Annotated in this window: 48 protein-coding genes (1 of these 48 running past the window's edge); 23 read left to right on the top strand and 25 right to left on the bottom strand. The window is 65.1% G+C overall.

Annotated elements, in window-relative coordinates:
- Positions 1–1,007, bottom strand: the 5' portion of a protein-coding gene (locus tag V7Q53_RS08990; RefSeq protein WP_333828202.1) for a hypothetical protein. 487 nt of this gene lie to the left of the window's left edge; 1,007 of the gene's 1,494 nt are visible here — the first part of the coding sequence; its start codon is at positions 1,005–1,007; the stop codon falls past the left edge of the window.
- A gap of 143 nt (positions 1,008–1,150) precedes the next feature.
- Between V7Q53_RS08990 and V7Q53_RS08985 the strand changes: the two genes are divergently transcribed.
- Genes V7Q53_RS08985 through V7Q53_RS08970 form a run of 4 tightly spaced genes read left to right on the top strand, consistent with a single transcriptional unit; the run spans position 1,151 to position 3,454 of the window.
- Positions 1,151–1,918, top strand: a complete 768-nt coding sequence (locus tag V7Q53_RS08985) for an SDR family oxidoreductase (protein WP_333828201.1) — start codon at positions 1,151–1,153, stop codon at positions 1,916–1,918.
- Positions 1,915–2,544, top strand: a complete 630-nt coding sequence (locus V7Q53_RS08980) for an enoyl-CoA hydratase/isomerase family protein (RefSeq protein ID WP_333828200.1) — start codon at positions 1,915–1,917, stop codon at positions 2,542–2,544. Before V7Q53_RS08985 ends, V7Q53_RS08980 begins: the two co-directional genes overlap by 4 nt.
- A gap of 38 nt (positions 2,545–2,582) precedes the next feature.
- Positions 2,583–2,933, top strand: coding sequence for a hypothetical protein (locus V7Q53_RS08975; protein ID WP_333828199.1), 351 nt, complete (start codon positions 2,583–2,585; stop codon positions 2,931–2,933).
- A 41-nt stretch (positions 2,934–2,974) separates the two neighbouring features.
- Entirely contained in the window at positions 2,975–3,454 is a 480-nt protein-coding gene (locus V7Q53_RS08970) for a copper chaperone PCu(A)C (protein WP_333828198.1), read from the top strand.
- 75 nt (positions 3,455–3,529) lie between these two features.
- Here the strand turns inward: V7Q53_RS08970 and V7Q53_RS08965 are convergent, their stop codons facing one another.
- The 3 genes from V7Q53_RS08965 to V7Q53_RS08955 all read right to left on the bottom strand — a co-directional run bounded on the left by V7Q53_RS08965 (position 3,530) and on the right by V7Q53_RS08955 (position 6,305).
- Entirely contained in the window at positions 3,530–4,354 is an 825-nt protein-coding gene (locus tag V7Q53_RS08965; RefSeq protein ID WP_333828197.1) for a C40 family peptidase, read from the bottom strand.
- Positions 4,351–5,754 (bottom strand): leucyl aminopeptidase family protein, encoded by a 1,404-nt coding sequence (locus V7Q53_RS08960; protein WP_333828196.1) that lies wholly within the window; start codon positions 5,752–5,754, stop codon positions 4,351–4,353. Before V7Q53_RS08960 ends, V7Q53_RS08965 begins: the two co-directional genes overlap by 4 nt.
- Positions 5,755–5,924: 170 nt before the next feature.
- Positions 5,925–6,305: a hypothetical protein gene (locus V7Q53_RS08955; RefSeq protein ID WP_333828195.1), complete on the bottom strand. Its 381-nt coding sequence runs from the start codon at positions 6,303–6,305 to the stop codon at positions 5,925–5,927.
- Positions 6,306–6,455: 150 nt separating this feature from the next.
- On the opposite strand from V7Q53_RS08955, the gene V7Q53_RS08950 reads away from it, so the two are divergent.
- From V7Q53_RS08950 to V7Q53_RS08925, 6 genes are all read left to right on the top strand, one after another.
- Entirely contained in the window at positions 6,456–7,106 is a 651-nt protein-coding gene (locus V7Q53_RS08950; RefSeq protein ID WP_333828194.1) for a carbonic anhydrase, read from the top strand.
- Positions 7,107–7,201: 95 nt separating this feature from the next.
- Positions 7,202–8,884 (top strand): SulP family inorganic anion transporter, encoded by a 1,683-nt coding sequence (locus tag V7Q53_RS08945; RefSeq protein WP_333828193.1) that lies wholly within the window; start codon positions 7,202–7,204, stop codon positions 8,882–8,884.
- Between the two features lie 184 nt (positions 8,885–9,068).
- Complete coding sequence (gene kdsA / locus V7Q53_RS08940) at positions 9,069–9,920, top strand: 3-deoxy-8-phosphooctulonate synthase (RefSeq protein ID WP_333828192.1); 852 nt, start codon at positions 9,069–9,071, stop codon at positions 9,918–9,920.
- Complete coding sequence (locus V7Q53_RS08935; RefSeq protein ID WP_333828191.1) at positions 9,917–10,723, top strand: 3-deoxy-manno-octulosonate cytidylyltransferase; 807 nt, start codon at positions 9,917–9,919, stop codon at positions 10,721–10,723. The genes kdsA and V7Q53_RS08935 overlap by 4 nt, the downstream gene beginning before the upstream one ends.
- A gap of 87 nt (positions 10,724–10,810) precedes the next feature.
- Entirely contained in the window at positions 10,811–11,944 is a 1,134-nt protein-coding gene (locus tag V7Q53_RS08930) for a UDP-galactopyranose/dTDP-fucopyranose mutase family protein (RefSeq protein WP_333828208.1), read from the top strand.
- A 50-nt stretch (positions 11,945–11,994) separates the two neighbouring features.
- Positions 11,995–13,038, top strand: a complete 1,044-nt coding sequence (locus V7Q53_RS08925; protein ID WP_333828190.1) for a glycosyl transferase family 90 — start codon at positions 11,995–11,997, stop codon at positions 13,036–13,038.
- A gap of 33 nt (positions 13,039–13,071) precedes the next feature.
- Here the strand turns inward: V7Q53_RS08925 and galE are convergent, their stop codons facing one another.
- A complete protein-coding gene (gene galE, locus V7Q53_RS08920) occupies positions 13,072–14,055 on the bottom strand; it encodes a UDP-glucose 4-epimerase GalE (protein WP_333828189.1) in 984 nt (327 codons plus the stop codon).
- Positions 14,056–14,123: 68 nt separating this feature from the next.
- Complete coding sequence (gene galU, locus V7Q53_RS08915) at positions 14,124–15,035, bottom strand: UTP--glucose-1-phosphate uridylyltransferase GalU (RefSeq protein WP_333828188.1); 912 nt, start codon at positions 15,033–15,035, stop codon at positions 14,124–14,126.
- A gap of 334 nt (positions 15,036–15,369) precedes the next feature.
- On the opposite strand from galU, the gene V7Q53_RS08910 reads away from it, so the two are divergent.
- Positions 15,370–17,262, top strand: a complete 1,893-nt coding sequence (locus V7Q53_RS08910) for a polysaccharide biosynthesis protein (RefSeq protein WP_333828187.1) — start codon at positions 15,370–15,372, stop codon at positions 17,260–17,262.
- A gap of 30 nt (positions 17,263–17,292) precedes the next feature.
- Here the strand turns inward: V7Q53_RS08910 and V7Q53_RS08905 are convergent, their stop codons facing one another.
- Positions 17,293–19,575 (bottom strand): calcium-binding protein, encoded by a 2,283-nt coding sequence (locus V7Q53_RS08905; protein WP_333828186.1) that lies wholly within the window; start codon positions 19,573–19,575, stop codon positions 17,293–17,295.
- A 212-nt stretch (positions 19,576–19,787) separates the two neighbouring features.
- Between V7Q53_RS08905 and V7Q53_RS08900 the strand changes: the two genes are divergently transcribed.
- Positions 19,788–20,810 (top strand): glycosyltransferase, encoded by a 1,023-nt coding sequence (locus V7Q53_RS08900; RefSeq protein ID WP_333828185.1) that lies wholly within the window; start codon positions 19,788–19,790, stop codon positions 20,808–20,810.
- Here the strand turns inward: V7Q53_RS08900 and V7Q53_RS08895 are convergent.
- Positions 20,800–21,537 (bottom strand): ABC transporter permease, encoded by a 738-nt coding sequence (locus tag V7Q53_RS08895; protein ID WP_333828184.1) that lies wholly within the window; start codon positions 21,535–21,537, stop codon positions 20,800–20,802. The two genes, V7Q53_RS08900 and V7Q53_RS08895, sit on opposite strands and share 11 nt — an antisense overlap.
- Before the next feature lie 235 nt (positions 21,538–21,772).
- On the opposite strand from V7Q53_RS08895, the gene V7Q53_RS08890 reads away from it, so the two are divergent.
- The 6 genes from V7Q53_RS08890 (at position 21,773) to V7Q53_RS08865 (ending at position 28,273) form a co-directional block, all read left to right on the top strand.
- Positions 21,773–23,023 carry a sugar transporter gene (locus V7Q53_RS08890; protein WP_333828183.1) on the top strand — a complete coding sequence of 417 codons (1,251 nt, stop codon included), beginning with the start codon at positions 21,773–21,775 and terminating at the stop codon, positions 23,021–23,023.
- Between the two features lie 87 nt (positions 23,024–23,110).
- Positions 23,111–23,764, top strand: a complete 654-nt coding sequence (locus V7Q53_RS08885; protein WP_333828182.1) for an ABC transporter ATP-binding protein — start codon at positions 23,111–23,113, stop codon at positions 23,762–23,764.
- Between the two features lie 63 nt (positions 23,765–23,827).
- Positions 23,828–24,898 carry a sulfotransferase family protein gene (locus V7Q53_RS08880; RefSeq protein WP_333828181.1) on the top strand — a complete coding sequence of 357 codons (1,071 nt, stop codon included), beginning with the start codon at positions 23,828–23,830 and terminating at the stop codon, positions 24,896–24,898.
- Positions 24,895–26,391: a glycosyltransferase gene (locus tag V7Q53_RS08875; RefSeq protein WP_333828180.1), complete on the top strand. Its 1,497-nt coding sequence runs from the start codon at positions 24,895–24,897 to the stop codon at positions 26,389–26,391. Before V7Q53_RS08880 ends, V7Q53_RS08875 begins: the two co-directional genes overlap by 4 nt.
- On the top strand, positions 26,388–27,323 hold the full coding sequence (locus V7Q53_RS08870; protein WP_333828179.1) for a hypothetical protein: 936 nt from the start codon (positions 26,388–26,390) through the stop codon (positions 27,321–27,323). Before V7Q53_RS08875 ends, V7Q53_RS08870 begins: the two co-directional genes overlap by 4 nt.
- 11 nt (positions 27,324–27,334) lie before the next feature.
- Positions 27,335–28,273 (top strand): hypothetical protein, encoded by a 939-nt coding sequence (locus V7Q53_RS08865; RefSeq protein ID WP_333828178.1) that lies wholly within the window; start codon positions 27,335–27,337, stop codon positions 28,271–28,273.
- Here V7Q53_RS08865 and V7Q53_RS08860 read toward each other — a convergent pair.
- The 9 genes from V7Q53_RS08860 to V7Q53_RS08820 all read right to left on the bottom strand — a co-directional run bounded on the left by V7Q53_RS08860 (position 28,270) and on the right by V7Q53_RS08820 (position 40,485).
- A complete protein-coding gene (locus tag V7Q53_RS08860) occupies positions 28,270–29,079 on the bottom strand; it encodes a ferredoxin--NADP reductase (RefSeq protein WP_333828177.1) in 810 nt (269 codons plus the stop codon). The genes V7Q53_RS08865 and V7Q53_RS08860 overlap by 4 nt on opposite strands.
- A 15-nt stretch (positions 29,080–29,094) precedes the next feature.
- On the bottom strand, positions 29,095–29,526 hold the full coding sequence (locus tag V7Q53_RS08855) for a DUF934 domain-containing protein (RefSeq protein ID WP_333828176.1): 432 nt from the start codon (positions 29,524–29,526) through the stop codon (positions 29,095–29,097).
- Positions 29,523–30,263, bottom strand: a complete 741-nt coding sequence (locus V7Q53_RS08850; protein ID WP_333828175.1) for a phosphoadenylyl-sulfate reductase — start codon at positions 30,261–30,263, stop codon at positions 29,523–29,525. The genes V7Q53_RS08855 and V7Q53_RS08850 overlap by 4 nt, the downstream gene beginning before the upstream one ends.
- A complete protein-coding gene (locus V7Q53_RS08845) occupies positions 30,253–31,917 on the bottom strand; it encodes a nitrite/sulfite reductase (RefSeq protein WP_333828174.1) in 1,665 nt (554 codons plus the stop codon). The genes V7Q53_RS08850 and V7Q53_RS08845 overlap by 11 nt, the downstream gene beginning before the upstream one ends.
- Positions 31,918–31,954: 37 nt before the next feature.
- Positions 31,955–32,263 carry a DUF2849 domain-containing protein gene (locus tag V7Q53_RS08840; RefSeq protein WP_333828173.1) on the bottom strand — a complete coding sequence of 103 codons (309 nt, stop codon included), beginning with the start codon at positions 32,261–32,263 and terminating at the stop codon, positions 31,955–31,957.
- Positions 32,260–33,636: a siroheme synthase CysG gene (gene cysG / locus V7Q53_RS08835; RefSeq protein WP_333828172.1), complete on the bottom strand. Its 1,377-nt coding sequence runs from the start codon at positions 33,634–33,636 to the stop codon at positions 32,260–32,262. Before cysG ends, V7Q53_RS08840 begins: the two co-directional genes overlap by 4 nt.
- A 182-nt stretch (positions 33,637–33,818) precedes the next feature.
- Entirely contained in the window at positions 33,819–37,913 is a 4,095-nt protein-coding gene (locus V7Q53_RS08830; protein ID WP_333828171.1) for a glycosyltransferase family 2 protein, read from the bottom strand.
- Between the two features lie 76 nt (positions 37,914–37,989).
- Positions 37,990–39,804, bottom strand: a complete 1,815-nt coding sequence (locus tag V7Q53_RS08825) for a glycosyltransferase family 2 protein (protein ID WP_333828170.1) — start codon at positions 39,802–39,804, stop codon at positions 37,990–37,992.
- A 36-nt stretch (positions 39,805–39,840) separates the two neighbouring features.
- A complete protein-coding gene (locus V7Q53_RS08820; RefSeq protein WP_333828169.1) occupies positions 39,841–40,485 on the bottom strand; it encodes a sulfotransferase family 2 domain-containing protein in 645 nt (214 codons plus the stop codon).
- A 252-nt stretch (positions 40,486–40,737) separates the two neighbouring features.
- Here V7Q53_RS08820 and V7Q53_RS08815 point away from each other — a divergent pair, with 252 nt between their 5' ends.
- Entirely contained in the window at positions 40,738–41,787 is a 1,050-nt protein-coding gene (locus V7Q53_RS08815; protein WP_333828168.1) for a hypothetical protein, read from the top strand.
- Between the two features lie 74 nt (positions 41,788–41,861).
- Here V7Q53_RS08815 and V7Q53_RS08810 read toward each other — a convergent pair whose 3' ends face one another.
- From V7Q53_RS08810 to deoC, 8 genes are all read right to left on the bottom strand, one after another.
- Entirely contained in the window at positions 41,862–42,884 is a 1,023-nt protein-coding gene (locus V7Q53_RS08810; RefSeq protein ID WP_333828167.1) for an aspartate-semialdehyde dehydrogenase, read from the bottom strand.
- 93 nt (positions 42,885–42,977) lie between these two features.
- Positions 42,978–44,159, bottom strand: coding sequence for an MFS transporter (locus V7Q53_RS08805; protein ID WP_333828166.1), 1,182 nt, complete (start codon positions 44,157–44,159; stop codon positions 42,978–42,980).
- A 96-nt stretch (positions 44,160–44,255) separates the two neighbouring features.
- Positions 44,256–44,741, bottom strand: coding sequence for an RNA pyrophosphohydrolase (locus V7Q53_RS08800; protein WP_333828165.1), 486 nt, complete (start codon positions 44,739–44,741; stop codon positions 44,256–44,258).
- Entirely contained in the window at positions 44,741–46,069 is a 1,329-nt protein-coding gene (locus V7Q53_RS08795) for a S41 family peptidase (protein WP_333828164.1), read from the bottom strand. The genes V7Q53_RS08800 and V7Q53_RS08795 overlap by 1 nt, the downstream gene beginning before the upstream one ends.
- Positions 46,070–46,128: 59 nt before the next feature.
- Positions 46,129–47,262: a murein hydrolase activator EnvC family protein gene (locus tag V7Q53_RS08790; RefSeq protein WP_333828163.1), complete on the bottom strand. Its 1,134-nt coding sequence runs from the start codon at positions 47,260–47,262 to the stop codon at positions 46,129–46,131.
- Positions 47,259–48,779, bottom strand: coding sequence for a 2,3-bisphosphoglycerate-independent phosphoglycerate mutase (gene gpmI, locus V7Q53_RS08785; RefSeq protein ID WP_333828162.1), 1,521 nt, complete (start codon positions 48,777–48,779; stop codon positions 47,259–47,261). The genes V7Q53_RS08790 and gpmI overlap by 4 nt, the downstream gene beginning before the upstream one ends.
- Before the next feature lie 284 nt (positions 48,780–49,063).
- On the bottom strand, positions 49,064–51,364 hold the full coding sequence (locus V7Q53_RS08780; RefSeq protein ID WP_333828161.1) for an aldehyde dehydrogenase family protein: 2,301 nt from the start codon (positions 51,362–51,364) through the stop codon (positions 49,064–49,066).
- A gap of 7 nt (positions 51,365–51,371) precedes the next feature.
- Entirely contained in the window at positions 51,372–52,322 is a 951-nt protein-coding gene (gene deoC, locus V7Q53_RS08775) for a deoxyribose-phosphate aldolase (RefSeq protein WP_333828160.1), read from the bottom strand.
- 260 nt (positions 52,323–52,582) lie between these two features.
- On the opposite strand from deoC, the gene V7Q53_RS08770 reads away from it, so the two are divergent.
- The 4 genes from V7Q53_RS08770 to V7Q53_RS08755 all read left to right on the top strand — a co-directional run bounded on the left by V7Q53_RS08770 (position 52,583) and on the right by V7Q53_RS08755 (position 57,583).
- On the top strand, positions 52,583–53,572 hold the full coding sequence (locus V7Q53_RS08770) for an extracellular solute-binding protein (RefSeq protein ID WP_333828159.1): 990 nt from the start codon (positions 52,583–52,585) through the stop codon (positions 53,570–53,572).
- Positions 53,569–55,182 (top strand): ABC transporter permease, encoded by a 1,614-nt coding sequence (locus V7Q53_RS08765; protein WP_333828158.1) that lies wholly within the window; start codon positions 53,569–53,571, stop codon positions 55,180–55,182. The genes V7Q53_RS08770 and V7Q53_RS08765 overlap by 4 nt, the downstream gene beginning before the upstream one ends.
- Complete coding sequence (locus V7Q53_RS08760) at positions 55,179–56,267, top strand: ABC transporter ATP-binding protein (protein ID WP_333828157.1); 1,089 nt, start codon at positions 55,179–55,181, stop codon at positions 56,265–56,267. The genes V7Q53_RS08765 and V7Q53_RS08760 overlap by 4 nt, the downstream gene beginning before the upstream one ends.
- Before the next feature lie 74 nt (positions 56,268–56,341).
- Positions 56,342–57,583, top strand: coding sequence for a lytic murein transglycosylase (locus V7Q53_RS08755; RefSeq protein WP_333828156.1), 1,242 nt, complete (start codon positions 56,342–56,344; stop codon positions 57,581–57,583).
- Positions 57,584–57,671 lie beyond the last annotated feature (88 nt).

Genomic DNA, 57,671 nt, shown 5'->3' with positions numbered 1-57,671 from the left:
AGCGATATGCTGAAGGGTTGCGGCGTGTCGGTGGGCACCAGCGGCATCTCGAACCCGGCCACGATCCGCTCGGCCGAAAAGTCACCCTCGGTCTCGCCGTAACCGCCGGTAAACTCAAGGTCCAGCGCGGTACCCTGCGCGCGCAACGCGCCGTCAGCCAGCGTCAGACTGCTGTCGGAATAGCCGCCAACACCGTCCAGCCGGACAAGGCTGCCACCGAAATCCTGCTGGCTGCTGCTGCGCGAGGCTGCGGCCTCATATTCGGCATGCAGGTTGAAGCCATGCTCAAAGAGCGCGCTCAGCGTTATCGGGCCTTCGCTGAGCACCTCCATCCCTTCGATGTTGAACCGGATCGTCAGATCATCAATCTCCGATATGTCGCGGCTGCTGGCGGGGGTGGTGTCTGGTGTGCCGTCCGACATGGCGCTCTGCCAGTTCTGGTCATACATCAGCGACGCCACCTCAATCTCGCCGGTCATGTTGACCTGATCACCAAGATCCATCGTCACCGCCCCGCTCAGAGCGGTAAGGTCAACACGCAGGGTCATCCGGTCCTGTTCCATGGCACTGAACGGCCCCTCGAACAGCGCCTCAACGGTGTCAAAGGCGGGGCTGAGGCGCAGGCCGTCTGCGTCGCGGTCAAACACCACCTCGCCGGAAAAGCTGAAATCCACCTCACCCGTGCCGGGCAGGGCCAGCCGCGTGCCCGAGGCAGGGATGAACGCGAACCCCTCACCCGCGCGCGGCTCAACCGTCAGGGTGGGCAGGGTCAGCACGGCGCTGCCAGCCCCGCGCGCGGGGCGAATGGTCACACCACTGGCAACCAGCCCGCGTTCGGTATCCGTGACACCCTCGGCGCTGACGCGCAGCCCGGCATCGGCGAGGCTTGCGCGCAGCATGTCCCAACCATCCTTGGCGCGCTGATCCTGCGCGGCGACAGGGGCCAAGGACAAGGCCCAGACAAGGGGCACAACCGCAAGCGGGCGGAAAATGGGCGGGAACAACATGAGGAGCCTCCGGTATATAATCGTCGCCAGTCTTTGCACACTGCGGTCGGCGGTCAAGCACGAAAGCCCGGCGCAGGGCTGGTCAGGCGACGATCCGCGCGCTACCACAGGGCCAACCAGTCTGAACGACCCGGGAGGAAGACATGTCCGCATCCCCTGAATGGGAAAACACTATCGCCGGCAAGGCCGTCCTGATCACCGGCGCAAGCCGTGGCATCGGCGCGGCCACCGCGCGCCTGTTTGCCGCAAAGGGCGCAAAACTGGGCCTTGCCGGGCGCCCGGGCGACGCGCTCAGCGCCGTCGCCGAAGAGACCGGCGCCCCCCTGCTGCCCTGCGACGTGGCTGATTTCGACGCCGTAGAGGGCGCAGTCGATGCGATGGTGGAACGCTTCGGCGCGCTCGACGTGCTGATCAACAACGCCGGTGTCATCGACCCTATCGCCCCCATTGAAAGCGTCGATCCCGCTGAATGGGGTCGCCAGATTGATGTCAATCTGAAGGGCGTGTTCTACGGCATGCGCGCCGCGCTGCCGGTGATGCGGCGGCAGGGCAAGGGCAGCATTCTGACCGTGGGTTCGGGTGCGGCCTATAACGCGCTGGAGGGCTGGTCAGGCTACTGCGCCTCAAAGGCCGGGGCGATCATGCTCACCCGCGCCGCGCATCTGGAAGCGGGCAGCGCGGTGCGCGTGCTCAGCCTTTCGCCGGGCACGGTGGCAACCGATATGCAGGGCGCGATCCGCAGCTCGGGCATCAACCCGGTCAGCCAGCTTGACTGGTCGGCGCATGTGCCGCCCGAATGGCCCGCGCGCGCGCTTCTGTGGATGTGCAGCACAGATTCCGATGAATACCTTGGCGCAGAGGTCAGCCTGCGTGAGCCGCAGATCCGCACCCGGCTGGGGTTGGTCGCATGATCACGCGTGAGGAACACGGGCCGCTCTGGGTGCTGACGCTGAACCGCCCCGAGAAGGCCAATTCGCTGACCCGCGCCATGATGGAAGAACTGATCACCCATCTGGAAGAGGCCAATGGCGTTGTCGAGGCGCTGGTGCTGACCGGCGCGGGCAAGGTGTTCAGCGCCGGCGCTGATCTGGACGAGGCCCGCGAAGGCCTTGCCACCGATTCGATCTGGGAAGAGTTGTCGGCCCGCATCGCCGCCCTGCGCTGTCTGTCCATCGCCGCGCTCAACGGAACGCTGGCGGGCGGGGCTTTTGGCATGGCGCTGGCCTGCGATGTCCGGCTGGCCGTGCCGGAGGCGAAATTCTTCTACCCGGTGATGAAGCTGGGCTACCTGCCCCAGCCCTCAGACCCGGGGCGGCTGGCCGCGCTGACCGGCCCGTCGCGGGCGCGGATGCTGCTGATGGGCGGCGCAAAGATCGGGGCCGATGAGGCGCTGGCATGGGGGCTTGTTGACCGCCTCCACCCGCGTGAGGCGCTGATGGATGCGGCGCGGGAGCTTGCCGCCGACGCCTGCGCCGCGCCGCAGGGCCACGCGGCGCGGATCAAGGCGATGATTCCGCGCGTTTGGTCGCACATCTAGTGCTTCTGGTGCCCCTGAAACGGTGCTAGAATAATCAGATGATGCAATTTCGCGCCACTGCCCTTGTCCTGCTCGCGCTGGCCGTGATGGCCAGCAGCGTGACCATGGCCGTGGCGCGCAATCAGCCGCGCCCGATCGGCGAGATGGTGCTTTGCACCGGCTATGGCATGGTCGTGGTCAGCGTTGATGCGCAGGGCCAGCCCACCGGGCCGATGATGCCCTGCCCCGATTGCGTGATCACCCTCGCCGGCCTGGACAGCGAAAGCGCGCTGCTGCCGCAGCGGCCGCAAACGCTGATCGCACTGGCCCATGCCCTGCGCAGCCTGCCCGCCCCGGCAATGGCCGCCCCGGTCTTTCGGCACCCGCGCGCACCGCCTGTCGCGGTCTGATCCCCCAGCCATCAGACCCATTTTTCAAGACAGGATACCCCATGTTCCGCACATTCACTGCCGCCTCTGTCGCGGCGCTTTTCGCCCTGCCCGCCCTCGCCTGTGACGGGTTCGAGGTGCACGAAGCCTATGCCCGCACCTCCACCGCCATGTCGCAGACGGGCGCGGCCTTTATGGTCATCCAGAACCACGGCGACACCGATTGCCACATCACCGGCGTGCGCTCGGATATCGCCGCACGAACTGAGCTGCACACCCATAGCGAAGACGCGCAGGGCGTGATGCGCATGATCCATGTGGAAGAAGGTTTCGCCCTGCCCGCCGATAGCGAACTGGTGCTTGAACGCGGCGGAAACCATGTGATGTTCATGGGCCTCAACCAGACACTGGCGCAGGGCGATGTGGTCGAAGTCACCTTCATCTTTGCCGATGACACCGAGGCAACGGTTGACGTGACCGTCGACCTTGAGCGCCAGCCCGGGGCGCATGGCCATTCACATGGCCATTCACACAGCAACTGACATCCGTTTCATCTTGCCCCAAATACGCCTGGGGGGGGTGAGCCGCGCAGCGGCGAGGGGGGCTGAAGGCCCCCCTTATCCGTCCACACGCAGGCGCCGCGTGACCGGCCCGCCGCTGACGGCGATCCGCGCTTCTGCCCCGGCGAGCGGTTCTTCCACCACGGACATATGCCATGCATTGGCGTGGATGATCATCCCCGGCGCGCTGACCAGCGCGACATGCCCCTTCCAGAACACCAGATCGCCCGGCCTTTCCTGACCCGCGCTGACCGCCGCTCCCGGCATTGCCGCCTGCAGGTCGCTGTCCGGCGGGCAGGGCAGGCCGCAGGCACGGCGCGCGGCCTGCACAAGGCCCGAGCAGTCAATCCCCGCGCGGCTGTTGCCGCCCCACAGATAGGGTGTGCCCAGAAACAGCCGCGCGGTTGTGACCGGGTCATCCAGCCAGTCACCCTGCGCGCGCAGATGGCATGCCGGGATATGGCCCTGCGGGGTCCGGGCAAGGGCGCCCTCAACCACAAGAACCTGCACCCGCGCCCCGAAGGAAAGCGCTGCCTCCTCCGCGCTTTTGATATCGGCGGCCCGGTAGCAATGGGTCGCCGGGGCGCTGACCCAATGCGTGACCGGATGGTCGGCACCCAGCGCGCCCGCCTGCAGCCAGCCGCAGTAGCCGTCCTCAGCGGAAAAGCCGAAAGCGTGGTCGCCCCGCCGCTCCAGTACGCAAAACCGGGCGCCGCGCAGCAATTGCCGGTCGCGCGCGCCACCGGGTGTGGCGCACAGATCGGCCAGCGGCGCGGTCAGCCGGGCCCAGTCGCCGGGCGTGAACGTAACCCCCTCCAGCGTGCCGCGCAGACTGTCATGCGCAACCCGCTCGGTGGCGCGCAAAAAGCGGCGATCACTCATTCCTCCAGCCCCAGAACCCGGGGCAGCGCCGCCAGAAGCGCCCGCGCACCCTGCCCCACGCCACCCTTGGGCCGGGCGGGCGCATCCTTGGGCTGCCAGCCATAGATATCGAAATGCACGAACCGTTGCGACTGGCTGACAAAGCGGCGCAGGAACAGCGCCGCCGTGATCGACCCCGCCATTCCGCCCGCAGGAGCATTGTCCAGATCGGCGATGCCGGGCTCGATCAGCGGCTCATAGGGGTCATGGAACGGCATGCGCCACAGCGGGTCACCCTGCGCCGCACCCGCCGCCATCAGCGCGGCGGCAAGGCCGTCATCGCCGGTATAAAAGGGCGGCAGGTCAGGCCCCAGCGCAACCCGCGCCGCGCCGGTCAGCGTGGCCATGCAGACCAGCGCATCGGGGCTTTCCTCATCGGCCAGCGCCAGCGCATCGGCCAGCACCAGCCGTCCTTCGGCATCGGTATTGTTCACCTCCACCGTCAGCCCGTTGCGCGCGGTCAAAATGTCGCCGGGGCGCATGGCGCTGCCAGAGATCGCGTTTTCCACCGCCGGGATCAGCACGCGCAACCGCACCTTCCAGCCCAGCGCCATGATCATCAGCGCAAGCCCCAGAACCGTCGCCGCGCCGCCCATGTCCTTTTTCATCAGGCCCATGGAACTGCCGGGCTTGATGTTCAGCCCGCCTGTATCAAAGCACACACCCTTGCCGACCAGCGTCAGGCGCGGCCCGCTTTCGCCCCAGCGCAGGTCCAGCAGGCGCGGCGTGCGGTCCGAGGCGCGTCCAACTGCGTGGATCAGCGGGAAGTTTTCGACCAGCAGGTCATCACCATAGGTGACCGACACCTGCGCGTCGAATTCCTCGCCCAGCGCCAGAACGGCGGTTTCCAGCTCTTCGGGGCCCATATTGGCGGCGGGCGTGTTGATCAGATCGCGTGTCAGCCATTCGGCGGCGGCAATGATCTCAAGGCGCCCGGCATCCACCCCGTCTGGCGGCTTGAGGGCCGCCAGCGCGGGCGCGCTTTCGCGGCGGAAGCGGTCAAAGCGATAGCCTGCCAGCAGCCAGCCCAGCGCATGGTCGGTCAGCACCTCCGGCGGATGGTCGCCTGTGATATGATAATTCCCCACGGGCAACCTGCCGCGCGCACCGCCAAGGATGAAGCGCTGCCGCTGGCGCGCCTGCGCGCTTCCAAGGCCGACAACGGCCAGTGCCAGACGCCCCACGACATCTGGGACCAACGCGACAGCGCCTGCGGAAGCGTTAAATCCGGTGGCCGCCAGCCAGTCGCGCACGCGTTCCGGCTGGGTATCCAGCCAGGAGGTCAGATCTTCGGCGTTGACGGGATGAAGCGGAACCGAAGGGCTTTCGGCGGGCGCAAAGGAAGCAGGGGCAGGACGCATGAAGGCTCTCGCGCGGTTGAGGGGCTGACCCTCAGCCTAGTGCAAATCCATCGGCAGTTGGAACCGCTTATCGCCGCGAAATCACCGCTGTGAAGCCGACAGGCGCAATTCCGCGCCATCATGCCCGAAGGATTGCCCACAAGCCCCGGCAGATGCCCCGCGCTGACGCGTCAGAGCGACAGGCCCGGCAGTTCCCAGACCTGCGCCAGCGAGCGGTCGCCGATACGCACCAGCCGCTCCCACACCGCGCGATAGGCGATCATGTCGCCGCGAACGGCAGCGGCGCCCAGATCGCCCGTGACCCGCGCAAGACTGATCAGGCCAATCCCGTTGCACAGGCTGACAACGCGTTCGGCCTTCACCGGCACATCATCAAGCGCGCCGATGCGGGTGGCCAGTTCAATCTCGGCAAGCCGGTCTGAGATATCTTCGATGGAATCCATGACAAACCCCTCTGCCGCGCGGTCGCCCATTTGGCGAAACAACGCTTCAAGTCGCGGCGCATCAATCTGGATGCGTTCAGACTGCCTGAGTTCAACAACAGATGCCACACCGGTACCCCTCTGGCCTGCTCCCATTCACCTGCAACGAGACTGGACGGCCCGGGTTAAGAAAGTCTTGTCGGTGTGGCAGAAAAAAGGTCGAATTCGACCGGAAATATGAATAACACTGCGGCGCAGGCTACTGGAAGGGAATAAAGCATGACCGAGGTGCAAAAGCTGCCCTCATTTCTCGTAAGCCGATACCGCGCGTGGCAGGCCACAACCTATGCCGAGAACAAGAGCTGGTATCATCATCTTGCCGATCAGGGGCAGCATCCACGCTCGATGGTGATTGCCTGCTGCGATTCGCGGGTGCATGTGGAAGCACTGTTCAACGCCGATGTCGGTGAGTTCTTCATTCATCGCAACATTGCCAATTTTGTGCCGCCCTACACGCCGGACGGGCAGACCCGCGGCACCTCGGCGGCGGTGGAATACGGGGTGAGCGTGCTGAAGGTGGCGCATCTGATCGTGATGGGCCATTCCAATTGCGGCGGCATCCGGGGCTGCCATGACATGTGCGCCGGAACCGCGCCAGAGCTGCGCGAAAGCACCAGCTTCATCGGACATTGGCTGATGAACCTCCGGCAGGGTTATGACAATGTGGCGCAGATCGCGGACGAGCATGAACGCCTTGAAGCCCTGGAGCGTGAAGGGATCCGCATCTCGGCAGCGAATCTCATGAGCTTTCCCTTCGTGCGTGACGCCGTGGCGGCAGGCGCATTGTCGGTTCATGGCCTCTGGAACGACATAGGCAAGGGGCGGATGGAATATCTGGACGGCGCATCCGGGGCTTTCCTGCCGGTCTGACAGGTGTCTGGCAAAGAATCAGGTCTTGTTCCTTGAAAGTCCTGCCGACATGGGCTTTATATTCGCTTTATTGAATAAGATGGAAACGCATCACCATGCCCGGCACCAGCGAAGAACGCTTTACCCCCGCCCTCGTCGAAACCCTGCGCGAGGGGTACGGCCTTGGCAATCTGCGGCAGGATGCGCTTGCCGGAATGACCGTGGCCATTGTCGCACTGCCGCTGTCGATGGCAATCGCCATCGCGGCGGGGGGCACACCGGCCATGGGGCTGTATACCGCCATCATCGGCGGGTTCGTCATTTCGGCGCTGGGGGGCAGCCGCTATCAGATCGGCGGCCCGGCGGGCGCGTTCATCGTACTGGTGGCGGCGACCATCGCCCAGCATGGCGTTGGCGGCATGATCGTGGCGACGATGATGGCCGGGGTGATCATGGGTGCCATCGGCCTGCTGCGGCTGGGAAGCTATATCAAGTTCATCCCCTATCCGGTGACGGTGGGCTTTTCAGCCGGTATTGCGGTGATCATCTTCTCAAGCCAGATCAAGGATCTGCTGGGCCTGACACTGACTGAACCGGAGCCTGCGCATATCCTTGAGAAACTGCCGGTGCTGTGGGAAAGCCTGCCCAGCGCCAATATGGTGACCATCGCACTGGCGTTCACCACTGTCGCGCTGATCATCGGGCTCAAACGCTTCGCGCCCCGGCTGCCGAACCTGCTGATTGCTGTGGTGACCACGACAGTGGCCGCCGCCCTGCTGGGGCTGAACACGCCGACGATTGAATCGACCTTTGGCGCGGTGCCCGCAGGGCTGCCGATGCCCAGCCTGCCCCATGTCGATGCCGCCCTTCTGATCGCCGTCCTGCCCAATGCCATCGCCTTCGCGCTGCTTGGCGCAATCGAGGCGCTGCTTTCAGCGGTGGTGGCGGACGGGATGACGGGGCACCGGCACAATTCCAACATGGAGCTGGTGGCGCAGGGGGTGGCGAATATCGCGGTGGGGCTGTTCGGCGGCATGGTCGCCACCGGCACCATCGCCCGCACCGCCACCAATGTGCGCGCCGGGGGGCATGGGCCGGTGGCCGGGATGCTGCATGCGGTGTTCATCCTGCTGTTCATCGTGCTTGCCGCGCCGCTGGTGGGGTTTGTGCCCTTGGCCAGCCTGGCCGGGGTACTGGCGGTGGTTGCCTGGAACATGATCGAGCGCGATGCGATCGTCTCGCTTTTGCGCAGTTCGCGCGCGGATGCGGCAGTGCTGCTGGTCACGCTGGGCCTGACCGTGTTCCGCGACCTGACCGAGGCGATTGTCGTGGGCGTTGCGCTGGGGGCAGTTCTGTTCATTCACCGCATGTCGAAAGCCGCCGAGGTGGTGGAACAACGCACGCTTGAGCCGGAAGATGCCGATGACGCGCCCAGACCGCTCGACCCCGAAATCGTCATCTACCGCATTCGGGGGGCGTTTTTCTTTGGTGCCACGGCCTCGGTCGGTGCGGTTCTGGACCGGATTTCAGACAAGTATCGCGGGCTTCTGGTGGATCTCTCGGATGTGACGCTGATCGATTCCACCGCCGCGCATCTGATCGAGCAACTGGTGCACAAAGCTGAAAAGCGCGGTGTTGATGTGATGCTGACCGGCACCACGCATGACCTGCGCGTGCAGCTTTTCGCCCAGGGGCTGAAACCGCCAAAAGTGGCTTATGAAAGCTCGATCCCGCTGGGGCTGAGCAAGATGCGCCACAGGCTGGACCAGCGGCAGGGCGCGGAGGCCGAACAGACCTGAACCGCCCCCGGGTGGCCGGGCAGGGGGGTTTTCCACCCCCCTCTTGGCCTTTGGCCAATTCACCCCCCGGAGGATATTTCTGAACAGATGAAGGGGCGCGGCGGGGCTTTCGCGGCGAAAGCGCTTCACAGCGGGGAAGCGGCACACTAGGGTCGGCGCCAGTGAAACCGTATGTGATTGTCCGATGACCGCCGCCGCCCCTTCCCCTGCCCGGACCGTGCGTATCGGCGATATCGTGCTGGGTGGCGATGCCCCGCTGGTGCTGATCGCCGGCCCCTGCCAGCTGGAAAGCCTGGATCACACGCGCGCGCTTTGCGCCCGTATTCTTGAGGCCTGCGCGCCGAACGCGACACCGCTGATTTTCAAGGGCAGCTTTGACAAGGCGAACCGCACCAGTCTGACCGGCGCGCGCGGGCCGGGAATGGCGCGCGGGCTGGAGATACTGGCGCGCATCCGCGATGAATTCGGGGTGCCGGTGCTGACCGATGTGCATGAGCCCAGCCAGTGCGCCACCGTCGCCGAAGTGGCGGATGTGTTGCAGATACCCGCCTTCCTGTGCCGCCAGACCGATCTTTTGCTGGCCGCAGGCGCGACCGGGCGCGCGGTGAATGTGAAGAAGGGCCAGTTTCTGGCGCCCGGTGACATGCGCCATGTTGCGGCCAAGATCGAAAGCACCGGGAATGAGCGCATTCTGTTGTGCGAGCGGGGCACCTCGTTCGGCTACAACACGCTGGTCAATGATTTCCGCGCGCTGCCGGTGATGGCCGGGACCGGCTGGCCCGTGGTGTTTGACGCCACGCATTCGGTGCAGGAGCCCGGCGGTTTGGGCGGGTCAACCGGCGGGCGGCGCGAATTTGTTCCGGTGCTGGCGCGGGCGGCCTGTGCGGTGGGGGTTTCGGCGATTTTCCTTGAGGTGCATGAAGACCCTGACAACGCCCCCTCGGACGGGCCGAACATGCTGCCGGTCGACAGCCTTGCACCGCTGATCCGCCGCTTATGCGCGATTGACGCGCTGGTGAAGGGCGCGGACGCATGAGCGCTGCCTGCATCATCATCCCGGCGCGCTTTGAATCGACGCGCTATCCGGGCAAGCCATTGGTGCCGCTGAAAGGCGCGGGCGGCACCGCCCGCAGCCTTCTGGAACGCACCCTGCTCGCCGCACGCCGTGCCGCCGAGGTGGTGGCGCTGAGTGGCATCCATGTTGCGACCGACGATGCGCGCATCGCGGCCGAGGCCGAGCGGCTGGGCGCGCGCGTGATCATGACCGACAGCACCTGCCAGAACGGCACCGAGCGGGTTGCGCAGGCCGTTGCGCGCGCCGGGATCGGCGATGAGATCATCGTGAACCTGCAGGGCGACGCCCCGCTGACCCCACCCGCCTTTGTCGCGGCCCTTGTGGAGGCGATGCGCGCCGACCCCACGCGGCAGGTGGCCACCCCTGTCCTGCGTTGCTCGCCCGAGGCGTTGGAGAACTTTCTGGCTGATCGCCGCGCGGGCCGGGTGGGAGCGACGACCGTTGTCAGCGATCTGGCCGGGCAGGCGCTTTACTTCTCGAAAGAGGTGATCCCCTATACCGGCGGGCAGGCACTGCGCGATGTGCCGGTCTTTCACCATGTCGGCCTTTACGCCTATCGCCAGCCCGCGCTGCGCGCCTATACCGGCACCGGCATGACCCCGCTTGAGCGGATCGAAGGGCTGGAGCAGTTGCGCTTTCTGGAGACCGGCCAGAAGATCGCCGCCATCGAGGTGGAAGCGGCCGGCGCGGCGTTCTGGGAATTGAACAACCCCACCGATGTTCCGCTCATCGAGGCCTATCTGGCGCGGATGGGGATGGACTGAGGTCAGGCGGGGATGCACATTGCCCGCGCATTTGCTAAGCGCCGGTAGATGGCAAAACATGAGGTCTGTGTGAGCGAAGATATTCTGATGGCGGGCGCCGGGCTTTCCGGCGCCGTGGCGGGGCGGATGCTGGCCGAGGCCGGGCACCGCGTGACGGTGGTGGATGCGCGCGCCCATATCGCGGGCAACTGCCATACCGAGCGTTGCGCGGAAACCGGGGTGCTGGTCCATGTCTATGGCCCGCATATCTTTCACACCGACGATGCCGAGGTCTGGGAATACGTCAACCGCTTTGAGCGCTTCATGCCCTACAAGAACCGCGTCAAGGCCACGACCGGCGGCGCGGTCTATTCGCTGCCGATCAACCTGCACACGATCAACCAGTTCTTCGGCCAGACCCTGCGCCCCGATGAAGCCCGCGCCTTCATCGAGGCGCAGGCCGATACCTCCATCACCGACCCGCAGACCTTTGAGGAACAGGCTTTGCGCTTTGTCGGCCCGGCGCTCTATGAGGCGTTTTTCAAGGGCTATACGCTCAAGCAGTGGGGCTGCCACCCGCGTGAGCTGCCCGCCTCCATTCTCAAGCGGCTGCCGGTGCGGTTCAACTATGAGGATGATTATTTCGCCCATCGGTTTCAGGGCATGCCTGAGCAGGGCTATACCGCGATGGTCGCGCGCATCCTTGATCATCCGGGCATCAGCCTGCATCTGAACACCCGCTTCAGCCGCGATCAGGCCGGGCGCTATGGTCATGTTTTCTATTCCGGCCCGCTGGACGGCTGGTATGACTGCGATATCGGGCGGCTGGGCTACCGGACGCTGGATTTTGAGCGTTTCACCCATCAGGGTGACTGGCAGGGCTGTGCCGTGATGAACTATGGCGAGGAATCGGTGCCGTTTACCCGCACTACCGAGCACAAGCATTTTGCCCCGTGGGAAAAGCACGAGGGTTCGGTGCTGTACCGGGAGTATTCGCGCGCCTGCGGAGAAGAAGATATTCCCTATTATCCGATCCGCATGGTCGAGGAAAAGGCGCTGCTGCGCGCCTATGTCGAGCGTGCGCAGGCGGAAAGCGGGGTTACGTTCATGGGGCGGCTTGGCACCTACAGGTATCTGGATATGGATGTCACCATCCGCGAGGCGCTCGATTGCGCGCGCCTCTTTCTGAAAAGCCGCAGTGCCGGGCATGCAATGCCGGCTTTGGCGGTAAACCCGCTCTGACCCCCGGCGCGATTCGCAGAAAGGCCGCTTGAATGCCGTTGCATGAGTTCATGTGCCCGCAGGTTTGCCCTGACAATCGCTGGCTGCGCGACAAGCCCCGCCTGCTGGGCGATTATCCCGCCAGCCTGATCACGCTGTGCGATTTTGACACCGGCATGCTGTATTTCCAGAAGAACAACCGGCGCGAGATGGCCTCACGGCCGATAACGGCGCTGGATACCGACGAAAACCTGCGCATGAACAAGGCCGAGCGCACGATTGAGCTGATTCAGAGCCTGCGCGGGCGGGTGCGGGGCGCTGTCGTCGCCAATATGCGCGACGCGGTCCCCTTTGACCCCGAGTTCTATTTCGGGCGCGAAGTGAACATCCTGCAATACAACCGCCGCAGGGGCAGTCAGAGCGCGGTGCTGTGGCGCCTGCCGGGGTATTATGAGCCCAGCGAAAAGCTGGGCGGCACCTTTCAGCGCGAAATTGTCGAGACATTGCGGTTTCAGGACAAGAAACCGATGATCTACTGGCGCGGCGCGTTCAGTGGCGGGCGCTGGCTGAACCCCTTTCATCGCAGCACCCCCGGCAAGCCGACAGACATTACCGCGGTTGAGGAGGCCGCCGCATGGAACTCACGCGCCCGCGCCGTGGTTTTCGGGGCGGCCAACCGCGAATTCTGCGACATGCGCTTTGGCATGAACCGGCGGAAGCTGAAGCTGGAACCGGGAGAGGCGCGGAGAAACAAGTATCTGGGCCGTCAGGTGAAGCCCGATGTCATGCTTGAACACCGCTACCTGCTATGCCCCGCCGGGCATGACGTGGCCACGCAGACCTATTGGATACTCAACACCAACAGCCTCGCCCTGAAGGAAGAAACTGAATACGAGGTTCTGCCCGATTACTTCCTCAAGCCATGGGTGCATTACGTTCCCATCGCCCCGGGCCTGACCGATCTGCGCGAGAAGTTTGAATATCTTGAGGCCAATCCAGCGCTTTGCGAGGCGATCATCGAGCGGGCGCACGCAGCCTATGCCCGCATTATCCAGCCCGCGATCTGGGAAGAGGCCGAAAATATCGTGCTGGACCGGCTGGGCATCAGGGCATAGCGGCCTGAACCCCTGTTGCAGACCGGGGCCGCCTCAGCCAGAGTAACCTCCGTTCCGGTGCCAGTGCCACGCATCACGGATCATCAGCCGCAACGACGAGCGCTGCGGCTCCCAGCCCAGCAGATCAATGGCGCGGTGACTGCCGGAAACCAGACTGGCGGCATCCCCCGCCCGGCGCGGGCCAAAGCGGTGCGGCACTGTCTTGCCAGTGGCCGCGCGGCAATGGCCGATCACCTCGCGCACGCTGAAGCCAACCCCGGTGCCCAGATTGAACACCTGACTGCCCTTGCCCTCGCGCAGCCATTCCAGCCCCAGCACATGCGCCTCGGCCAGATCGAAAACATGGACGTAGTCGCGCACACAGGTGCCGTCATGGGTGGGATAATCCTCGCCATGGATCACCAGTTCAGGGCGCTGGCCGTCGATGGCCTCCAGCATTACCGGAATCAGATGCGTCTCAGGGCGATGGTATTCACCCAACACCCCTTCAGGGTCCGCCCCGGCCACGTTGAAATAGCGGAAAATGACCGAGCGCAGGCCGTGGCTGACCCCGAAATCGCGCAGGATTTCCTCAACCGCACGTTTGGAAGAGCCATAGGCATTGATCGGCGCCTTGTGGCTTGCCTCGGTCAGGACAACGCCATCCTGCTCACCATAAACCGCGCAGGTTGAGGAAAAGACGAACTCCTGACACTGCGCAGCCGCTGCGGCCTCGATCAGGTTGAGCGAGCCCATAACGTTGTTACGCCAGTATTTCCCGGGGTTCGACATCGACTCCCCTACCAGACTGGCGGCGGCGAAATGCATCACGGCAACCGGGGCATACTCCCGGAAAGCGGCGTCCAGTGCGGCGCGATCGGTCAGATCGCCCTGCACCAGCGGGCCGAATTTGACGGCCTGCGCCCAACCCGTGCTGAGATTGTCAAAGGTCACCGGCACAAAACCACGCGCCGCGAGCGCCTTACAGGCATGCGAGCCGATATATCCGGCGCCGCCCGTCACCAGCACATGAGTCATTCATACGCTCCGAAACAAGACACCCCACTGCAAGACAACGCCGCGCGCGGGATGTCAAGTCAGCGGTGTCAATGCGCTGCGGTTCGTGCGCCCTGTTGCTCATCATGAGCAGCGAGCCGCTCACGCACGAGCGTGAAAAAGGCGTCGCGGTAATCTGGGTGGTCGGCGGCATGATCGACGATGGCTGACAGATAGCCGAACTTGTCGCCGCAGTCATAGCGCGTGGCACTGCATTTCAGCGCAGCCACCTTGCCTTCCTTCGCCAGAATGTCGATGGCATCGGCCAGCTGGATCTCGCCGCCGGTACCGGGCGTGAGCGTGCGCAGGATGCCGAAAATCTCAGGCTCGAACACGTAGCGCCCGAACGAGGCCAGCAGCGAGGGCGCTTTATCGGCCGACGGTTTCTCAATCAGCCCGGCCACGGCAACCTGATCGCCCAGATCCTGCGCGCCCGGTACCACGATGCCATATTTCGAGACCTCTTCGCGGGCCACCTCATTGACGCAAAGCAGGTTGCGCGGGGAGCGGTCATAGGCCTCGACAAGGTCTTGCGTGGGCAGGCGGACACCCTTCATCAGGTCATCGGCCAGCAGCACTGCGAAGGGCTGGTTGCCCACCGCGGGCGCTGCGCACAGGACGGCATGGCCCAGCCCCAGCGGCTCTGCCTGCCGCACGAAAATGCAGCTCACGCCTTCAGGAACGATATTGCGCACCATCTCGCGGATTTCGTGCTTGCCCTTGGCGGCCAGCTGCATCTCAAGCTCAAGATTGGCATCGAAATGATCGCCGATCGCGCGCTTGTTGCGGCCGGTGACGAACACCAGTTCGGTTATCCCCGCCGCAATGGCCTCTTCCACGGCAAACTGGACAATCGGCTTGTCGATAATCGGAAGCAGCTCTTTCGGCATTGCCTTGGTCGCCGGAAGAAAACGGGTTCCCAAGCCTGCCACCGGGAAAACGGCTTTTGTGATGCGGCTCAACGGGGCCTCCATTCAGGTTCTGTTAATTTGTTTGCGAAACGCTAGCGCATTCCATTCTTAGTTTAATCCCCAGCCTTTGTCGATGTTCCACACTTTTTCACAAACAGACAAGCGGCAGCAAAACTGGGCGATTAGTCGCCTATGCCGCCCAAAAACCGCCCATCGGCTTGCGCAGCAAAAAAAAGCGCTCGAAATTTCTGCGTTTCCATTGCAAAAACGCCTTGGGTGGAGGCGGCGTGTCATCACCGTCCACTCGCAACCCGGCAGGCCCTGCGCCATAGTGACGGTATATTGTGACATAAGTAAGCGACAGAATGTTGTCAGGGGACGAAGAATGCTAGGCTTTGTGAAATCGCTGTCGCGGCGTGCGAAACAGGCGATCCTTCTGAGCCTGGATATGGCGCTGGTTCCGGTTTCGCTGTCGCTGACCATCTATCTTCTGACGGGCGAACTGATGCCGGTCAGTTGGCTGCAGGATCATTGGGCAGCGCTGGCGCTGCTTGTGCTCGCAAGTGGTTTCATGTCGGTGCTGCTTGGCCTGCCGCGCATTCAGCTCAAATCCTACGAAATTTCGGCGATGGGGCGCAGCGCGATGCTGGCTCTGGGCCTCGCCGCGCTGATGGGCACGCTCAACGGCGTGATGGAGGCCCCCGGCCCCACCAGCGCGCCGGTCACCTTTGCCATGGTGTTTCTGGTCCTCAGCGCGTTGTGCCGGTTGCTGCTGCTTCAGTTCCTTCTGTCGGTCTATCGCAAGGATGTTCCGGCCACGCGCGTGCTGATCTATGGCGCGGGCAAGACCGGGATGCAGCTTGCCATGGCCCTCAAACCGCATGAGGCGATCCGCGCGGTGGGCTTCATCGACGACAACTCTGTCCTGCACAACATCACCGTCGCCGGCCTGTCCGTGCACCCCTCGCACAAGCTGGAACACCTGATCCGCGCACATTCGGTGGACCGCGTCTTGCTGGCCATGCCCTCGCTCAGCCCGCCGCGACAGGCGCAGATCGCGCGCCGCGTGGCCACGCTGGGGGTTGAGGTGCAGGCGCTACCCTCCTTTGCGCAGCTTGTCGGTCAGGAAGAAATCATCGACAAGCTGGCGCCGGTCCTGCCGCGCCGCTTTCTGGGGCGCCCCCATCTGGATTCCACGCTCAGCGGCGGCTGCCTGGCCTATCGCGGCAAGTCGGTGCTGGTGACGGGCGCGGGCGGGTCGATCGGGTCCGAGCTGTGCCGCCAGGTGCTCAACTGCAAACCCAGGCGGCTGATCCTGCTCGAAGTCGCTGAATTTTCGCTTTACAGCGTCGAGCGTGAACTACGCGCGCTGGCCGAAGATACCGGCTGCGAGATCATCCCGGTTCTGGGGTCGATCAATGATGCGCGCAAGATGCGCGACACCATCCTGACTCATGGCGTCAAGGTCGTGCTGCACGCCGCCGCCTATAAACATGTCCCGCTGGTTGAGGCAAACCCTGAGGCCGGGATCACCAACAACGTCTTCGGCACCCAGACGCTGGCACAGGCGGCGATGGACACCGGGGTTGAGCGGTTCATCCTGATTTCCACCGACAAGGCCGTGCGCCCCACCGGGATCATGGGCGCTTCCAAGCGGCTGGCAGAGATCGTGATCAGCGATTTCGCGCGCCGCTCCGAGAAGACCACCTTCACCATGGTGCGCTTCGGCAATGTGCTCGGCTCCTCCGGATCGGTGATTCCGCTGTTTCAGGAACAGATCCTGCGCGGCGGTCCGGTCACGCTGACCCATGAAGAAATCACCCGTTATTTCATGACCGTGCAGGAAGCCACGCAGCTTGTTCTGTGGGCCGGGAACCTGGCGAAGGGCGGTGAGATCTTTGTGCTGGACATGGGCAAGCCGGTCCGCATTGCTGATCTGGCGCGTCAGGTGATCGAGGCTGTGGGCTATACCGTGCGCAGCCCGGAAAACCCGGATGGCGATATCGAGATCATCACCACCGGCCTCAGACCCGGCGAAAAGATCCATGAAGAGCTGTCGATCAGCCGCCAGTTTCAGTCCACCGGGCACCCCAAGCTTTCCTGCGCTCTTGAGGGCAGCCTTTCCGAATTCGAGATCGCGCGCGCCCTGCAGAGCCTGAAAACGCTGATCGAGACCGGCGAACATGCGCGGCTGGCCGAAGAGGCGATGCGCTGGGTGCGCCGCGATCTGGAAAAGACTGCCGCCCGCTCTGACTCAGCCGACAGCCTGAAGCACTGACCAGCCTCTGACGCGCCGTTGGCTCAGGCGTCAGAGGATATGGATATGGTCTGACAGCAGGTCGAGATCGTCGAAATCCACCAGCGTGATCACGGTGTTCGCCCCCGGCCCGAAATCAAGCACGATATTGCCATTCGCGGTGACCACGCCAAACCGCTCGACGATCTGCTCAGGCGTCAGGTCGCCCAACCGCCGCCACAAGGCCGCGGACAGCAGCAGAATGTCCCCCTCGTCAGGGTTGAAATCCATGACGCGGTTTCTGTCGTCATTGCGGTAGAAGACAAACGTATCGGCACCCGCGCCGCCAAACAGCCAGTCCGTGCCCGGCCCGGCTATCAGTGTGTCGTTTCCGTCGCCGCCATGCAGCGTGTCATTGCCCCGCCCACCCCAGAGCCGGTCATTGCCCGCACCGCCATAGATAAGGTCAGCGCCGCCGCCGCCGCCCAGCAGGTCATCACCCGGGCCGCCATAGAGCGTATCGCGCCCGCCGCCGCCCCAGATTACGTTGTTGCCGCCACCACCGCGCAGCACGTCATTCCCCGGCCCGCCCCAGATAGTATCATTGCCGGTGCCGCCCCAGATGGTGTCATCCCCCGGGCCGCCGCCGATCAGGTTGTTACCCCCGATACCGCGCAGCAGGTCATCGCCCTGTCCGCCCCAGATGGTGTCATTGCCCGGCCCGCCGTCGATTGTGTCATTGCCAGCGGTTCCCCGCCGGACCCGCCCTTCATTCGGGTCGGGTTCCGGCTCTGGCTCTGGTCGGGGTTCGGGCTGCGGTTGCGGTTGAGGTTGCGGCTGTGGCTGTGGTTCCGGGCGTGGCTCGGGTGGTTCTTCTTCCTCGATGGGCCGGGTGTTGTCGGCAGGGATAAAGGGAACCCTGTCAGGCCCCAGATGCCCGCCCGGAAACAGATCATCAACGCTCAGCGGTTCGCGGTTCGCACCCGTCAGAACGATGACATTGCCCCGGTATTCGATCCGCGCACCGGTGGCGGTTGTGGTGATGGTCAGCTGCCCGATATTGCGCAGCATGGGCCAGTCAGACACATCCAGCCGGTCAATCCCCCGCTCAAAATCCAGAACATGCACCGTGCCGCCACCCGCCCGCATGACAAAAGTATCGGCCCCTGCCCCGCCACGCATCCATGTGGCGCCCGGGCCGGCAACCAGAATATCGGCACCCTCGCCCCCCTCAAGCGTATCGCGGTCCGATCCGGCGATCAGGATGTCATTCCCGGCGGTGCCCCGCACCACCTCGGCATTGCGGGTGCTGCCGGTGCGCTGCACCCCCAGATCCTCAAGCGAAAGGGTGAAATGGGTCACACCGGTGTCACGCTGCGATCCGGCGAACAGATGCAGCGTCTGCCCCACCACTACGGCCTGCAGGGCGGAGACATTGAAAAGCGCGGTGCCAGCCCCGTCGGCGATGGTTTCCAGCAGCACCAGTTTGCCGCCGGGCAGCATCAGAAACACGCTCAGCCCGTGATCGGCCCCGCCCGCGATGACGAAGACATGATCACCCGATGTCACGGTCGTCATGGCCTGAACCCCGGCAAACCGCGTGACCTGCGTGTCGATCAGATGGTCGGTCGGGGTCAGCGAGCCGTCAGCGCCCAGCCGCATCACCGACAGCGACGAGGTGCCCCCGGCGGCCAGCACCACATAGGTCTGGCCGCCGATCTCGACCACCTCCATTGCGGTCGGCGCCTGAACACCCAGCCCCTGCCGCATGCCCATGGCGTCGGTCTCGGTCAGCCGCCCGGTGGCGGCGTCACGGCGAAAGACCGTTACACCATCGGTGCCCGCATCGGCGGCCAGCACATATTCGCGCCCGTTGATCGTGACATGCGTCAGCGAGACGATCTGCCCCTGCGCATAGCCCTGAGGGAACAGGTTCAGCGCGTTGTCGGCATGCGTCACCCATGCCTCGACAATCCCCTGCCCGCCGTTCGATGCCGAATGCAGCGCATCGCTCCAGCGCAGTTGCTGGTTCGCCGTCAGCCCCCCCTGCCCGCTGATCCCGTAGCCGATCAGCCCCTGCGGCGTGGCGCCGACAAACAACACCGGGCCGTTGCCATGATCGCCCAGCACGATCCGTTCGCTCACCACCGCCGTCAGGTTGGGTGGAAAGATCACGGTGGTGTTCACCGTGACCCCGCCATCGTCATCAATCCGGTATCCCACCAGCCCGCCATTGCGGCCCGTGGTCGTATAGACATGCACGCCCTCATCACTGACGTGAACGGCAATGTCGCGTATCCGGTTGTCGAGCAGCTCCACACCCGAGCCGACGACGCCCCGCAATTGCAGCTGCATCCTGTCACCTCATTTCCCACCACCTTCGTGATGCCCCCGCCGACGGTTGCCGGACGGCGCGAAACGATGGCAAATCTGCGGCCTTCCCGTCGCATTTTAACGGTTCCGCAACGCCTCCGGGCCGGAGTGCGGCGGGCAGAAGCGGGGCAAAGGGTTTGACAGGCGGGTGGTTTTGTGACTTCACGCAGCGGTCACGAAGCACAGGAACACGCATGCAGGCGGCCCACAGGAACGAAACCGGCGCGCTCACAGACCCGCAAAAGGCACGCCCGAAACTGCGCCTTGTCGCCGTGGTCGTCACCCATAACCGGCTTGCGCAACTGCAGGTGACGCTGCCTGCGCTGCTGGCTGCCCCGGCCGATGATCTGGCGGCGGTTCTGGTGGTGGACAACGCCTCGGACGACGGGACGGGCGACTGGCTTGCCGGGCAGTCAGACCCGCGCCTGTCGGTGCTGCGCAGCGATACCAACATCGGCGGGGCGGGCGGGTTCGAGAACGGGTTGCGCCATGCCGTGGCCCATCTGAGCCCCGACTGGGTGGTGGTGATGGACGATGACGCCCGCCCTGAACCCGGCGCGCTGGCGGCCTTTCACGCGCTGGATACGGGCGGGCTGGACGGGCTGGCCGCCGCCGTTTTCCACCCTGACGGCACCCTGTGCGAAATGAACCGGCCCACGCTGAACCCCTTCTGGCACAAGCGCATTTTGCTGCGCACGGCACTGGGCGGCGGGCGCGGCGCCTTTCATCTGGGCGCGGACGATTTCGCCACGCCAGGCACACGGTCGATTGACGGTGCCTCGTTCGTGGGGCTGTTCCTGTCGGTGCGGGTGTTTGAAAAGGTGGGTTACCCTGACGGGCGGCTGTTTCTCTATGGCGATGACGCAATCTATACGCTGGGGCTGACCCGCGCCGGGTTCCGGCTGGGCTTTGACCCCTCGGTGCGCTTTGAGCATGACAGCACCACCTATTCCGCCGCCGACCGCCGCATCCGGCCCCTGTGGAAGGTCTATTACTACCACCGCAACCTGCTGATCCTTTACCGGCTGGCGACCGGGGTGTTCTTTGTGCCGGTGCTGCTGGTGATCCTGCCGCGATGGCTGGGCCGCCTGCGCCACCACGGCGGCGAAAGGCGCGCCTTCCTGCGGCTGTTCCTGTCCGCCCTCCGCGATGGCCTGACGCGGCGCACCGATGTCCCGCATGCCGATATTGTGAAGCGCGCCGGTCCTAGCGGTTGAGCAGATCACGGTGATGACGGCGCACGAGCAGCAGGCCCAGCACCATCGGCACCAGTGCCCAGATCAGCACATAGGTGACGGAAATATATTCGGGCCGGTAGATCGGATAGAAACCGTCGCGCATCAGGCCGGTGATATGGATCAGCGGGTTATACCAGAGGTATTGCTGCGCCTGATACGGCAGGTCGTCATAGAGGAGGATAACCCCCGACATGATCATCAGCGGCGCGGTCAGAATGCGCCAGATGTTCTCTGTCACCGGGAAACGCATGAACATGTAGATGTTCAGCGTGCCGATCCCCATCGCCATGGCCGCGGCCAGCGCATAGGCGGTCAGGATCTTGCTCCAGTCCAGCACGGTGCGGATGTCTTCATAGATCATGACGCCGCCAAGGATGATCCATGATACACTGATCCCGATCAGCACGTTCAGGACAAAGCGCGCGATGATCGTATCAATCCAGGCAATCCGCGGATACTCCAGCAGCGAACTGGCCTGCGTAAGCGACTTGGCGATCAGCGTCGAATTCTGCTTGAACATCTGGAACACCAGAATGCCCGTCGCCTTGAACAGGATATAGCTGGTGCCCAGACTGGGCGCGCGCATCAGAAGCGAAAAGGCGAAGGCAAGCATCAGGATGATCGCCAGCGGCTGCACGATCGCCCAGATGTACCCGCCCGGCTTGCGGCCAAAGCGCGTGGCCATCTCGCGCAGGATCAGCGCCATGATCGAGCGCACCGGGGCAAAGCCCTGCGCCGTGCCGCGCGTGGCTGGCCGCAGCCCCGGCTGGAACTGTGGGGCGGCAAGGGGTGTCTCGGGCGCGGACAGGGGGCGATTCCTTGTGCTGGTGTTTTCAGACGGAACTATGTAGAAAAACCCGACCGGATTCAAACATAACAACCGAGAGCAGACCTTGACCGAAACGGGACAGGCAAAGGCACGACCGAACCGCCCGAAAGGTATGCGGCCAGACAACAAGGCCGCCCGCCTTGCCCGCAGGGCAGCGCGCAAGGCCAATGCCGACGCCACTGACTACGATGATGCCGGGTTTGCAACCGACAACCTCGCAGCCATCGCAGCCCCGGCTGAGCCCGCGCGCCTGCGCAAGCGCCATTACGGCCTGCTTCTGAGCCTTGTGGCGCTGATCCTTCTGCCGCTCACGCTGACCGTCGGATACCTGTATATCTTTGCCGAAGATCAGTTTGCGTCGAACACCGGCTTTACCGTGCGCACCGAAGAGACCAGTTCTGCCAGCGATCTGGTGGGCGGCCTGTCGGCCTTCATGGGCGGCGGCGGCGGCACAACCAACACGGATGTGCTCTACGAATTCATGCAAAGCCAGGAGATTGTGGAGCGCATCAACGCCCGCATCGACCTGGCGGAGCATTATTCACAGACCTGGCCCCGTGACCCGGTGTTCTCCATCTGGCCAGACGCCTCGATCGAAGACCTGCTGTGGTACTGGCGCCGCGTCGTGCGGCTTTCCTATGACAAATCGTCAGGCCTGATCGACATGCAGGTGCGCGCGCGTGACGCGCAGACCGCGCAGGCTATCGCGCAGGCCGTCGTTGCGGAAAGCGAGCAGATGATCAACGCCCTGAACGAGGCCGCCCGGCGCGACACCACCGCCAATGCCGAGAATGACCTTGAGGAGGCGCTGACCCGCCTGCGCAGCGCACGTCAGGCCCTGGCGGAATACCGCGCGCGCACGCAGATCGTCGATCCGATGGCCGATATACAGGGGCGCATGGGGGTGCTGACCAACCTTCAGCAGCAGCTTGCGCAGGTGCTGGTCGATTTTGACCTGCTGATGCAGGTCGTCACCACCGACAACGACCCGCGTGTACGGCAGGCCCAGCGCCGGATCGACGTGATCCGCGCGCGCATCTCGGAAGAGCGGCTGAACTTTGCCACCCAGGATGTCACGGTCTTTGACACCGACTATCCCAATCTGATCGCCCAGTTCGAAAGTCTGCGGGTGGATCAGGAATTTGCTGAACAGACCTATCGCGCCGCGCTGACCGCGCTGGATGCCGCCCGCTCCAACGCGTCACGCCAGAGCCTGTATCTGGCCACCTATATCAGCCCCACGCGGGCCAGCCGCGCCGAATATCCGCAGCGTCTGGTTCTCACCGGGCTCACGGCAATGTTCCTGCTCCTGGCATGGTCGATCATGGCCCTCATCTATTACTCTGTCCGCGATCGCGGCTGAGGCCCGGTATCCGGGAACCGGAACCGGACTGCCTGACAGAACAGGGGGCCGCCTGACGCAACGGGCCAACGATACGAGTGCAGGACGATGATACGGATTGAAGACCTCTCCAAAGGCTTCTGGGTCAAGGGCGATTACATCCCTGTGTTTCAGGGCCTGAACATGACCGTTCCTACCGGGCGTTCGGTGGCGCTGCTGGGCGGAAACGGCGCGGGCAAATCAACGCTTCTGCAGCTTGTCGCCGGCACCATCCGGCCAGACGGCGGGCGCGTGCTCAGCGACGGGGCCATCTCATGGCCCATCGGCCTTGCCTCCAGCTTTCACAAAGAACTGACCGGCGAGCAGAACACCCGTTTCATCGCCCGCGCTTACGGTGTCGATACCGGCTCGCTCTGCGATTTCGTGCAGGATTTCGCCGAGCTGGGGCGCCATTTCCAGGCACCGATCCGCACCTATTCCTCAGGGATGAAATCGCGGCTGACCTTCGCCGTCTCCATGGGTATCCAGTTCGATACCTATCTGGTGGACGAGGTCACCGCCGTGGGTGACGCCAAGTTCAAGCGCAAAAGCCGGGAGCTGTTTCGCGAACGCATCAAGACCTCGGGCGCGATCATGGTCAACCATAACCTCAACGAGCTGCGCGACTATTGCGACTGTGCGATGCTGCTGCATAACGGGCGGCTTCAGTTCTTTGAAGACCTGCCCGAGGCAATCGCCATGCATAACCGGCTCATGGCTTGAAAAACCCGGTGCTTCCTGTCAGATGCGCGCTGACATTCGGTCGCATCGCGCCCCGGGGACCAGATGACCAAGACAGTTTACATCCATATCGGTCACTTCAAGACCGGCACGACAGCCCTTCAGGTGTTCTTCCGCCGCAACGCTGCGCTTTTCGCGCAGGAGGGGCTTCTTTACCCCGATATTCTTGAGCTGAACGCCAAGCATTCGGCGCTGGCCTATTCGCTTTACCGCGCGGCCGGTGTTGAGACCTTGCTGCATGATTACAACCTGCCGGACTCCCCGGAAGACCTGTGGGAGGGGATGCTGGACCATATCCGCGCCGCCCCCCAGCCTGCCGCGCTGATCAGCTCTGAGGAATTCATGCGCCTTGGCGCGCATCCCGCAGCCGAAAGCCGGTTGCGCGACATCATCGCGAACGCGCAAGGCATCGACTTTCGCGTGATCGCCTATCTGCGGGCGCCGCGGGGGCATACGCGCTCATGGTACAACCAGCTGGTCAAGATGCGCCTGCCGGTCGGGGACTTCAACACCACCCTGCGCAGCGGCATGGAAAGCGTGCATCTGGATTACACGGCGGCCCTGCGGCCATGGGTGTCGATCTTCGGCGCTGACCGCGTGACCCTGCGACCGTTCGAGGAGCGCCTGCGCGCCGGATCGGCCCTCTATGACGATTTTCTTGCCGCCATCGGCCATGCCATGCCGCAGGGCGCGGAATTTCCGGAAACCGACCCCAACCCCCGCATCAACGAGCACGCGCTGGAGATCATCCGCCTGTACCGCAACGCCGGTTTCCCGCCTGCGCTGATCCGGCCCAGCATCGAACGCGCCCTTGCATATTTCGCATCGGAAGAAAGGCGCCTGCCCCCGGACAGCCCCGAGTTTGAATCCCTGCTGGAAACCTCCCGCGCCGGGCTGGAAGGGTTGCGCGATCTGCCGGGCAACGGGCTGAACCTTGAGCGCTTCCTGAATGATCTGCCCGAACCCGAAGATGACGAATCTCTCGCCCATACCCGCCAGATCGGGTTTCTGATCAACGAAATCATGCATCTCCACACGCGCCTGCGCAAAACCCTTCCCGCCCTGGAGCGCCGCCTTGAAGCGCTGGAAAAGCGCGGCGGCAAGGCGGCTGAATGAAGGTTCTGTATTACAACTGGGTTGATTACCTTGACCCTGAAAAGCGTGGCGGCGGTGTCAGTGTCTATCAGCGCAACCTGCTGGCGGCGCTGCTTGCACAGGGCGGGAATGAGGCGCATTTCCTGTCGTCGGGCATTGCGCATGAGTTTCGCCGCGCCGCGCCGCGTTGGGCTGAACTGCCCCCCGTGCGCGGCGAGGTCCCAGTACGCCGGTTCGAGATCGTCAATGCGGGCCTGATGGCGCCTTCGCATGCCGATTTTGGCAGCCCCGCCCAGCTTGAAGAGACCGCGACCGAGGCCACTTTCATGGATTTCGTCGCCCGCAACGGGCCCTATGACGTGATCCATTTCAACAACCTTGAGGGGCTGCCCGCCAATGTGCTGCGCGTCAAGGCGCGCTGGCCTGCCACGCGGGTGGTGTTGTCGCTGCACAATTACTACCCGTTCTGCCCACAGGTGAACCTCTGGCGCAACGAGGCCGAGAACTGCACTGATTTTGACGCCGGGCGGCGCTGCGAAACCTGCCTTCCGGTGCGCGCCGATCCGCGCTCAGTCCGGCTGGCGCATGCGCTGTCCTGGCGCCTGCACCGGCTGGGCATGGGGCCGGGAACCCCGGTTTTCGACAAGGGTTTCCGCCCCTTGCTGGGCCTTGCATGGCGCAGCTACCGCAAGCTCAAACTGCTGCGCCGCCCCCGACCCGCGCCTGCGGCCTCGCCAGTAACCTCTCAGACCGCAACCCCCGCCGACCTGAACCCCGGCGCCGCCTTTGCCGCGCGCCGTGCGGCCATGGTGGCGCTGATCAACAGCCATGCCGACGCCGTTCTGTGCGTCTCTGACCGTGTGCGCCAGATCGCGGCGCATCACGGGCTGGCGGCGGAAAAGCTGCACACCTCTTATATCGGCACGACCGAGGCCGACAAATGGCAGTGTACCCAACCCCGCCCCCGCATGGTGCAGGAGGATGGCACGGTGCGGCTGGCCTATCTGGGTTATATGCGCCGCGACAAGGGCTTCTTTTTCCTGCTCGATGCGCTGGAGGCCCTGCCGGACGCGCTTGCAGCCTGCATTCGCCTGACCGTCGCCGCCCGGCGCGGCGAGGCGTCGGTTATGGCGCGCCTGAAAGCCGTCGCGCCCCGGCTGGCCGAACTGCGCCTGATCGACGGCTACACCCATGCCGGGCTGGATGCGCTTCTGGCGGATGTGGACCTAGGCCTTGTTCCCGTCATGTGGGAAGACAACCTGCCGCAGGTCGCCATCGAAATGCACGCCCGCCACATTCCGCTTCTGACCTCGGACCGGGGCGGCGCGCAGGAACTGGGCGGCTCGGCAGACCTGACCTTCCGCGCGGGCGATACCGCCGATTTTGCCCGCGTGCTTGAAACCGTGCTGGAGGAACGCATCACACCAGCCAGCTATTGGCAGGGCGCGATGGCCCCGGTGACCATGCAGGCCCATCTGGACCAGTTGCTGACGATATACGAGGGAAAGCCATGAAAGCCATCATCCATATCGGAACGCCGAAATCCGGCACCACCTCGATTCAGGCGTTCCTCCGGCTCAATCAGGCGGCGCTTTGCGAACAGGGGTTCCGCTGCGAACCCTTCGACCCCAGCAACCTTGCCCAGATGGAACTGGCAACCGTTGGCGTGATCCGTGCAGGCGATACCGTGCAAGAGGCGAACAAACGCCACGCGCTGGGTGTGGGTGACCACGCCAGCCAGGAGGCCTATGTCAACCGCTATGAGGACATGCTGCGCACGGGCGCGCAGAGCTGGGCTGAGGATACCTATCTCGCCTCAGGCGAGCAGGTGCATTCGTGGCTGTCCAGCCCCAAACGTATCGCCGCCCTCGACACTTTCCTTGGCCAGTTTTTCAGCGATGTGCGCTATGTCGTCTATTACCGCCCGCAGGAAGAATTCATGCTCTCCACCTATTCCGAGCGGGTCAAACGCGGCGAGATGATCACCTTTGAGCGGCATTTCGAGCAGCGCCTGCAAAAGATGAATTACTGGCGCAAGGCCCAGATGTGGGGCGAAGTCGTCGGCAAGGAGCGCTTTGTACCCCGCCTGATGGTCAAGGATGCCATGGAAGGCGGCGATCTGCTGGATGATTTCTGCGCCGTTGCCGGGATTGACCGCACGCCGCTGGAAACGCCGCCGCGCATGAACCTGTCGCTCTCGGCTGAGGAGATGGCGCTCTATTTGAAACTGGGCCGTCTGGTGTCTGCGCGCAAGGCATCCGGCGCGCCAAACCCGCTGTTTCGCGCGCTGTTCAAGGTGGCGCGGCTTGGCCTGCCCAGGCCCGGCTCCAGAATCACGCTCACCGATGATCAGCGCCGCCAGATCCATGAGGTGAACGCCGCCTCCAACGACGCGATGCGCGCGGCCTTTTTCCCTGAGCGCGCCGCGCTGTTTTCCGCCGCCTGAGCGCAATGGCGATGAAGGCCCTCATCCATATCGGAATGCCGAAAACCGGCTCGTCCACGATTCAGGCCTTTCTGAAGATCAACGCCGAAGCCCTGCGCGCGCAAGGCCTGCGTCATGACCCCGTCAACCCGCGCTTCGGCAGCCAGTATGAGCTTGCCGCCACCGGGCTGGTGCGCGCGGGCGCTGCGATGTCCGATGCCGTGGCGCTCAGGGTGCTGGGCCTGCGCGACCCTGCCGCCCAGCAGGCCTATGTCGATGCGTTCGAGGCGCGGTTGCAGCATGGGCAGCAGGCATGGGGTGAGCGGGTGTTCCTTGGCTCCAGCGAGCATATCCATGCATGGCTGACCAGGCCTGAGCAGATCACCGCGCTGGACACTGTGCTGCGCCGGTATTTCGACAGCGTCCAGTATCTGGTCTATCTGCGCCCGCAGGGGGAAATGGTGGTCAGCGCCTATTCCGAGCGCATCCGCCGTGGCGAAACGCTCAGTTTCAACGACCATTTCAACCAGCGCCTGAAAGCGCTGAACTACTGGAAATCGCTGCGGCTGTGGGCAAAGGCGGTGGGCGAAGCCCGCCTCACGCCCCGGCTGCTGACCCCGGATGCGCTGGTGGGTGGTGACCTGCTGGATGACTTCTGCGCCATCGCCGGTATCGACCGGACCGGGCTGCAAACGCCGCGCCGGATGAACACCTCGCTTTCCGCCGAGGCGATCGCGCTGCGCCGTCAGATCAACCGCTTTCTGCCGGTGCGCAACCGCAAGGGCGGGCGGGCGAAGCCCTATCAGCTGGCGCTGCGCCTGCTGGAGCGGCGCCTGCCGCAGCCCGGCACCCGGCTGCAACTGAGCGACGGGCAGCGCCAGATCCTTCTTGCTGACCATGCCGAGGCCAACGAGAAGCTGCGCGCTCGCTACTTCCCCGAGCGCGCCACGCTTTTCCCCACCGAAAGCTAGCCCACGAACGCCTTTTCCACCACGAATTCGGCGGGGTCCGAATTGGCCCCTTCGTGCAGGCCCCAGCCTTCCAGCAGCGCCTTCACATCGCGGTTGAAATCCAATGAGCCGCAGACCATCACCCGGTCGGTTTCAGCCGTCAGCGGGCCGGGCAGGCCCAGATCAGCGAACACCTGCCCCGAGGCCAGCGTATCGGTTATCCGCCCCATCCGTGGCCCGTTTTCGCGCGTGGTGGTCGGATAGTAATGCAGCTTGCCCGCCGCCATCTCACCGATCAGCGGGTCATCTTCCAGCCCCTTGACCAGCGCAGCGCCATAGGCCAGCTCAACCTGTTCCCGGCAGGTATGCATCAGGATCACGCGGTCATATTTCTCATAGGTTTCGGGGTCGCGCAGCAGGCTGGCAAAGGGTGCCACGCCGGTGCCCGTAGCCAGCATCCACAGCCGCCAGCCGGGTTTGAGCGCGTCATGCACCAGCGTCCCCACCGGCTTGGGTCGCAGGATAACGGCATCGCCGGGCCGGATATGCTGCAGGCGGCTGGTCAGCGGGCCGTCGGGCACCTTGATCGAATAGAACTCCAGCGTATCATCCCACGCGGGCGAAGCGATGGAATAGGCGCGCAGCAGCGGCTTGCCGTTCTCGCCGGGCAGGCCGATCATCACGAACTCGCCCGAGCGGAACCGCAGGCTCTGGGGCCGCGTCACCCTGAACGAGAACAACTGTTCGCTCCAATGCGTGACCTCGGTCACAATCTGCGCATCCGGCAGCGCCCGCTGAACGGGCGCAAGGGTGGTTTCCATATTCATGCTGTCGTCCTTTCCTCAGCCGCGCAGCCGCGCCTGATAATCATGCGCCTGCCAGTCAGCCCGGAAGGCCCATTGCGCAGCCGGCTGGCGCGCAGCCAGATCGGCGGTGATTTCCACCTCATCAAAGCCCGAACGCCGCGCCATGGCATATTGATCGGCCAGCACATGGCCCACGGCCCGCAGCCGCCCGTCATACCCCAGCCGCCGCAACCGCCGCGCCAGCGTAAAGCCCCGCCCGTCGCTGAACGCCCCGAAATGGATGCGGATCAGCCCGGCGCGGGCCATATGCGGCACCACATCCTCGGCCTGACTGTCAGCGGGCAGATCAAGCCCCGCGCGCAGCACCGCCACCCCCTCAGCCAGTTCCGCCAGCGTGACAAAGCCCGCCTGCCAGTCATCGGGGGCAAAGCCCGTGTCGGTGACAATCACATTCCCGGCCACGCTCATGCCGCATCCTCCCGGAGCGGGCTGCGCACCACGCGCCCGCCGATGAAATGTATTCCGCATTCGGTTTTTTCCTGCCCGCGCCAGCGCCCGGCGCGGATATCCTCGCCCTCTTCCACGCGGCTGGTGCAGGGCATGCAACCGATGGAGGGATAGCCACGCGCCACCAGCGGATGGCGCGGCAGGGCGTGGCGGTCGATATAGGCGACGATATCGGGCGCCGACCAACCGGCCAGCGGGTTCAGCTTGATCCGCCCGGTGCCCTCTTCGGCCTCGAACGCCGCCAGCTCGGCCCGGCTGCCGCTTTGAAACCGCTTGCGCCCGGTGATCCAGCCATCAAACCCCTGCAACGCCCGCTCCAGCGGCTGCGCCTTGCGCAGGGCGCAGCAGTCATCGGGCCGGGCGCGGTGCAGCAGCGCGTCGGGGTCGTGGCTGAACAGAGCATCGCGGTCCGGCGTGATGATGCGCAGATCGCGCAGCGCCAGCGTTTCCGCCAGTTCGCGCTGATAGGCCAGCGTTTCCGGAAACAGCATCAGCGTGTCGATGAACAGCACCGGCGTGTCGGGCGCAATCTGTGACACCATATGCAGCAACACCACCGAATCCGCCCCGAAGCTGGACACCAGCGCCACCTTGCCCAGCGCCGGATCGCTCAGCGCGCCCTCCAGCATCCGCGCGGCGCTCAGCGCGCCATGGCGGGCGTTCAGCCCTTCGGCCCTTGTGCTGGCATCAAGCGGCATGAGCCTTCTCCTCAGGGTAAAGGGCGGCCTTGAAAGGCGCGGCGCCCAGACGGCGATAGGCTTGCAGGAAGCTTTCGCCCGGCCCCGCGCGGCCCGCCAGATAGGCTGACACCAGCCGCTCAACGGCAGGCACAATCTCGTCATAGGCAAAGCCGGGGCCCGCGCGCTCACCAATCGCGGCGGTTTGGGTGCCGTCGCCCCCCAGGGTGATCTGGTAGCTTTCCACCCCCGCCTTATCGAGGCCCAGAATGCCGATATGGCCGACATGGTGATGCCCGCAGGCGTTGATGCAGCCCGATATCTTGATCTTCATCGCGCCGATTTCCTGCTCCAGCCCCAGCGCCTCAAACCGTTGCGCAATTTCCTGCGCCACGGGGATCGAACGGGCGGTGGCGAGCGCGCAGTAATCCATGCCGGGGCAGGCGATGATGTCTGAAATCAGCCCCACATTCGCCGTCGCCAGCCCCACCGCCTTCAGCGCGGCATGCACGGCGGGCAGGTCGGATTTGTGGACATGCGGCAGGATGACATTCTGCTCATGGCTGATGCGCAGCTCATCATGGCCATATTGCTCAGCCAGATCGGCCATGACGCGCATCTGCTCTGCCGTGGCATCCCCCGGCGTTGCACCATGCGCCTTGGTGGAGATGGTCACAATCGCATAGCCCGGCGCGCGGTGCTCATCCAGGTTGGTATCCGCCCAGGCGCGGAACACCGGGTCAGCGGCGCGGGCGCGGGTATAGGCATCAACCGGCGCATCGCGGAAGGCGGGTGGCGCGAAATCCTGCTCGATGCGCGCAAGAATCTCCTGATCCACCCCGCTCCATTCTGCCCGGATCTCGGCAAACCGCGCCTCGATGCGCGCGCGCAGATCCTCCAGCCCCAGCTCATGCAGCGTGATCTTGATGCGAGCCTTATACTTGTTATCGCGCCGCCCGAACGAGTTATAGGTGGACAGGATCGCCTCGACATAGGGCAACAGCTCGGCACGCGGCAGGAAATCGCGCACCACCATGCCCAGAAGCGGCGTGCGGCCAAGGCCACCGCCGACAATCACCTCAAACCCCGGCTGCCCGTCCTGCTCAACCATCCGCAGGCCGATGTCATGCGCGCGGGTCACGGCGCGGTCATTCGGGCTGCCGGTGACGGCTACCTTGAACTTGCGCGGCAGGAACTGGAATTCAGGGTGGTCGGTGGACCACTGGCGCAACAGCTCGGCCACCGGGCGCGGATCGGCGATTTCATCGGCGGCGGCGCCCGCGAAATGGTCGGCGGTCACATTGCGCACGCAGTTGCCCGAGGTCTGGATAGCATGCATCCCCACCTCGCCCAGCGCATCCAGAATATCGGGCACATCGCCCAGTTTGGACCAGTTGAACTGGATGTTCTGGCGCGTGGTGAAATGGCCATAGCCCTTGTCCCACCGCTGCGCGATCATCGCCAGTTGCCGCATCTGCGCGCCGTTGAGCGTGCCATAGGGGATGGCGACGCGCAGCATATAGGCGTGCAGTTGCAGATAGAGGCCGTTCATCAGGCGCAGCGGGCGGAACTCTTCCTCGGTCAGCGCGCCGGAAATGCGGCGCTCGACCTGCGCGCGGAATTGCGCATTGCGCTGGCGGATGAAGGCTTCGTCGAATTCGGTGTAGCGATACATGGGTCTGTTCCTGTCAGGTGGCGTTCCGGGATGGCGATCAACCGGAACAAAGTGCTTCCTGCTTGCCGTGGGCATAGTTGGACGGGCCGCGCCTGCGGAATGCCTCGCGGAAATGGGTGGGTTCGGGGCCATCGGGGCCTGCTTTGGCAGGGGCCAGATAGGGGCCGACAACCGCATGCGCTTGCGTCAGCGCCCATTCCAGCCGGTCGTCTGCGGCCTCGGGCGTGGTGAACAGCGTGGCCTCATTCGGGCTGGCCGTCCATTCGTTGCCAGCGCTCAGCCAGACAACCTCACCCGACAAAAGCGCATTGGCGGTGATGACGGAAGGGGTGAAACGGCGGCTCATAGCGCGGCCTCCCGCTGCTGGGTCACGGCTTCGCGCGGGGCAATGCCCAGCAGCAGCACGGCAGGCCCGGCAAGGTCTGTCACCACCTGCGGCAGGGTGGCCAGCGTGGCGCGCAGAATGCGCTGGTCAGGGCGGCTGGCGTTTTCAACCACGCTTACCGGCGTGTCAGGCGAGGCGCCGTGCATCAGCATCCGCCCCTGAATGAACCGCGAGGCGCGCTTGCCCATATAGACCGCCGCCACCGCACCGGGCCGGGCCAGCGCCTGCCAGTCCTGTTCAGCATAACCCTGCATGTCATGGCCGGTCACCAACCGGGCCGAGGCATTGCGCCCGCGCCGCGTCAGGCTTTGCCCCAGCGCGGCGGCTGAGGCCGAGGCCGCCGTGATCCCCGGCACCACCGCCCAGTCGATCCCGGCTTCATCCAGCGCTTCGGTCTCTTCATCCAGCCGCCCGAAAACCGAGGGGTCGCCGCCCTTCAGCCGCACGACATGCGCGCCCTGCCCGGCATGTTCCACCAGCAGGCGGTTGATTTCATCCTGCGGGGTAGAGGGGCCGAAGCCTTCCTTGCCGACAGCGATCAAGAGCGCCTCACGCCGGGCCAGTTCCAGAATGGCACCGGGCACCAGCCGGTCATGGATCACCACATCGGCCCGGTCCAGCAGCCTGCGCGCTTTCAGCGTCAACAGTTCCGGGTCACCCGGCCCCGCGCCGACCAGATCAACCCGGCCCGCACCGGGTGCCTGCGCGAGATGGCGCGCCAGCAGGTCATTCAGCGCAGGTTCCAGCGCCGCCTCACCCTTTTCAGCGACGCGGGGGCCGGTTGTCTCATAGTATTCCGCCCAGAAATCCCGCCGCCTGCGGCCCATCGGCAAAGCATCGGCGGCGGCGCGGAAGGCCTTGCCCACCCGCGCCAGCAGGCCCAGCGCCACCGGCAACCGCGCCTCCAGATCGGCCTTGAGGGCGCGCGCCAGAACCGGCGCTGCACCCTCGGTACCGATCGCCACGACCACCGGGTCACGGTCCACAATCGCGGGGGTGATGTAGTCGCTGTCTTCCAGATTATCGACGATATTGACCAGCGCGCCCTCAGCCCGGGCAATCGCGGCGACGCGCGCATCCTCGACTGCGTCTTCCGCCGCGCCGTATACCAAACGCGCGCCGCGCACATCGCCTTCAGCCAACGCGCGGCGGTGCAGGTGGATGCGTCCGTCACGGGTCAGCGCCTCAAGTTCAGGCGCGGGGTCGGTGGCGAATACCTCCAGCCGTGCGGTGGTCTTCATCAGAAGCCGCAACTTCGCCAGCGCCGCCTCGCCGCCCCCGGCGACAATCACCCGCGCCCCGGCAAGATCAAGGAAGATCGGAAAATGCTGCATCGGACACTCCATAGGACTTGCCCGATAATAGAATATTTTTCTGCTTTCATGCCAGATGCTGGCCGACATAAGAACATATATGCCGATCAGAACCCATCAAACCAGAACACTGTTCTACCAAGAAGCATTGCGCGCCCCGTCCGTGCCGCCCTTGCCTCTTTGCGTAAAATCCCGTTCCCGGCTCAATCCCCGCCGCATACCTTCCGGACAAAACCGCATTCGCTGAACGGCACCGAAACCGCCGGATCAAACAGCGAATCGCGGCCCTCTGACACCAGCGCCAGATACTTGCGATACTCTTCGGCATTGTTGAAATGCTGCCGGCGCGAAACCTCGGCCAGAGCCTTGGCGCGGAACGCCGCGTTATACTTGAAATGCGCAAAGAACAGCGGGCGGGTGGCCAGCTTCGCCTCGGCCACCGCGTGCAACCCGGCGGAAAACCGCATCCAGGGCCGGTACTTCAGCAGCGCGGTTTTCTGCGCCACAAACAGCTCAGCGCGTGAGCCGGGCAGCAGGCGGTGGCGCAGCGCCGATGTCACCACCGGCGCGTTCGTATAGGGGCCCATACCGCCGGACACCTTCAGAAACGGCTTCCGGTCACAAAAGCCGGCCTCGGCAAAGGGATCGCCGCTGCTGAAATCGGCCGCCTCCAGCAGGCCCTGCGGATACATGTCCAGCATGAACAGCCGCGCGGCATCGGCGCCCTCGAACGCCGCGCTTTCCACCAATTCGGGCAGGCTGCCGCCGCCATCGGTGCGCCAGAACAGCAGCTCATCGGCATCGGCCACCACAGACCAGCGGTTGGTGCGGAAATTGCCCAGCAGGGCCTGCTGCCACGCCACGCCATAATGCGACTGGCTGTATTCGGTATCGACCGAAAACAGCGCCACATCGGGCTGCTCCGCCAGCATCTCAAGCGTGCCGTCGTCCGAGCCGTTGTCCGCGATCAGGAACCCCTCAACCCCCAGCTTGCGGTAATGCGCCAGAAAGTGCGGCAGCATGAACGCCTCGTTGCGCAGGCAGGCCACCACCGCCACCTGCGCGGCATTCACCCGCGCCAGCTTCTCAGCGCTGGAAATCAGATCCAGCGTGTTTGAGCGCGCGCCCAGCCGCGCAGGCTGGTAACCGGGCCAGACCTTGGCGGGCCGGGGCAGCGGCTGTCGGCTCTGATCCAGCACCTCGGCCTGACGCTCATGCCCGTCCAGATGCGCCAGCTTCACGCCACCGCCCCTGAACGGCAGAAACCCGTTCTCCCATGCCGAAACGAGCGGCCCGCCGGGGCGGGTGTGGCGCATCACGGCAATGCGGTAATCCTCGCCCGAGACGGTGATATTGCGCAGCGCCAGCAGATCACCCACCAGCTTGTCTTCCATGAAGGAAAGCTGCGCCAGCGCCTGCCCCTCGGCGCTGTCGGCGGCGCCAAGCAGCGCTGCCATCGCCCGGCGTGACAGCGTATAGCCTGACCCGCCATCGGCATAGCGCGAGGGTTCGGGCGATTTGTCCAGCTCAAGGCGCCCGCGATCAGAGCGCGATTTGGCCATATGCCATGTGCGGTCCATCTGGCCACGCACCCGGTGCAGGGGGCGGCCATAGTAATCAAATTTCAGGTGGCTGAGCGAAAGGAAGAACGCTTCGGGGTCAAGGAAGCAGTCATCGTCGATCTTGAGCAGATGCGAAAAGCCCGTGTGGTCATGCACCCAGCGCACCATGGCGAGCGATTTCTGCGGCAGGCCTTCGTAATCATCGGGGGCGTCCAGATACACCACATCGCCCTCGCGCCGCCCGTCCCCGCCACCGACAAAGACGAGGAACGGCACCCCCAGCCCCTCAAGCAGCGCCATCCAGCCCGCGCGCATGGCGGCGATGCGGCTGTCCAGATTGGGCTGGCAGGAATAGACGGCGACCAGCGTGTCAAAAAGCGGGTTGGTGCGGGCGGTCAGATCAGCGGCGCGGTCAGCGGCCGGGGCGGGAAGGCGCGGGAAATGTGTGCCGAACAGCCCTTCGGCCTGCGCGCATAACGGATGATCAGGCAGGTGGCGGCGCAGGGCATGCAGCGCCATCGCGGGCGAAGCGGAGCGGGCCAGCGCGGCGCGCTCATTGCCATCCAGCCCCGCCAGCAGCGCCTCCATCCGCGCCATCACCACCCCGGTATCGGCGCCCTTCCGCGCCAGCCCGGCGGCCAGCGACAGACCCAGCCCGAACCCCAGAAACCCGCTTTGCGCCCGTGCCAGCGGGGCCAGCGCCTGCGCGAAATCCGCCAGACCGCTTTGCGCGTTCTCGCTGGCCAGAAGCGCCACGGCCTGACCTGCCAGCCGCTCCTGCAAACGGGCATTGGGCGCACGCGGCACGCGCTCATAGGCGGCGGGCAGGCCGCGCCGGGCGGCATCTAGCAGTGCAGGCGCTGGCTCGGCAGGGTCAGGGCGGGGAAAGGCCAGATAGCGCAGCGCGGCCTCTTCCGGGTCCAGCCCGGTGGCAAGGATAGCCTCTGGTTCCGGCGCCTCCCCTTCCGCCAGCGCAACTCCGGCGGGCCCCAGCAATTCCCGCCGGAAACGCGCGACATCGACATTGCCCAGCCGCTCGAATACCGCCAGTTCGGTCTCGATCGCGGCGGCACTTCCGCCCGCATCCACCAGCGCGGCGAGCCGCTCAAAGCGCGTCTGCATGCCCGCGATAAGGCGCGGCGGGTCTGGCCAGTCGCTGGCGCGCCGCGCCGCCAACATCTCCCAGAACGCGGGCGAGAGGCCATAGGCTTGCAGCGCGACAGAAAGAATGCGGGCGTGAAGCGCGCGGGGAAAGGTATCGGCCTGCACCAGCAGCTCAACCACGGCGCCCATCAGCGACAGGCAGGGCGCGCGGTCCCAGTAGGCGGGCGCGCGCGCCTCGATAAAGGCCAGCGACGCCCAGATCAGCAAAAGCCGCTTGTCATCATCCAGCGGGCGGCCATCGGCGCCGGGGCCGTTCAGCGCCGCCTGCCGGAGCACCCAGCCAATCGCGGGCGTGACAATCCATGCGCCATCGGGGCGGGCCATGCGGGTGATCATGTCGCTCATCCGCTCAGGCTTCGCATCAAGGTAGAGGAACGGCAGCACGACCGAATTATGCCAGGGGTTATCGCCGGAGGCGAAGGGCTCAAGCCCCTCGGCCAAGGCAAGGGCATGAAGGGTGCGCGGATCATCATGGGTGCAGAACCATTCACCCAGCCGCAGGAACAGCGCGCGGCGCTCAGGCCGCGGCAAGGGGGCCTCATGCTGGATGGCGCGCAGCAGCGCGACCGGGCCGGTTTCGGGCATGCGGCGCATGGTATAGGTAAACCTGTCGCAGGTGCGGTTCACGGCCTGCCGGTCAATGTTATCCTCTTCCGCAGCCTCGGAAACGGTGATCGCCGGGGCCTGATCACCAGCGGCACCCCCGGTTGCGCCCTCGAACAGCCACGCCGACAGGCCAAACCCTTCGGCCGCCGCCGCGACACCGGCGCGGCCCTCGCTGCCCAGCCGGTCAAACAACCCGCCCATGCGGCAATGCTCGATCGCCTGCAGCGCGGCCAGCGCGTCATGCTTCAGTGCCTCCGCCCGGGCCATCGCTTCGATCCGCTCGGTGACCTCGGTGCGGGTGAGCGTGGTGCGGGCCAGCTCGGCCCCAGCCGCATCCACAAGGCGCAGCGCCACCCCTTCACCCGCCCCCCGCCAGATTCGGCCCGGCAGCACACAGCGCAGCGCCATGGCCTGCGCAGCATAGGGCAGCGACAAAAGCGCCACCGGCAGGGGGGCATCCAGCCCCGCCACCTCAAGCCGCGCGCCCGCATGGCCCACGGCGGGGTGAAGCACCTCCAGCCGGTCGGTCAGTGCGAGCGGCGCAAGGGCGGGCATCGGCCCCAGATCAAGGCCGGTGCAGCCGCCGCGTATATCGACATGCGCAATCGCCCCCAGACCAGGAAAGCCGCGCCGCATATAGAACCGCCCCTCGGCATCGGGCCGCGGCAGGCGGTCAAAGCGGCCCAGTGCGCGCCCCTGCACATTTACCCGCGCCGCGCCGCCCTGAAAGACCACCTCAACCGCGCCGCCCGTCCGCGCGAAATTCATCTGCCAGACCCACTCACGCCGCCAGCCCGCGCCATCGCGGCGGTTGACCACGGCGACCCCCTCGTCATGGCGCAGCGAGAGGTGGAACGGCACCGTGCTGCGGGCCGCGTCAAAGAAATAGAGGTTCAGAACCGGGCTGTCCGTGAAATCGGTGTGGCAGAAGAAACGCGCGCCATTCCTGGTCTTGAAAGGATACATCCGGGGTCAAACCTGTCTGAGGGGGCCTTGCAGCGCAAAGCGCGCTCTTTATGCGCCGGGCACCACGGGGATGCAATCAACGGGGCTTATCAGTGGGCGGTGAAAGGCCCAGCAGGCGGCACAGGCGGGGCGCGATCAGGCGGTCAGCGGGCAGATCAGGCGCGGCGCGCAGCCGGAAAAGCCGCATTGCCAACACGCCCGCAGCCAGCAGGCGGAACCGCGCGGCGCGACCGGATGTGGCATCCATTCCGGCGCGCAGGCCGCGCGCGAACACCACCGCCTCCCATCCCTGCGGCAGCCCGGCCATGCGCGGGCTGCCCCGCATTGCGCGGATCGCCCACGCCAGCGCCAGCGGCGAAGCGCCGGGCCAGGCACGGCGCGGAACGGCCAGCGCCGGAAAGGGAAACCAGACGCAGGCCCCCGCCGCCTGCGCCTGTTCCAGCAAAACCGCCTGCGCGGCCAGCGGCGCGGGAGCCTTGCCCGGATGCGCAAGCAGATCACGCCGAACAATCCGCGCGGCAGGTTCAGGGTGCAGCCGCAGCGCGCGCCGGGGCGTCAAGGTCAGCAGCCCGCCGGAAGGGGGGATGCCCGCGCTGTCGGGCGTGAAAGCGTCGGTTTCCAGAAGGGCATCGTGATAAAACCCGCCCTCCCATCCGCCCTGCTCAAAGCCAGAGATGCCAAGCGCGCCGCCCAGCCGCTCCATCCCGTTGATCCAGACCTTGAAGCAATGCGCGCCGGGCTGATCACCCGGCCTCAGCACCACCAGATACTTCCCGCGCGCCTGCTCGGGCGAAAGGGGCCGGACTACCGCGCCGTTCCCCAGATGCCCGCGCGCCAGCAGGGCGGGATCGTCGGTCAGCACCTCAAAATCCGGGATGCTCTGCCCCTCCAGCGCACGCAGGCTGGCGGCCAGCGTCTCAGCGGCACCTTGCGCGCCAAGCGTCACGCTCAGCGGCACCGTTCCCTGCATCGCCAACCCCAGCGCGGCGCTGATATCCTCATCCCAGAACGGGCTGAAAGCGATGGCGTGGCGCGCAAAGAGTGCCGCCGCCCCGGCAAGAAACCGCGCGCGGCGGGCCGGGTCACGCAGAACGCCTGCACGCTCATGCACAAGGCGCGAAGCGAGGCGCGCAAACCCCTCCTCCGCCTGTGCCGCACCGCAGCCGCGCACCAGAACCGCCAGCCGCTCCAGCACCGCGAACTGCTCGAACACGCGGTCATCATCGGCCCCGGTGATCTGGCCGGGGCGGGCGCGGGCGTGGCGATAGAGCGGCGCGGGCAGGTACAGAAGATGCCCGGTGCGCGCGGCAAGCGCCCAGAAGAATTCATGATCCTCAAACCATGTGCCTTCCGGAAAACGCAGATCTCCGATCAGGCTGCGCCGATACAGCTTGTTCCATGCCGAGGGGAAATGCCGTGCGATTTCGGTGCAATCGTCCAGCGCTATGCGCCGGGCGGGGCCGGGCTGCACATCAGGCGCGCCGTGGATGGCCGAATGATCAAGCACCTGCCCGTCAGGAAAGCTCAGCGCGATGGCGCAGGCCACCCAGTCGCCGCCATCAGCCACAAGCGCGCCGTGCATCTGCGCCAGAAAGTCAGGCGCGAACTGGTCGTCACTGTCGAGAAACGCAATGAACGCGCCGCGCGCCACCTCAAGCCCCGTGTTGCGTGCGCCTGACAGGCCACGGTTTTCCTGCCGGATCACCCGGAACCGGGGATCGCCGTCAATCGCCGCCAGCGCCCGCGCGCCGCTGTCATCTGTTGAGCCGTCGTCGATTACCAGCGCCTCGAAATCGCGCCAGCTCTGGGCGCGAAGGCTGGCGATACAGGCGCCGACATGCGCGGCAACGTTGTAAACCGGAACAATGACCGAAATCGCAGGTGCGTCCATATTCATGCCGCCCTTGGGGTTTGCGCGCAAGGCGCCTCAGCAATACTGCCCGTAAAGCGCGTAGTCCTCGCCATAGAAATCGCGCAGCCGGGCGCGCTCAGCCGCGCTCAGCACATCGGGTTCAATCTTTGGGCCCTTGGTCTGAAGGCGTTGCAGGCTGGCGGTGCTGCCGGTCAGGCGCTGCACCTCGGCCTGCATCTCGGCGGTGCGCTCGATGGGGTAGAGATGGGTGTAGAACTGCGGATCGTTGCCGAGATAGGCCACCATCGGCATCGCATGGTGCCAGATGCTTTCGACAGCCGCGCAGTATTCGGGCAGCCGCGCGATAAAGGTTGAAAGGTCAGGGTCAAAGGGCAGATCGGCCGCTTGCAGCACCGCGCCCGCCTTCTTCTTCGACAGCTCTTTATGGTGCATCACCCGGTTGGAATAGCACGACAGCAGCCGCTTCACCGGGTCACGCACCACCGCCATACGGCTGTGCCCCTCCATCCGCGACAGATCCTGCTCGCTGAAGGGGACCGAAGGGTAGAAATGGTGAATATACCAGTGCCGCCCGCTGGTGCGGAAATTCCCGAAAGGGAAGCCGTTCTCAACCTCGAAGAACATGGTTTTCAACGATGTGCAGGCCACCTTCGGAACGGGGATATAGCTCAGCTTGTGTTCCGCAAGGATGACCGTCATCGCGGCTGCTCCACCTGTCATTATGCTTTTGGGGCCATCGTGCCCCGCAAAGGGGGCCAAAAACCGCGACCTGAGCATTATGTCATCGCGCCCAGCGCTGCAACGCCCTTTCAACGGCGGGCGGGGTCAGGCGGCGGGGGTTGCACGGCCTTTTGCGCAACGATACCAAAGGCGCCACGGCCCCTTCAGACCGCCGGTTCCGGACCTCAGCGCAGGCCCCTCCGGCTGCCGCCCCGTAAAGGACGCATGCCCATGAAGGTTCTCCTTCACATCGGCTCCCCCAAAGCCGGTTCCACCACCATCCAGCACGCGCTTGCCCTCAATCAGAAGCGGCTTCTGGCGCAGAAGGTGCTGGCCTGGCAACCGGACGATTCAAAGGGGCCGCCCGCACGGGTTCTGGCCAACCGCTTCGCGCCTGACCACCGGCCGCTGCGCCCGCGCGAGCGGCTGTATTTCCGCACCCGCGCCGAGACCGTGGAATGGAGCCATGAGAACTGGCGCGCGCTGTCGGCGCTGGTCAAGGCGCGCGAACCGGCCCTGACGGTGCTTTCCAGCGAGTCGCTCTTTGCGGTCGATAACGTCCAGAGGGTGCTGGATGCGCTGGGGGAAACCTTCAGCGACATCACGATCCTTGCCTATATCCGTGACCCGGCGGAGCAGTATAAATCATCGCTTGACCAGATCATCCGCGACGGCGGGCGCTTTGCCGATCTGCCGCTGCCCACCGAATTCGGCTTCCCCTCGCATGAGGTGATCCGCAGCTATCATGACATCCTCGGCAAGGACCGGGTGATCGTGCGCAACTTTGACCGCCGCAATTTTGTCGGCGGTGATCTGACCACCGATTTCTTCGCGCAGGTGGCCCGTATCGCCGGCACCCGGCTTGAAGCACTTGAATCGCCGCCGCGCGCCAATGAAAGCCTTTGTGCGGCGGCAACAGTCTGGCTGCTGGCGATGAATGAAACCTTTGATCGCTTCAGCACCGGCGATGACCGCGCGCTGGTCAAGCGCCGCCTTGCGCTGATCCGGCGGCTGATCCGCTCTGAGGCGCTGGCCGGACTGCCCAAACTGGCGCTCGGCAAGTCATCGGTCGCCGCATGGGCGCGGCTGAACGAGAGCACGGCGATTGAGTATTACAACACGGTCTTCTTTCATGATCAGATCGCGCTTGAACCGGCGCCCGCCGATATCACTCTGCCTGAGCCCCGGAAAATGCGCGGTGTGATGCGCAACTGGCTTCTGAAGCAGGCAACGGCCGAGCATCTGCCGCTGGTGCTGAAAGAGGCCATTTCAAAAGGTTAGGGCGCTACCCGGCCAGCGCGCATGAAAAAAGGCGGGGAGAGGCCCCCGCCTTTCATAAACCTTGTGCGCGGGCCTCAGCCCTTTTTCAGGCAGCGGTTGCCCAGAACCTCGGCGATCTGCACCGCGTTCAGGGCCGCGCCCTTGCGCAGGTTGTCAGACACGCACCACAGGTTGATGCCGTTGTCGATGGTGCTGTCCTGCCGGATTCGGCTGACATAGGTCGCATAATCGCCCACGCATTCGACCGGCGTGATGTAGCCACCGGATTCGCGCTTGTCGACAACCAGAATCCCCGGCGACTCGCGCAGGATATCGCGGGCCTCGGCCTCATCGAGATGGTCTTCGAACTCGATGTTGATCGACTCGGCGTGGCCGACAAAGACCGGCACCCGCACACAGGTCGCGGTAACCTTGATCGACTTGTCGAGGATCTTCTTGGTCTCGGCGACCATCTTCCATTCTTCCTTGGTCGAGCCATCTTCCATGAAGACGTCGATATGCGGAATCACGTTGAAGGCGATCTGCTTGGGATAGACCTTGGGCGCCACTTCCTGACCCGGCACATACATGCCCTTGGTCTGGTTCCACAGCTCGTCCATCGCTTCCTTGCCGGTGCCGGAGACCGACTGATAGGTGCTCACCACAACCCGCTTGATGCGAGCGCGGTCATGCAGCGGCTTGAGCGCGACAACCATCTGCGCGGTCGAGCAGTTGGGGTTCGCGATGATGAATTTCTTGGTGTAGCCGTCAACAGCCGCCGCGTTCACCTCGGGCACCACCAGCGGCACATCGGGGTCGTAGCGATAGAGCGACGAATTGTCGATCACCACACAGCCCTGCTTGGCAGCGCGGGGCGCGTGAATCTTTGTGGCGTCCGATCCGATGGCGAAGAACGCGATGTCCCAGCCCGTGAAATCGAACTGCTCCAGGTCCTGGCACTTGAGGGTCTTGTCGCCAAAGCTGCATTCAGTGCCCAGCGAGCGACGTGATGCCAGCGCGGCGATCTCATCGACCGGGAACTCCCTCTCGGCTAGAATGTTCAGCATTTCGCGGCCCACATTGCCCGTGGCACCAACGACGACGACTCGGTAGCCCATATGAACCTCCTTTGTGTTCCTGGCCAGCGGGGGGCATACACCATGCGGCGGCACTGTTAAAGGCCCCCGGCGCAGCAGGGTAGCAGGTATGCTTCAGTCCGTACGATCCTGCGAGAAGGCATAGACCGCGCAGCCCGCCAGCACCGTAAGCCCGAAGAACAGGAAGATCATCGCATAGGGGGCCTCGGTGGGTGTGGCCGGGGCGGCCTCATAGACACGCCGGGACACCACCTGCAATACCCCCACGCCGCCGATCGAGAACATGTTCAGCAGCGTCACCCCCCGGCCCAGCAGATGCGGCGGAACAAAACTGCGGCCATGCGCCATGATCAGCGGAAAGGACAGGCCCAGAATCCCCACCGCCGAGAACAGCAGCGCCGAGGGCCAGAAACCCGCCGCAGGCATCCACCACAATGTCACCAGACAGAGGCCTGCCAGCGTGTTGCCCACCAGCACAACGCCCTTGCGGGTGCCGAAGATGCGGTCCAGCGGGCCATAGCCCACCGCGCCGATCACCATGGCAAAGGCCATGATCAGCGTCACCTGCCCAATGGCGATGGCATCCGCGCCATAGACATCGGCGTAATACGGCCCCACCCAAAGGCCCCGCAGACCGGCCGCAGGCGCGTAATTGACAAACAGAAGCGGCAGGATCAGCCAGATCGCCGGAATGCGCAGCACATCCAGCAGCGAACCCTTGCTTTCACCCGCCCCGCGCGTGACGACAGGCGGGTCCTGCACAAAGCGCCACATGGCAAGCCCGGTCAGGATGGTCAGCACGGCCAGCGCCATCACCGTCTGCCGCCAGCCAAAGGTTTCCGCCGCCCATGCCAGCGGCCATGCCCCCGCGATATTGCCCAGCGTGCCCACGCCGATGATCGCCCCGGCGAGCGTGGCGAACACCCGCGCCGAATAGATGCGGCCAAAGATGTAATAGGCCCCCATCAGAACCGGCGCACAGCCGGCGCCGATCAGCACCATGGCGACATGCAGGTGCCACGGAACCTGCGCCAGCGCAAAGATCACCGCGCCCGCGCCCCCGGCCACGCCCATCAGCCAGGCCGACGTGCGGCGCGGGCCCAGTGTATCCAGCGCCCAGCCGACGGGCAGTTGCATCAGCGCGAAGGACAGAAACCAAAGGCCCGAGGACACCGCCAGCGCATCGGCCCCGGCACCGAGCTCAACCCCCAGAACCGGCGTGAGAACCGCCAGAAATGCGCGGTAAAACTGGCTCAGCACATAGCCAAGCACCAGAAAGCCGATCCCGATCTTCATCTGTTTCCGTCCGCTATTATTCTTCAACATGTGAAATATTGAGCAACCATTGCCGAAAATTCCGGCAAGGTCCAGTGCGGGCGGCTGTCGATTATCTCAGGCGAGGTGCGTGCGGAAGGCAGTGATCACCTGCGCATAGATCTCACGCTTGAAGGGAACAATCGCCTCCAGCATCTCATCGGCACCGATCCAGCGCCAGCGTGAGAATTCGGGGTGCGGAAGGGCAATGTTGATCTGATCATCGCGGCCCAGATACCGCATCAGATACCAGCGCTGCTCCTGCCCGCGATAGCGGCCCTTCCAGATGTTCGGCACCAGTTCATGCGGCAGGTCATAGGCCAGCGGCGCAGGGGTCTCGGCAATGACCTCGACCAGATCGGGGGTCACCCCGATCTCTTCGCCCAGCTCTCGCAGCGCCGCATCGCGCGGCGCCTCGCCCTTGTCTATCCCGCCCTGCGGCATCTGCCAAGCGGGCGCCTGCGTGTCGATCCGCTGGCCCGCAAAGATCAGTCCTTCGCGGTTGATCAGCATCACGCCCACGCAGGGCCGGTAGGGAAGCGCCGCAATCTCTTCGGGTGACATCAGCGACCGTTCATCACCGAGAGGCCGCGCAGGATATCCAGCGCATAGGCAAGCTGGTAATCCTCAGTGCGCAGCTGCGCCACCTCCTGCGCCGCGCGCTCTTCTTCTTCCATCATGCGCCGCTCATCGTCCGAGATGGTCTCCTGCCCCAGCGCGCCGCGCAAGCTGGATTCGGTGCGCGGCGGGCGGGCCGGGCTTTCCTCGGTTGCGGAGTCATCACGGCGGGGTTGCTGAACCACGATATCGGGGGAGACACCCAGCGCCTGAATCGACCGGCCCGAAGGGGTGTAATAAAGCGAGGTCGTCAGCCGCATGGCGCCATCGCCGCGCAGCGGGATCAGCGACTGGACCGAACCCTTGCCAAAGCTGCGCGTGCCCACGACCACCGCGCGTTGATGATCCTGCAAGGCCCCCGCCACGATTTCCGAGGCCGAGGCAGAGCCGCCGTTGATCAGCACCACCATCGGCCGCCCCTCGATCAGGTCGCCCGGCGTGGCATTGTGGCGCTCGCCCGGCGTGTCAGCGCGACCGCGGGTAGAGACGATCTCGCCCTGATCCAGAAAGGCATCCGACACCCGGATCGCCTGCATCAGCAAGCCGCCGGGGTTGTTGCGCATGTCCAGCACCACGCCGCGCAGGTTGTCCACGCCACCCAGATCCTCGATGGCCTCATGCAGGCCGGATTGCAGGTTGTCATAGGTCTGCTCATTGAAGGTGGTCAGCCGCAGAACAACGATGTTCCCCTCGGTCCTGACGCGCACCGCCTGAATGCGGATGGTATCGCGGATGATCGACAGCTCGAACGGCTCATTCACCCCATCGCGGATAATAGTGATAATGATCTCGGAACCGACCGGGCCGCGCATCAGATCCACCGCCTGCGGCAGGGTCAGACCCATCAGCGATTCGCCATCGACATGGGTGATCAGATCGCCCGCCTGCACACCCGCATGATAGGCGGGCGTGTCATCAATGGGCGCAATGACCTGCACCATGCCGTCCTGCTGCGAAATCTCGATCCCGAGGCCGCCGAAGGCGCCGCGCGTCTGAACGCGCATGTCTTCGTAGTCATCGGGCGCAAGATAGCTTGAATGCGGATCAAGCGACGAGAGCATGCCATTGATCGCGGCCTGAACCAGCGCGCCGGTATCCACCTCATTGACATATTGGGCGCGGATGCGCTCGAACACGTCGCCGAACAGATCAAGCTGCTGATAGACCGACTGGGTGCGGGTCTGTTCCTGCGCAATCAGGGGTGCGGCCACCTGCGTGGTGATCAACACACCGCCCAGAATGCCCGCAAATGCCGCCAGAAGGTACTTTTTCATCATCCAATCCCGTTTCAACGCGCCCGAACCAGACTCCGCCCCCGGAACCTTCGACCGCTCTATTGTGCCTGACCAGTCAAGTCGAACCAGACTTCCGGGTCAATGGCCTGCCCGTCATCCCTGATCTCCAGATACAGGGTTTCACTACGCCCCGCTACCGATGCAGCGGCAAGAAATTCGGTGCCGGTTGGCGTTGCCCCGGGCATCAGCCCCATCGGCGCGCCCTGCGACACCACATCGCCAACTCTGGGATACACCAGATCAAGGCCAGCCAGCACCACCAGATAGCCCTCACCGGGCTCAAGCAAGATCACATTTCCGTAGTCCATCAGCGGACCACGATAGCGGATGGTCCCGGCCCAGGGTGCGGTGACCAGTGCGCCGGGCTCGGTGGCCAGCACCAGACCGGGGCGCACCACGCCTGCCGCATCGGCCTCGCCCGGTCGGCGCAGAACGGCGCCCTGCACCGGCAGCGGCAACCGGCCCAGCGCCTCGGTAAAATCCGGCAGCGGCTCGTCAAGCCCGGCGGGCGCGGCGGCCAGCCCGGTGGCCAGCGCCTCCAGCGTCTGCGCCGAGGCCAGAAGCGCCAGCATCGCCTCCTCGCTTTCGGCCATGCGAGGTGGCAGTTCGCGCCGGTCCGCCATGGCCTGGCTCAGATCGGTGCGCGCCTCCTGAAGGCTGCGCAGACCCAGCGACAGCGTGTCCGCCGCCGTTTCGCGCAGATGACGCAACACCTGCATCTCGCGCAGCATGGCGCCGATGCGGTCAGCCTCGGCCTGCATGGCGGGGGCCAGATCGGCCAGCATCATGCCCGCGCGCGCCGTGGCCAGCGGCCCCTCCGGGTGCAGCAACAGCGCCGGTCCCTCCATCCGGCCCGCCACCATCATCGCGGCCAGCAGACGCGAGACATCCTCGCTCTGCTGATCAAACCGCCGCCGGATGGTGGCTTCGCGCAGCGCCGCATCGCGCAGACCGGCGCGCAGCGCGGAAAGCCCGGCCTCATGCGCCTGAATGGTCTGGGTCAGCGCGGAAACCTGATCGCGCGCACCCCGCGCCTCCACCAGATCGTCAATCGCACCGACAAGCGCCAGCGCCGCGGCGCGGGCGGTATCGGCCGGGTCAGCGGCAAGCGCGGGCTGGGCACAAAGACCCAGCGCCAGCAACGCCCCCAGAACCCGACGCGCCTGCATCATACCTCGATCAGGTTGCGGCCCGTCATCTCAGGCGGCTGCTCAAGGCCCAGAAGCGCCAGCAGGGTGGGAGCGACATCGGCCAGTCGTCCATCCGTCAACCGCGCCCCCTCCGGCCCGCCGATCAGCGCCACCGGCACCGGATTGGTGGTATGCGCGGTATGCGGGCCGCCGGTGACCGGGTCGGTCATCTGCTCGCAATTGCCGTGATCAGCGGTCAGCAACATGGCCCCGCCCGCCGCCTTCAATGCCGCCATTACACGCCCCAGCCCGGCATCCACCGATTCGACAGCCGCAATCGCCGCCGCCAGATCGCCGGTATGGCCCACCATGTCCGGGTTGGCATAATTCACCACGATCAGGTCATAGCCCGCGCCGATCGCCTCGATCAGCCGGTCAGTCACCTGCGCCGAGGCCATCTCGGGCACCAGATCATAGGTCGCTACCTTGGGGCTGGGCGGCATCTGCCGATCTTCCCCGGTTTCCGGCGCCTCGCGCCCGCCGTTCAGGAAAAAGGTGACATGCGGGTATTTCTCGGTCTCGGCCAGACGGAACTGGCGCAGACCATGCTGCGCCACCCAGGAACCCAGCGTGTTATGGATCACCCGCTTGGGAAAGGCGGTGTGCATGAAGGCATTATGCGCCTCGGAATACTCCACCATCCCCAGCAGGATCGCCCAGTCCACCCGGCGGCCCGCTTCAAAACCATGGAACGAGGGCGCACCGATCGCCGCCATGATCTCGCGCGCGCGGTCAGCGCGGAAGTTGAGGCAGAAGAAACCGTCACCACCCCGCGCCCCGTCATAATCACCGATCACCGTGGGTGCGATAAACTCATCCGTCTCACCCCGCGCCAGGGCACGCGTCACGGCGCTGACGGCATCGGGCGCCGCTTCACCCTGAGCACGGACCATGGCGCAATAGGCACGCTCCACCCGCTCCCAGCGCGAGTCGCGGTCCATCGCCCAGTAACGGCCCGTCACCGTGGCAATGCGGGCACCCTCCGGCAGCCAGGCGTCCAGATCGGCAATGAAACCCTGCGCCGAAACCGGCGCTACATCGCGCCCGTCGGTCAGGGCATGAATGACAACCGGCACCCCCTCCGCCACCAGCGCCGAAACGGCAGCCTTCAGATGCGCAACATGGCCATGCACCCCGCCGTCCGAGACGACAGCCATCAGATGCGCCGTGCCGCCGCTGTCGTGCATCCGGTCGATGAACTCGCACAGGCCGGGGTTGCGGGCGAACGAGCCATCCTCGATGGCCAGATCAATCTGGCCCAGATCCATGGCGACAACCCGCCCCGCACCGATATTGGTGTGGCCAACCTCGGAATTGCCCATCTGACCGCTGGGCAGACCCACATCGCGGCCATGGGTAATCAGCGTGGCATGCGGACAAGCGGCCATGATCGCGTCAAAATTGGGGGTCTTCGCCAGGGCGACGGCATTCCCCTCGGTCTGAGGGCTGATGCCCCATCCATCAAGAATGCACAGCACTACAGGTCTGGGCTTGGTCATTCGGGCCTCCGCTCTGGCGCCTATCTATGCGCTGCAAGCGCTTCAGGCAATGCCACCCGGTTATCCCGGCAGGAAACGGCCAGAACAGTCAGGGGGCTTTGCCCCCTCTGGGCCTGCGGCCCATTCACCCCCAGGATATTTATTGAACAGATGAAAGGGGGCGAGGCGTTTTGCATTTCACCTGTTCGGAAATATCCCGGGGGAGTCCGGCCATCGCAGATGGACGGGCGGGGGCAGCGCCCCCCTTTCTGAACAAAAAGGCTTCTGCGCAGCAGGCAATCCGGTCAGGCGCCGTAAGGCACCCAGACGGTTTTCACCTGCACCGCCCGGCGCAGAAAATCGCGCGCCTGCCCCTCGGTGCCCGCCCAGTTGCGCGCGCTGTTTTCAGCCCAGACAGGTTTGAGGTTTCCGGCCGATTCGCGCCCGGTCATGGCGCAGGTCTCGGCATCGGCAAAAACCCAGAGCGCGGCCACGTCGTCATGCTGCGCCATCGTGCGCGCCAGATCGTGGCGCGGGCCGGTGACGATGTTCACCACACCGCCCGGTATGTCCGAGGTATCCAGAACCTGAACCATCTCCAGCGCCGCGCGCGGCGCGCCCTGTGACGGCACCGCGACCACCCGGTTGCCCATGGCAATCGCCGGCAGCAGGGTGGAGATAAAGCCTAGCAGCGGCGCTTCCTCGGGGCAGATCAGGCCCATGACGCCGAACGGCTCCTTGAGTGCCAGCGTCAGATGCGCGCTTTGCGTCGCATGCACCTTGCCGTCATATTTATCCGCCCATGCCGCCCAGTAGAAGGCGCGCGCCACCGCCCCCTCGGCCTCGGCTTTCGAGCTGAGCGCGGCGAGGTCGGCTTGCCGCGCCGCCATGTTCTCGGCAAGGAAATAGAGCACCTGCGCGCGGTTGTGCCCCGTGGCTTTGCCCCAGCCAGCGGCCTTGTGCGCGGCCTCGACAGCGTTGCGGATGTCCTTGCGCCCGCCCAGCGGAATCTGGCTGCCCTGCGCGCTGTAGCTGTAGCCGCCATCGGGCCGCTTCTGCGCGCCACCGATGTAAAGCTTGTGCGTGCGGTCGATCCCCGCCCCGCCCCCTTCGCCCGGCAGGGCAACCGGCGCGGGCAGTGTCGCGCGCGCCTTCCCGCCCGGTGCGGGGTCGCGCAGATAGGCCAGCATTCCCTCGCGCGCGCCCTCGCGGCCAAAGCCCGATTCGCGCATGCCGCCAAAGGGCGCGTTGGCGTCGAACAGGTTGGTGCCGTTGATCCAGACCACCCCGGCCTTGACTTGCGCCGCAATATCCAGCGCCACGGTGATGTTCTCGCTCCAGATGCTGGCGGCCAGCCCGTAGCGGGTGTTGTTGGCCAGTTCCACCGCTTCCGCCGGGGTGCGGAAGGTCATCAGGGCGGCAACCGGGCCAAAGATTTCCTCCTGCATGGCCACATTCGCCGCGCCCAGCCCGGTCAGCAGCGCGGGCGGGCAGAAGCAGCCATCAAAGCTGCCGGGCTGGTGCAGTTCGGCCCCCTGTTCGACCGCTTGCGCAACGATTGACTGAATGCGCTCCAGTTGCACCGGATGCACCACCGCGCCGATATCGGTTGATTTGTCCAGCGGATCGCCCAGCCTCAGCCGGGCCATGCGCGCCTTCAGCCTGTCAGTGAACACCGAAGCCACCGATTCCTGCACCAGTATCCGCGACCCCGCGCAGCAGACCTCGCCCTGATTGAACCAGATCGCATCCACCACCCCCTCGACGGCGGCATCCAGATCAGCCCCGGCCAGCACGATGAACGGCGACTTTCCGCCCAGCTCCAGCGTCAGCGCCTTGCCGGTGCCCGCTGTCACTTGCCTGATCATCCGGCCCACCTCGGTGGAGCCGGTGAAGGCGATCTTGTCCACCTCGGCTGCGACCAGCGCCGCGCCCGTCTCACCATCGCCGGTGACGATATTCACCACGCCCCTGGGCAACCCGGCCTCGATACATAACTCGGCGAACAGAAGCGCCGTCAGGGGCGTGTATTCGGCGGGTTTCAGCACCACGGTATTGCCCGCCGCCAGTGCGGGCGCGAGTTTCCACGCCAGCATCAGAAGCGGGAAGTTCCACGGGATGATCTGCCCGCAGACGCCATGCGGCGCCATGCCCGGAAATTCATCCGCCACCAGTTCCGCCCAGCCCGCGTGGTGGTAGAAATGCCGCACCGCCAGCGGCACATCGATATCGCGCGCCTCGCGGATCGGTTTGCCGTTGTCCAGAACCTCCAGAACGGCAAACAGCCGCTCGCGCTTTTGCAACAGGCGGGCCAGCGCATAGAGATAGCGCGCCCGCTCATGCCCCGGCAGCTTCGCCCAGCCGGGCTGGGCCTTGCGTGCGGCTTTCACGGCGGCGGCGATGTCGGCCCCAGTGCCCTGCGTGACCTGCGCGAGAGCGGCGCCGGTGGCGGGGTTCACTGTGTCGAACACTGCGCCGGGCCGGGTGAACTTCCCGTTGATGAAATGCCCGAACGGCCCGCGCTTCAGCCAGTCCAGCGCGATGGCGGGCGATTCGGGGGCGGGGCCGTAATCCATGGCAAGCAGAGCCTCTGTGACGGTGGGCATGATGACCTCAGGCAAGGGCGTGGCGATGCGCGGCGGCATAGCGGCCGGTGACGAAATGCTCCAGCTGGCGCTCGATATCCCCCAGCATGGAGGACGCACCGAGGCGGAACAGATCAGGCTCCAACCAGTCGCGCCCCATCTCTTCGCGCATCAGGATCTGCCAGGCGATGGCGTCCTTGGCGGTTTTCATGCCGCCTGCGGGTTTGAAGCCGATCTTCACCCCGGTCCGCGCGCCATAATCGCGCAGGGCCCGCACCATGATCAGGCTTACGGGCAGGGTGGCATTGACCGCCTCTTTGCCCGTGGATGTCTTGATGAAATCGGCCCCGGCCTGCATGGCCACCATCGAGGCCGCATAGACATTGCCCAGCGTCACCAGATCGCCGGTACCCAGAATGGCCTTCATATGCGCCGCGCCACAGGCCTCGCGCATCGCGGCGATCTCGTCATAAAGCGCGGCCCAGTTGCCGCCCAGCACATGCGCGCGGGTGATCACGATGTCGATCTCGGAGGCGCCCTGATCGACGGCATAGCGGATCTCGGCCAGCCGCAGATCCAGCGGCATCAGCCCGGCGGGAAAGCCGGTGGCGACCGAGGCCACCGGGATGCCCGTGTTCGACAGCGCCCGCACCGCTGGCGCCACCATCGTGGGATAAACGCAGACCGCGCCCACGACCGGCATGGCGGCCAGCCCAAGCCCGGCCACGATCGAATCAGCCAGCGGGCGGCGGGCCTTGGCGCACAGACGCGCCACACGGTCAGGCGTGTCATCGCCCGCAAGCGTCGTCAGGTCCATGCAGCGGATGGCATTCACCAGCCATGCTGCCTGATGCGCGTTCTTGACACTGCGCCGCGTGGTCAGCGTGGCGGCGCGGCGCTCGGTCGCAGGCCGGTTGATCTGCACCGCGTCAAACCAGTCGGTGGCAAGCGGCATTCCGGGGTTGCGGACGTGGGACATGGGGTTTCCGTGCTGAAATTCTGCGCAAGTATGCGCCGGGCGGGGGGTGTCTGGCAATCCCCGGCCCTGACCGGATGGTCAGGATTTGCAACTCCCCGCCCGGCGGCCTGCGCGAGAAATAATTGACAAATGCACCGCGTGAGAATAACCGACTGCATTAGTAGGAATTGCGCGGAATTTCCGCAGAGGCAGGCGCCGGGGCGCGTTACCGAAAGGCTGTTCCTGAGATGTCATTTGACCAACGCAGATAGAGGACCGCCATGAAAACCCTTCGGAACGCCCTGATCGCCACCGTCGCGCTTGCCGCCCCGCTGCCCGCGCTGGCCGACATCACGCTTTATTCCGGCCGTGGCGAGGCGCTTGTCGCCCCCATCATCGCGGCCTTCACCGCCGAGACCGGCATCAATGTTGACGTGCGCTATGCTGGCACCGCCGAACTGGCGATCCTGCTTCAGGAAGAGGGCGACGCCTCACCCGCCGATCTGTTCTGGGCGCAGGATGCTGCCGCGCTGGGAGCCGTTGCAGGCAGCTTCGCCGCCCTGCCCGAAGAGCTGGTGGGCGCAGTGCCCGCCGCTTACCGCGACGCTGAGAACCGCTGGGTTGCCACCTCGGGCCGGGGCCGCGTGCTGGCCTATTCGACCGAGCGTGTGACCGCCGAAGAGCTGCCCGCCACCATGGCTGAGCTGACCGCCCCGGAATGGGATGGCCGCGTCGCGCTGGCCCCCACCAACGGCTCGTTCGTGGCCCATGTCGCCGCCATGCGCGTGACGCTGGGCGATGAGGCGACCGCGGAATGGCTGGAAGGCTTCAAGGCCAATAACCCGGTGATCGTGCGCAACAACACCGCCATTCTGCAGGCGATTGCCGATGGCGAGGCCGATATCGGCGTGGTCAACAACTACTACCTGCCGCGCCAGCTTGCCCGCGATGCCGAGTTCCCGGTGAACCAGCAACTGTTCGCCACGCAGGGTGATATCGGCAACCTGCTGCTGGTCGCAGGCATCGGCGTTCTGGGCACCTCGGACCAGACCGACGAAGCGCAGGCCTTTGTCAGCTTCCTGCTGAGCCCCGCCGCGCAGCAGTATTTCACCGGCGAAGTGGCCGAGTTCCCGGTTGTTCCGGGGATCATCGTCTCGCGTCAGGACATCAACATCGACGACGTGATCGCCGCCGCCCCTGCGGTGGACCTGAACACCATCGGCGATCTGGAAGGCACGCTTGAGATGCTGCGCGAGGCAGGCCTCATTTGACAGCACTCACCATCAGAAAGGGCCGCCGCATCCCGGCGGCCCAGATGGTCTTTTCGGCCCTCGGTCTGCTGATCGGGGGCCTGATGCTTTTGCCGCTCGCCTATCTGGTGATGCGCGCCGCCGAAGCTGACATGGCGACCGTTCAGGGCCTGCTGCTACGCCCGCGCACCTTGCAGATGATGGTCAACACGGCCGCGCTGGTGGCGGGCGTTCTGCTGGCCTGCACGGTGATTGCGCTGCCACTGGCATGGCTGGTCAGCCGCACCGACCTGAAGGGGCGGCGGGTGGTCAATGTTCTGGCGGTGATGCCGCTGGCGGTGCCGGGCTATGTGATGGCCTATGCGCTGATCGGGCTGGGCGGGCATTACGGCTTTCTCAATCAGGTGTTCGGCTACCGTATCCCCATGCCGCAGGGCTGGTGGGGGGCCACGCTGGCGCTGTCGCTTTACACCTTCTCATACCTATACCTGAACCTGCGCGCCGCCTTTGCGGGGCTTGACCAAAGCCTTGAAGAGGCCGCGCGCGCCCTTGGTGCCACCCCGCGCGAGGTCTTTTTCCGCGTCACCCTGCCCCATCTTCTGCCCGCCCTGATGGCGGGCTGGCTGGTGGTGGGCCTCTATGTGATCGGCGATTTCGGCGCGGTGGCATTGATGCGCTATGAGGTGTTCAGCTACGCCATCTATATCCAGTATTCCGCGGCCTTTGACCGGGTTTATGCCGCATGGCTGGCGCTGATCCTGATCTCGGTCGCGCTGTCGGTCGTCTGGCTGGAAAGCCGCCTGCGCGAAGGGGCGCATTACGCGCGCACCGGCTCAGGCACCGGCGCCCGGCCCCGGCGCACGCAACTGTCGCCCTGGGGCCATGTGGCGGGCTGGGCCTTTGTGGTGGTGGTGGTGCTGGGCTCGCTGGGCCTGCCGCTTTCGGTGCTGACCTTCTGGATGACCCGCTCGATCGACAGCGCGGGGCTGTTAAGCGCGGCGCTGCCAGACCTGTTGCGCGCCTTCAGCCAGTCCCTTTCGGTGGCCGTGCCATCCGCCTTGGCGGCGGCGGCCATGGCGCTGCCGGTGGCGGTGCTGGCGGTGCGCTACCCCTCGCCCATGTCCACCTTCATCAACCGGCTGGCCTTTGTCGGCTATGCTGTCCCGGCGCTGGCTTTCGCGCTGGCCTTCGTGTTCTTTGCCCTGAACGGCGCGCGCTGGCTCTATCAGACTCATCTGTTGCTGGTGACGGTCTATGCCCTCAGCTTCCTTGCGCTGGCACTTGGCCCCATCCGCTCGGCGCTGTATCAGGCGCGCCCCTCGGTCGAGGAATCGGCGCGCGCGCTGGGGCATGGCCCGGCCTCGGTCTTCTGGCGGGTGACATTGCCGACCATCCGACCCGGCCTTGTGGCGGGGATGGTGCTCGTCTTCGTCGTTGCCATGAAGGAATTGCCCATCGCCTTCCTGCTTGCGCCCACTGGCTTCCGCCCGCTTTCCATCACCATGTTCACCCGCACATCCGAGGGCATGTTGCTGGAAGCGGCGCCCTATGCCGCCGCGATCATCGTCTTTTCCGCCCTTTTCGTGGGCTTCGTTTTGCGCCATGACCGTAAAGCCGGAGATGAGCGATGAACGACCTGCCCAAGACCCTGACCTTCAAGATGCCGGCCGAGGCCTCGCCACTGGGCTTTCGCCAGAAACCGGCCCGTCCGGTGCTGGAGGTCAATCGCCTGCGCAAGCACTTCCCCCATGCCGAAGCTGCAGCGGTTGAACGTGTCAGCCTCTCGCTGGGTGAGGGGGAGCTGATGGCGCTGCTGGGCCCCTCAGGCTGCGGCAAGACCACCACATTGCGCATGATCGGCGGGTTTGAGCCGCCCGATGAAGGCTCCATCACGCTGGCGGGGCGCGATATCACCCATCTGCCGCCGGAACAGCGCGGCATCGGCTTCGTGTTTCAGGATTACGCGCTGTTCCCGCATCTCAATGTGCTGGAAAACGTGAAATTCGGCCTGCGCGGGATGTCACGGGCGCAGGCTGATGCCCGGGCCCACGAGATGCTGAAACTGGTGGGGCTGGATGATCTTGCCAGCCGCAAGCCGCACCAGCTTTCGGGCGGGCAACAGCAGCGCGTGGCGCTGGCGCGCAGCCTTGCGGTGGCGCCAAAACTGATCCTGCTGGATGAGCCGTTCTCAAACCTTGACGCCAAGATGCGCGTGGAAACCCGCCAGGAGGTCCGCAAACTGCTGAAATCCACGGGCGCGGCGGGCATTCTGGTCACCCATGATCAGGAAGAGGCGCTGGCCATGGCCGACCGCATCGCGGTGATGGACAAGGGCCGCGTGGTGCAGATCGGCACACCGGATGAAATCTACCGCAACCCGACAACCGCCTTTGTCGCCAATTTCATCGGCCGCTCGAACATTCTGAGCGGCAATGCCGACGGGATGAACGCGCAGACAGCTTTCGGCAACCTGCCCCTGTCACGCGCGGCCAATGGCGCGGTCAATCTGGCTGTTCGGCCTGAACAGATCATGCTGGAACCGGACGTGGCAGGCCCCGCCGTGATCACCGGGCGCGAGTTTCGCGGCCATGATCAGATTTACTGGGTGCAGGAGGGTGATCGCTGCATGATCGTCATTTCCGGCCCCGGCGCCGAACATACCATCGGCACCAAGGTGCGGCTGCGCATCTGTGATTGCGTTGTTCCGCTCGCCTGATCGCGTTTTGCTTTTTCAACGCTCCGGTTTGCGCTAGAATGGCCCAAACAAAAAGACCAACGAGCAGGTGACCCATGTTTATACGCGCCGCGACCCTCGGCCTTGTTATGATTTCGCTTGCCGGTTGCGGCAGCGCATTCGCCAACCGTTCCGGCAGCGGGGTGGAGGCAACACGCCTCGCCACGACCACCCCGCGCCCTGCGGCCTTTGACCGTTGGATTGACGGCTTCCGCGCCCGCGCATTGACGCAGGGCATCGAGGCCCGCACCTTTGACCGCGCTTTCAGCGGGATCGGCTATAACGAGGATTCGCTGCGGCGTGATGCCCATCAGCCTGAATTCACCCGCCCCATCTGGGCTTATCTTGACAGCGCGGTCTCTGACACGCGGATAGAAAACGGGCGGGCAATGCTGCGCGACCACGCCAGCACGCTGGCCGCGATCGAGGCGCGCTATAATGTCGAGCGTGAGGTGGTGGTGGCCATCTGGGGGCTGGAAAGCTCTTACGGGCAGCTGCGCGGCACCACGCCGATCATCGAAAGCCTCGCAACGCTCAGCTATGAGGGGCGGCGCACGGCGTTCTTTGAGCAGCAACTGGTGGCCGCGCTGCGCATCCTGCAAGCGGGCGATGTGGCACCGGCGGGCATGGTGGGAAGCTGGGCGGGGGCGATGGGGCATACCCAGTTCATCCCGACAAGCTATCTGGAATATGCCGTCGATTTCAACGGTGACGGGCGGCGCGATATCTGGGCCGATGACCCGACAGACGCGCTGGCCTCCGCCGCCGCCTATCTTTCGCGCTTCGGCTGGACACGCGGCCAGCCCGCGCTGGTCGAGGTGCGGCTGCCGCGTGGCTTTGACACGCAACAGGCGGGGCAACGGCGGACGGTGCAGGAATGGGCTGCGGCGGGGCTTCAGGCCCAGCCGGGCAACCGGATGCCCGCCTCGGGCGAAGCGACGCTGATGTTCCCTGCGGGCGCAAACGGGCCTGCGTTGCTGACCTTCAGCAACTTCCGGGTGATCAAGCGCTACAACAACGCCGACGCCTATGCGATCGCCATCGCCCATCTCGCCGACCGGCTGCGCGGCGGCGGGACATTCGTGGGCAACTGGCCCCGCGACGACAGGCCGCTGACCGCCGGTGAACGCGAAGAGTTGCAGCGCGTACTGTCCCGCTCCGGCCATTATAGCGGCGAGATTGACGGGCGCGTCGGCTCCGGCACGCTGTCAGCCGTGCGCGACTGGCAGGCGGCGAATGGCATGGCGCCCGATGGGTATGTCTCGCTCGCGCTGCTGGAGCGGATGCGGCGGCAGTAGGCGTCGCAAGGGGGGCTTCCCGCCCCCCTCTTCGGCTGCGCCGAATTCACCCCCCGGGCGTATTTCCGGCAAGATGAAGCGGGCCCGG

The organism is Pararhodobacter sp. (assembly GCF_036802785.1).
Taxonomy (GTDB): domain Bacteria; phylum Pseudomonadota; class Alphaproteobacteria; order Rhodobacterales; family Rhodobacteraceae; genus Pararhodobacter.
Note: the sequence above shows the minus strand (reverse complement) of the source record. Positions and strands in the feature narration are given on the sequence as shown.

Coding starts and splice junctions, on each gene's coding strand:
- V7Q53_RS08850 (WP_333828175.1), bottom strand. CDS start 30,263: ATGCCGCTTGATGCCAGCACAAGGGCCGAAGGGCTGAACGCCCGCCAT.
- V7Q53_RS08965 (WP_333828197.1), bottom strand. CDS start 4,354: ATGAGTGATCGCCGCTTTTTGCGCGCCACCGAGCGGGTTGCGCATGAC.
- V7Q53_RS08820 (WP_333828169.1), bottom strand. CDS start 40,485: ATGACGGTCATCCTTGCGGAACACAAGCTGAGCTATATCCCCGTTCCG.
- V7Q53_RS08845 (WP_333828174.1), bottom strand. CDS start 31,917: ATGTATCGCTACACCGAATTCGACGAAGCCTTCATCCGCCAGCGCAAT.
- V7Q53_RS08960 (WP_333828196.1), bottom strand. CDS start 5,754: ATGCGTCCTGCCCCTGCTTCCTTTGCGCCCGCCGAAAGCCCTTCGGTT.
- V7Q53_RS08975 (WP_333828199.1), top strand. CDS start 2,583: ATGATGCAATTTCGCGCCACTGCCCTTGTCCTGCTCGCGCTGGCCGTG.
- V7Q53_RS08770 (WP_333828159.1), top strand. CDS start 52,583: ATGAAAACCCTTCGGAACGCCCTGATCGCCACCGTCGCGCTTGCCGCC.
- V7Q53_RS08875 (WP_333828180.1), top strand. CDS start 24,895: ATGAAGGTTCTGTATTACAACTGGGTTGATTACCTTGACCCTGAAAAG.
- V7Q53_RS08930 (WP_333828208.1), top strand. CDS start 10,811: ATGGCGGGCGCCGGGCTTTCCGGCGCCGTGGCGGGGCGGATGCTGGCC.
- V7Q53_RS08840 (WP_333828173.1), bottom strand. CDS start 32,263: ATGAGCCGCCGTTTCACCCCTTCCGTCATCACCGCCAATGCGCTTTTG.
- V7Q53_RS08755 (WP_333828156.1), top strand. CDS start 56,342: ATGTTTATACGCGCCGCGACCCTCGGCCTTGTTATGATTTCGCTTGCC.
- V7Q53_RS08880 (WP_333828181.1), top strand. CDS start 23,828: ATGACCAAGACAGTTTACATCCATATCGGTCACTTCAAGACCGGCACG.
- V7Q53_RS08760 (WP_333828157.1), top strand. CDS start 55,179: ATGAACGACCTGCCCAAGACCCTGACCTTCAAGATGCCGGCCGAGGCC.
- V7Q53_RS08865 (WP_333828178.1), top strand. CDS start 27,335: ATGAAGGCCCTCATCCATATCGGAATGCCGAAAACCGGCTCGTCCACG.
- V7Q53_RS08800 (WP_333828165.1), bottom strand. CDS start 44,741: ATGTCACCCGAAGAGATTGCGGCGCTTCCCTACCGGCCCTGCGTGGGC.
- V7Q53_RS08790 (WP_333828163.1), bottom strand. CDS start 47,262: ATGATGCAGGCGCGTCGGGTTCTGGGGGCGTTGCTGGCGCTGGGTCTT.
- galE (WP_333828189.1), bottom strand. CDS start 14,055: ATGACTCATGTGCTGGTGACGGGCGGCGCCGGATATATCGGCTCGCAT.
- kdsA (WP_333828192.1), top strand. CDS start 9,069: ATGACCGCCGCCGCCCCTTCCCCTGCCCGGACCGTGCGTATCGGCGAT.
- V7Q53_RS08825 (WP_333828170.1), bottom strand. CDS start 39,804: ATGGACGCACCTGCGATTTCGGTCATTGTTCCGGTTTACAACGTTGCC.
- V7Q53_RS08925 (WP_333828190.1), top strand. CDS start 11,995: ATGTGCCCGCAGGTTTGCCCTGACAATCGCTGGCTGCGCGACAAGCCC.
- V7Q53_RS08870 (WP_333828179.1), top strand. CDS start 26,388: ATGAAAGCCATCATCCATATCGGAACGCCGAAATCCGGCACCACCTCG.
- V7Q53_RS08980 (WP_333828200.1), top strand. CDS start 1,915: ATGATCACGCGTGAGGAACACGGGCCGCTCTGGGTGCTGACGCTGAAC.
- V7Q53_RS08855 (WP_333828176.1), bottom strand. CDS start 29,526: ATGAGCGTGGCCGGGAATGTGATTGTCACCGACACGGGCTTTGCCCCC.
- V7Q53_RS08805 (WP_333828166.1), bottom strand. CDS start 44,159: ATGAAGATCGGGATCGGCTTTCTGGTGCTTGGCTATGTGCTGAGCCAG.
- V7Q53_RS08885 (WP_333828182.1), top strand. CDS start 23,111: ATGATACGGATTGAAGACCTCTCCAAAGGCTTCTGGGTCAAGGGCGAT.
- V7Q53_RS08830 (WP_333828171.1), bottom strand. CDS start 37,913: ATGTATCCTTTCAAGACCAGGAATGGCGCGCGTTTCTTCTGCCACACC.
- cysG (WP_333828172.1), bottom strand. CDS start 33,636: ATGCAGCATTTTCCGATCTTCCTTGATCTTGCCGGGGCGCGGGTGATT.
- V7Q53_RS08895 (WP_333828184.1), bottom strand. CDS start 21,537: ATGGCGCTGATCCTGCGCGAGATGGCCACGCGCTTTGGCCGCAAGCCG.
- V7Q53_RS08860 (WP_333828177.1), bottom strand. CDS start 29,079: ATGAATATGGAAACCACCCTTGCGCCCGTTCAGCGGGCGCTGCCGGAT.
- V7Q53_RS08810 (WP_333828167.1), bottom strand. CDS start 42,884: ATGGGCTACCGAGTCGTCGTCGTTGGTGCCACGGGCAATGTGGGCCGC.
- V7Q53_RS08900 (WP_333828185.1), top strand. CDS start 19,788: ATGCAGGCGGCCCACAGGAACGAAACCGGCGCGCTCACAGACCCGCAA.
- V7Q53_RS08970 (WP_333828198.1), top strand. CDS start 2,975: ATGTTCCGCACATTCACTGCCGCCTCTGTCGCGGCGCTTTTCGCCCTG.
- V7Q53_RS08950 (WP_333828194.1), top strand. CDS start 6,456: ATGACCGAGGTGCAAAAGCTGCCCTCATTTCTCGTAAGCCGATACCGC.
- V7Q53_RS08815 (WP_333828168.1), top strand. CDS start 40,738: ATGAAGGTTCTCCTTCACATCGGCTCCCCCAAAGCCGGTTCCACCACC.
- V7Q53_RS08935 (WP_333828191.1), top strand. CDS start 9,917: ATGAGCGCTGCCTGCATCATCATCCCGGCGCGCTTTGAATCGACGCGC.
- V7Q53_RS08945 (WP_333828193.1), top strand. CDS start 7,202: ATGCCCGGCACCAGCGAAGAACGCTTTACCCCCGCCCTCGTCGAAACC.
- V7Q53_RS08910 (WP_333828187.1), top strand. CDS start 15,370: ATGCTAGGCTTTGTGAAATCGCTGTCGCGGCGTGCGAAACAGGCGATC.
- V7Q53_RS08795 (WP_333828164.1), bottom strand. CDS start 46,069: ATGAAAAAGTACCTTCTGGCGGCATTTGCGGGCATTCTGGGCGGTGTG.
- V7Q53_RS08890 (WP_333828183.1), top strand. CDS start 21,773: ATGCGGCCAGACAACAAGGCCGCCCGCCTTGCCCGCAGGGCAGCGCGC.
- V7Q53_RS08985 (WP_333828201.1), top strand. CDS start 1,151: ATGTCCGCATCCCCTGAATGGGAAAACACTATCGCCGGCAAGGCCGTC.
- V7Q53_RS08905 (WP_333828186.1), bottom strand. CDS start 19,575: ATGCAGCTGCAATTGCGGGGCGTCGTCGGCTCGGGTGTGGAGCTGCTC.
- deoC (WP_333828160.1), bottom strand. CDS start 52,322: ATGTCCCACGTCCGCAACCCCGGAATGCCGCTTGCCACCGACTGGTTT.
- gpmI (WP_333828162.1), bottom strand. CDS start 48,779: ATGACCAAGCCCAGACCTGTAGTGCTGTGCATTCTTGATGGATGGGGC.
- V7Q53_RS08780 (WP_333828161.1), bottom strand. CDS start 51,364: ATGCCCACCGTCACAGAGGCTCTGCTTGCCATGGATTACGGCCCCGCC.